General features: G+C 64.5%; 55 protein-coding genes, 2 tRNA genes, 1 pseudogene and 1 CRISPR repeat array (1 of these 59 only partly in view). Of the genes and pseudogenes, 40 read left to right on the forward strand and 18 right to left on the reverse strand.

The genetic code is table 11. The features are described from left to right. The first annotated feature begins 36 nt into the window (after positions 1 to 36). Genes BLP76_RS05810 through BLP76_RS05825 form a run of 4 tightly spaced genes read left to right on the forward strand, consistent with a single transcriptional unit; the run spans position 37 to position 4044 of the window. Positions 37 to 1023 (forward strand): tripartite tricarboxylate transporter substrate binding protein, encoded by a 987-nt coding sequence (locus tag BLP76_RS05810; RefSeq protein WP_092810535.1) that lies wholly within the window; start codon positions 37 to 39, stop codon positions 1021 to 1023. A gap of 48 nt (positions 1024 to 1071) precedes the next feature. Then, positions 1072 to 1545, forward strand: a complete 474-nt coding sequence (locus BLP76_RS05815) for a tripartite tricarboxylate transporter TctB family protein (RefSeq protein WP_092810537.1) — start codon at positions 1072 to 1074, stop codon at positions 1543 to 1545. A 5-nt stretch (positions 1546 to 1550) separates the two neighbouring features. Continuing rightward, positions 1551 to 3071, forward strand: a complete 1521-nt coding sequence (locus tag BLP76_RS05820; protein WP_092811320.1) for a tripartite tricarboxylate transporter permease — start codon at positions 1551 to 1553, stop codon at positions 3069 to 3071. Positions 3072 to 3102: 31 nt separating this feature from the next. Further along, a complete protein-coding gene (locus tag BLP76_RS05825; RefSeq protein ID WP_092811322.1) occupies positions 3103 to 4044 on the forward strand; it encodes a 2-hydroxyacid dehydrogenase in 942 nt (313 codons plus the stop codon). A gap of 193 nt (positions 4045 to 4237) precedes the next feature. Here the strand turns inward: BLP76_RS05825 and BLP76_RS05830 are convergent, their stop codons facing one another. The 7 genes from BLP76_RS05830 to BLP76_RS05860 all read right to left on the reverse strand — a co-directional run bounded on the left by BLP76_RS05830 (position 4238) and on the right by BLP76_RS05860 (position 11981). Next, positions 4238 to 4438, reverse strand: coding sequence for a hypothetical protein (locus BLP76_RS05830; RefSeq protein WP_092810539.1), 201 nt, complete (start codon positions 4436 to 4438; stop codon positions 4238 to 4240). Between the two features lie 479 nt (positions 4439 to 4917). Then, positions 4918 to 5817 (reverse strand): carbohydrate ABC transporter permease, encoded by a 900-nt coding sequence (locus BLP76_RS05835; RefSeq protein WP_092810541.1) that lies wholly within the window; start codon positions 5815 to 5817, stop codon positions 4918 to 4920. Between the two features lie 11 nt (positions 5818 to 5828). Beyond that, entirely contained in the window at positions 5829 to 6758 is a 930-nt protein-coding gene (locus tag BLP76_RS05840) for a carbohydrate ABC transporter permease (RefSeq protein ID WP_092810543.1), read from the reverse strand. Positions 6759 to 6877: 119 nt separating this feature from the next. Next, the gene (locus BLP76_RS05845; RefSeq protein ID WP_092810545.1) at positions 6878 to 8194 is read right to left on the reverse strand and encodes an ABC transporter substrate-binding protein; all 1317 of its coding nucleotides are present in this window, start codon (positions 8192 to 8194) and stop codon (positions 6878 to 6880) included. Between the two features lie 135 nt (positions 8195 to 8329). Continuing rightward, on the reverse strand, positions 8330 to 9394 hold the full coding sequence (locus BLP76_RS05850) for an ABC transporter ATP-binding protein (RefSeq protein WP_092810547.1): 1065 nt from the start codon (positions 9392 to 9394) through the stop codon (positions 8330 to 8332). A gap of 279 nt (positions 9395 to 9673) precedes the next feature. Next, positions 9674 to 10759: a S1C family serine protease gene (locus BLP76_RS05855; RefSeq protein ID WP_092811324.1), complete on the reverse strand. Its 1086-nt coding sequence runs from the start codon at positions 10757 to 10759 to the stop codon at positions 9674 to 9676. A gap of 238 nt (positions 10760 to 10997) precedes the next feature. Further along, positions 10998 to 11981, reverse strand: a complete 984-nt coding sequence (locus tag BLP76_RS05860) for a calcium/sodium antiporter (RefSeq protein ID WP_092810549.1) — start codon at positions 11979 to 11981, stop codon at positions 10998 to 11000. 236 nt (positions 11982 to 12217) lie between these two features. Here BLP76_RS05860 and modA point away from each other — a divergent pair, with 236 nt between their 5' ends. The 15 genes from modA to BLP76_RS05935 all read left to right on the forward strand — a co-directional run bounded on the left by modA (position 12218) and on the right by BLP76_RS05935 (position 28638). Then, positions 12218 to 12994 (forward strand): molybdate ABC transporter substrate-binding protein, encoded by a 777-nt coding sequence (modA, locus tag BLP76_RS05865; protein WP_092810551.1) that lies wholly within the window; start codon positions 12218 to 12220, stop codon positions 12992 to 12994. Continuing rightward, positions 12991 to 13785: an ABC transporter permease gene (locus BLP76_RS05870; protein ID WP_092810553.1), complete on the forward strand. Its 795-nt coding sequence runs from the start codon at positions 12991 to 12993 to the stop codon at positions 13783 to 13785. The genes modA and BLP76_RS05870 overlap by 4 nt, the downstream gene beginning before the upstream one ends. Beyond that, positions 13782 to 15374: a ModD protein gene (gene modD, locus BLP76_RS19195; RefSeq protein WP_092810555.1), complete on the forward strand. Its 1593-nt coding sequence runs from the start codon at positions 13782 to 13784 to the stop codon at positions 15372 to 15374. Before BLP76_RS05870 ends, modD begins: the two co-directional genes overlap by 4 nt. A 158-nt stretch (positions 15375 to 15532) precedes the next feature. Next, entirely contained in the window at positions 15533 to 16552 is a 1020-nt protein-coding gene (locus BLP76_RS05880) for an NAD(P)H-binding protein (RefSeq protein ID WP_092810557.1), read from the forward strand. A 162-nt stretch (positions 16553 to 16714) separates the two neighbouring features. After that, positions 16715 to 18001, forward strand: a complete 1287-nt coding sequence (locus tag BLP76_RS05885) for a glycosyltransferase (protein ID WP_092810559.1) — start codon at positions 16715 to 16717, stop codon at positions 17999 to 18001. Positions 18002 to 18166: 165 nt separating this feature from the next. Beyond that, a complete protein-coding gene (locus BLP76_RS05890; protein ID WP_092811326.1) occupies positions 18167 to 18484 on the forward strand; it encodes a DMT family transporter in 318 nt (105 codons plus the stop codon). Positions 18485 to 18803: 319 nt separating this feature from the next. Then, positions 18804 to 19787, forward strand: coding sequence for a LysR family transcriptional regulator (locus BLP76_RS05895; RefSeq protein WP_092810561.1), 984 nt, complete (start codon positions 18804 to 18806; stop codon positions 19785 to 19787). Positions 19788 to 20590: 803 nt separating this feature from the next. Next, entirely contained in the window at positions 20591 to 21898 is a 1308-nt protein-coding gene (locus BLP76_RS05900; protein WP_092810563.1) for a CitMHS family transporter, read from the forward strand. A gap of 48 nt (positions 21899 to 21946) precedes the next feature. Further along, complete coding sequence (locus BLP76_RS05905) at positions 21947 to 23287, forward strand: acyclic terpene utilization AtuA family protein (RefSeq protein ID WP_092810565.1); 1341 nt, start codon at positions 21947 to 21949, stop codon at positions 23285 to 23287. Then, positions 23284 to 23598: an AtuA-related protein gene (locus tag BLP76_RS05910; RefSeq protein ID WP_092810567.1), complete on the forward strand. Its 315-nt coding sequence runs from the start codon at positions 23284 to 23286 to the stop codon at positions 23596 to 23598. The genes BLP76_RS05905 and BLP76_RS05910 overlap by 4 nt, the downstream gene beginning before the upstream one ends. Positions 23599 to 23695: 97 nt before the next feature. Beyond that, positions 23696 to 24358, forward strand: coding sequence for a CoA transferase subunit A (locus tag BLP76_RS05915; RefSeq protein WP_092810569.1), 663 nt, complete (start codon positions 23696 to 23698; stop codon positions 24356 to 24358). Next, entirely contained in the window at positions 24351 to 25007 is a 657-nt protein-coding gene (locus tag BLP76_RS05920; RefSeq protein WP_092810571.1) for a 3-oxoacid CoA-transferase subunit B, read from the forward strand. Before BLP76_RS05915 ends, BLP76_RS05920 begins: the two co-directional genes overlap by 8 nt. A gap of 115 nt (positions 25008 to 25122) precedes the next feature. Further along, on the forward strand, positions 25123 to 26298 hold the full coding sequence (locus tag BLP76_RS05925; RefSeq protein ID WP_092811328.1) for an acetyl-CoA C-acetyltransferase: 1176 nt from the start codon (positions 25123 to 25125) through the stop codon (positions 26296 to 26298). A 170-nt stretch (positions 26299 to 26468) separates the two neighbouring features. Next, a complete protein-coding gene (locus BLP76_RS05930) occupies positions 26469 to 27410 on the forward strand; it encodes a bifunctional enoyl-CoA hydratase/phosphate acetyltransferase (protein ID WP_092810573.1) in 942 nt (313 codons plus the stop codon). 13 nt (positions 27411 to 27423) lie between these two features. Further along, positions 27424 to 28638, forward strand: a complete 1215-nt coding sequence (locus tag BLP76_RS05935) for an acetate/propionate family kinase (protein ID WP_092810575.1) — start codon at positions 27424 to 27426, stop codon at positions 28636 to 28638. A gap of 323 nt (positions 28639 to 28961) precedes the next feature. Further along, a CRISPR array of direct repeats spans positions 28962 to 29328; the repeat unit is 32 nt; unit sequence GTCGCCCCTCACGCAGGGGCGTGGATCGAAAC. A gap of 160 nt (positions 29329 to 29488) precedes the next feature. Here BLP76_RS05935 and BLP76_RS05940 read toward each other — a convergent pair. Then, entirely contained in the window at positions 29489 to 29710 is a 222-nt protein-coding gene (locus BLP76_RS05940; protein ID WP_092810577.1) for a hypothetical protein, read from the reverse strand. Between the two features lie 9 nt (positions 29711 to 29719). Continuing rightward, positions 29720 to 30331, reverse strand: coding sequence for a hypothetical protein (locus BLP76_RS05945; RefSeq protein ID WP_139163702.1), 612 nt, complete (start codon positions 30329 to 30331; stop codon positions 29720 to 29722). 51 nt (positions 30332 to 30382) lie between these two features. Between BLP76_RS05945 and BLP76_RS05950 the strand changes: the two are divergent. Beyond that, positions 30383 to 30562, forward strand: a pseudogene (locus BLP76_RS05950) (oxidoreductase); the annotation flags it as partial. Between the two features lie 39 nt (positions 30563 to 30601). On the opposite strand, the gene BLP76_RS05955 reads toward BLP76_RS05950, so the two are convergent. After that, on the reverse strand, positions 30602 to 31639 hold the full coding sequence (locus BLP76_RS05955; protein ID WP_092810581.1) for a zinc-dependent alcohol dehydrogenase family protein: 1038 nt from the start codon (positions 31637 to 31639) through the stop codon (positions 30602 to 30604). Positions 31640 to 31818: 179 nt separating this feature from the next. On the opposite strand from BLP76_RS05955, the gene BLP76_RS05960 reads away from it, so the two are divergent. The 3 genes from BLP76_RS05960 to BLP76_RS05970 are packed head-to-tail and all read left to right on the forward strand — an operon-like array spanning position 31819 to position 33192. Then, positions 31819 to 32073: a FitA-like ribbon-helix-helix domain-containing protein gene (locus BLP76_RS05960; protein ID WP_092810583.1), complete on the forward strand. Its 255-nt coding sequence runs from the start codon at positions 31819 to 31821 to the stop codon at positions 32071 to 32073. Continuing rightward, entirely contained in the window at positions 32070 to 32495 is a 426-nt protein-coding gene (locus BLP76_RS05965; protein WP_092810585.1) for a type II toxin-antitoxin system VapC family toxin, read from the forward strand. Before BLP76_RS05960 ends, BLP76_RS05965 begins: the two co-directional genes overlap by 4 nt. Before the next feature lie 13 nt (positions 32496 to 32508). Beyond that, entirely contained in the window at positions 32509 to 33192 is a 684-nt protein-coding gene (locus BLP76_RS05970) for a DUF2726 domain-containing protein (protein ID WP_092810587.1), read from the forward strand. 229 nt (positions 33193 to 33421) lie between these two features. Here the strand turns inward: BLP76_RS05970 and BLP76_RS05975 are convergent. Further along, a tRNA-Ser gene (locus tag BLP76_RS05975) sits at positions 33422 to 33511 on the reverse strand. Between the two features lie 594 nt (positions 33512 to 34105). Between BLP76_RS05975 and BLP76_RS05980 the strand changes: the two genes are divergently transcribed. The 15 genes from BLP76_RS05980 (at position 34106) to BLP76_RS06050 (ending at position 46822) form a co-directional block, all read left to right on the forward strand. After that, positions 34106 to 34810 (forward strand): 50S ribosomal protein L21, encoded by a 705-nt coding sequence (locus BLP76_RS05980; RefSeq protein WP_092810589.1) that lies wholly within the window; start codon positions 34106 to 34108, stop codon positions 34808 to 34810. 2 nt (positions 34811 to 34812) lie between these two features. Beyond that, positions 34813 to 35082 carry a 50S ribosomal protein L27 gene (gene rpmA / locus BLP76_RS05985; RefSeq protein WP_092810591.1) on the forward strand — a complete coding sequence of 90 codons (270 nt, stop codon included), beginning with the start codon at positions 34813 to 34815 and terminating at the stop codon, positions 35080 to 35082. 174 nt (positions 35083 to 35256) lie between these two features. Beyond that, entirely contained in the window at positions 35257 to 35847 is a 591-nt protein-coding gene (locus tag BLP76_RS05990; protein ID WP_139163703.1) for a GNAT family N-acetyltransferase, read from the forward strand. Next, complete coding sequence (obgE, locus tag BLP76_RS05995; RefSeq protein ID WP_092810595.1) at positions 35844 to 36875, forward strand: GTPase ObgE; 1032 nt, start codon at positions 35844 to 35846, stop codon at positions 36873 to 36875. Before BLP76_RS05990 ends, obgE begins: the two co-directional genes overlap by 4 nt. Positions 36876 to 36971: 96 nt before the next feature. Further along, on the forward strand, positions 36972 to 38087 hold the full coding sequence (proB, locus tag BLP76_RS06000) for a glutamate 5-kinase (RefSeq protein WP_092810597.1): 1116 nt from the start codon (positions 36972 to 36974) through the stop codon (positions 38085 to 38087). Between the two features lie 96 nt (positions 38088 to 38183). Next, positions 38184 to 38396, forward strand: a complete 213-nt coding sequence (locus BLP76_RS06005; protein ID WP_092810599.1) for a hypothetical protein — start codon at positions 38184 to 38186, stop codon at positions 38394 to 38396. Between the two features lie 34 nt (positions 38397 to 38430). Beyond that, a complete protein-coding gene (locus BLP76_RS06010) occupies positions 38431 to 39039 on the forward strand; it encodes a Fic family protein (RefSeq protein WP_092811332.1) in 609 nt (202 codons plus the stop codon). Positions 39040 to 39128: 89 nt separating this feature from the next. Beyond that, a complete protein-coding gene (locus BLP76_RS06015) occupies positions 39129 to 40415 on the forward strand; it encodes a glutamate-5-semialdehyde dehydrogenase (protein ID WP_092810601.1) in 1287 nt (428 codons plus the stop codon). Between the two features lie 51 nt (positions 40416 to 40466). Beyond that, a complete protein-coding gene (locus BLP76_RS06020; protein WP_092810603.1) occupies positions 40467 to 41063 on the forward strand; it encodes a nicotinate-nucleotide adenylyltransferase in 597 nt (198 codons plus the stop codon). Between the two features lie 227 nt (positions 41064 to 41290). Continuing rightward, complete coding sequence (gene rsfS, locus BLP76_RS06025; RefSeq protein WP_092810605.1) at positions 41291 to 41677, forward strand: ribosome silencing factor; 387 nt, start codon at positions 41291 to 41293, stop codon at positions 41675 to 41677. Between the two features lie 19 nt (positions 41678 to 41696). Then, on the forward strand, positions 41697 to 42176 hold the full coding sequence (gene rlmH, locus BLP76_RS06030; protein WP_092810607.1) for a 23S rRNA (pseudouridine(1915)-N(3))-methyltransferase RlmH: 480 nt from the start codon (positions 41697 to 41699) through the stop codon (positions 42174 to 42176). 112 nt (positions 42177 to 42288) lie between these two features. Then, positions 42289 to 43704, forward strand: a complete 1416-nt coding sequence (locus BLP76_RS06035) for a murein hydrolase activator EnvC family protein (protein ID WP_200170596.1) — start codon at positions 42289 to 42291, stop codon at positions 43702 to 43704. Next, positions 43701 to 45029: a S41 family peptidase gene (locus BLP76_RS06040; RefSeq protein WP_092810609.1), complete on the forward strand. Its 1329-nt coding sequence runs from the start codon at positions 43701 to 43703 to the stop codon at positions 45027 to 45029. Before BLP76_RS06035 ends, BLP76_RS06040 begins: the two co-directional genes overlap by 4 nt. A gap of 30 nt (positions 45030 to 45059) precedes the next feature. Beyond that, on the forward strand, positions 45060 to 46298 hold the full coding sequence (locus BLP76_RS06045; RefSeq protein ID WP_092810611.1) for a divergent polysaccharide deacetylase family protein: 1239 nt from the start codon (positions 45060 to 45062) through the stop codon (positions 46296 to 46298). A gap of 8 nt (positions 46299 to 46306) precedes the next feature. Continuing rightward, positions 46307 to 46822 carry an RNA pyrophosphohydrolase gene (locus tag BLP76_RS06050; RefSeq protein ID WP_092811336.1) on the forward strand — a complete coding sequence of 172 codons (516 nt, stop codon included), beginning with the start codon at positions 46307 to 46309 and terminating at the stop codon, positions 46820 to 46822. Between the two features lie 49 nt (positions 46823 to 46871). Here BLP76_RS06050 and BLP76_RS06055 read toward each other — a convergent pair whose 3' ends face one another. The 7 genes from BLP76_RS06055 to BLP76_RS06085 all read right to left on the reverse strand — a co-directional run bounded on the left by BLP76_RS06055 (position 46872) and on the right by BLP76_RS06085 (position 54115). Further along, on the reverse strand, positions 46872 to 48323 hold the full coding sequence (locus BLP76_RS06055; RefSeq protein ID WP_092811338.1) for a M48 family metalloprotease: 1452 nt from the start codon (positions 48321 to 48323) through the stop codon (positions 46872 to 46874). A gap of 76 nt (positions 48324 to 48399) precedes the next feature. Next, positions 48400 to 49251 carry a thermonuclease family protein gene (locus BLP76_RS06060; protein ID WP_092810613.1) on the reverse strand — a complete coding sequence of 284 codons (852 nt, stop codon included), beginning with the start codon at positions 49249 to 49251 and terminating at the stop codon, positions 48400 to 48402. Further along, positions 49200 to 49406, reverse strand: coding sequence for a hypothetical protein (locus tag BLP76_RS06065; RefSeq protein WP_092810615.1), 207 nt, complete (start codon positions 49404 to 49406; stop codon positions 49200 to 49202). The genes BLP76_RS06060 and BLP76_RS06065 overlap by 52 nt, the downstream gene beginning before the upstream one ends. Next, entirely contained in the window at positions 49403 to 50755 is a 1353-nt protein-coding gene (locus tag BLP76_RS06070) for an amidase (RefSeq protein WP_092810617.1), read from the reverse strand. The genes BLP76_RS06065 and BLP76_RS06070 overlap by 4 nt, the downstream gene beginning before the upstream one ends. An 18-nt stretch (positions 50756 to 50773) precedes the next feature. Further along, positions 50774 to 52195, reverse strand: a complete 1422-nt coding sequence (locus tag BLP76_RS06075) for a TRAP transporter large permease (RefSeq protein WP_092810619.1) — start codon at positions 52193 to 52195, stop codon at positions 50774 to 50776. Next, a complete protein-coding gene (locus BLP76_RS06080) occupies positions 52192 to 52911 on the reverse strand; it encodes a TRAP transporter small permease subunit (RefSeq protein WP_092810621.1) in 720 nt (239 codons plus the stop codon). The genes BLP76_RS06075 and BLP76_RS06080 overlap by 4 nt, the downstream gene beginning before the upstream one ends. 70 nt (positions 52912 to 52981) lie before the next feature. Further along, a complete protein-coding gene (locus tag BLP76_RS06085) occupies positions 52982 to 54115 on the reverse strand; it encodes a TRAP transporter substrate-binding protein (RefSeq protein WP_092810623.1) in 1134 nt (377 codons plus the stop codon). Between the two features lie 439 nt (positions 54116 to 54554). Between BLP76_RS06085 and BLP76_RS06090 the strand changes: the two genes are divergently transcribed. Next, positions 54555 to 54631 (forward strand) — tRNA-Arg (locus BLP76_RS06090). Between the two features lie 200 nt (positions 54632 to 54831). Beyond that, positions 54832 to 54935, forward strand: partial view of an antitoxin Xre/MbcA/ParS toxin-binding domain-containing protein gene (locus BLP76_RS06095; protein WP_092810625.1) — the 5' end (the start) only. The gene runs 331 nt beyond the window's last position; the window shows 104 of its 435 coding nt (coding positions 1-104); its start codon is at positions 54832 to 54834; its stop codon lies beyond the right edge, outside the window.

Raw genomic sequence — 54935 nt, forward strand, 5'->3', positions numbered from 1 at the left:
CCTGCCAAGAACAGACATCGCGCACCGGGAGGACATATGCGCAAAAGAACCTTTCTCGCCGCCGCCGCGGCGCTTCTCGCCACAGCCGTGTTCGGCGCACCCGCCGCCCTTGCGCAATCCGATTATCCGGATCGTCCGATCCAGATGATCGTGCCTTGGGGTGCGGGCGGCGGCACGGATGCCGTCGGGCGCATCTTCGCCTCGATCCTGCAGGAAGAGCTCGGTGTGCCGGTCAATGTCGTCAACCGCACCGGCGGGTCGGGCGTCGTCGGCCATAGCGCCATCGCGACGGCCAAGCCGGACGGCTACACGATCGGCATCGTGACGATCGAGATCGACATGATGCATTGGCAGGGGCTGACGGATCTCACCTACAAGGACTTCGATTTCCTGGCGATGGTGAACGCCGATCCGGGTGGGGTCATGGTGTCGGCCGATTCCGATTACGAGACGGCGCAGGATCTTCTCGACGCAATCAAGTCCGAGCCGAAGGGGGCGCTGAAGGCTTCCGGGACCGGGCAGGGCGGCATCTGGCATCTCGGCCTTCTCGGCTGGCTGTTGTCGGAAGATCTGCCGCCAGACCAGATCACCTGGGTGCCGAGCCAGGGTTCGGCCGCCGGCATCACCGATATGGTGGCGGGCGGCGTCGATCTCGTGCCGTCGTCGCTTGCCGAAGGCCGCTCCATGATCGAGGCCGGTAAGGTGCGCCCGCTCGCGTCCATGTCGGAGGAGCGCCAGGAGATGTTCCCGGACGTGCCGACGCTGAAGGAAGCGGTCGGTTCGGACTGGACGCTTGCCGTGTGGCGCACGGTCGCCGCGCCGAAGGGGCTGCCGGACGACGTGAAGGCGAAGCTCGCGGGCGCCGTGGAGAAGGCCTACAACAGCGAAGAATACCAGAAGTTCATGGCCGATCGCGGGTTCGGCATGCGCTGGGCGGGGCCGGAAGAGGCGACGGAGGTCGTCGCATCCGACGATGAGAGCCTTGGGCGCGTCATGAAAGAGGCCGGGCTCGCGGCCGAATAAGGGCGATCGGCGGCGTCTTCGGACGCCGCCATCTGCCGGGAACCTGCGATGAAATTCAATGATTTCGTGCTCGGTGTGCTGGTCTTGATCGGTGCGGCCGCGATCCTCGTTTCGGCGAGGAACTTTTCGCCCATTCCGGGCCAGGCCTATGGGGCCGAAACCATGCCAAACGCCATCGGCATCGTGGCCGCCGGCCTCGGCATTTTCATGATGGCGAAGAGCGCGCTGATGGGCTTTCAGGGGCGCGCCGTGGCGCTTGCCGACTGGGCGAAGTCGCCCATGGCCGTTGTCGGCGTGGCGATGGCCTTGGCGCTGATCGGCGTCTATATCGTCTTTTCCGAGCGCGTCGGCTTCGTGCCGATCGCCTTCCTCATTCTCCTCGTCTTCATGCTGACCTTGCGCACGCGCATCATCGTCGCCGTGCCGGTGGCGATCTTCGCCACGATCCTGGTGCAGCAGACCTTCGGGCGGCTTCTCCTGGTGCCGCTGCCGCGCAACGACTTTCTCTCCTTTTTGTGGTGACGACGATGGATATTCTCGCGCAGGCCGCGGGCCTCGTCTTTCAGCCCTATGTGCTTCTCGTCATCTTCGCATCCGCCTGTTTCGGGCTGTTCGTGGGTGCGATCCCGGGCCTGACGGCGACGATGGCGACGGCGCTTCTGGTGCCGATCACCTTCTTCATGGACCCGGTGCCGGCGATTGCGGCGATCGTGACGGCGACCGCGATGGCGATCTTCGCCGGCGACATTCCGGGCGCGCTGTTGCGCATGCCGGGGACGCCGGCCAGTGCGGCCTATGTCGAAGACGCCTATCTGATGACGCAGGACGGGCGCGGCGACGAAGCACTCGGGGCGGTTCTTGTGTTCTCCGCGATCGGCGGGATTTTCGGCACCATCGTGCTTGTGACGACGGCGCCGGCGCTTGCCGAAATCGCGCTCAAATTTTCTTCGTTCGAATATTTCTGGCTGGTGCTGCTCGGGCTGTCCTGCGCCATCTTCGTGTCGCCGAGCTCGGTCACGCGCGGCATGATCGCGCTTCTGATCGGGCTTTTTGCGGCGACGATCGGCATCGACAATCCGGCCGGCCAGCCGCGCTACACTTTTGGCAATGTCGAGCTTCTGGCCGGCGTGCAGTTCATTCCGGCGATGATCGGGCTCTTTGCCGTGTCGGAGGTTCTGCGCTCGATCGTCTATTCCAAGGAGCGCCCGAAGATCGATCGCTCCGGCAAGCACACGGTGTTCAAGCGGCAATGGACGAATATCCGCCGCTATCCGATCCAGATGCTGCGCGGCAGCGCGACGGGTACGGCGATCGGCGCGTTGCCGGGGGCGGGTGCGGATATCGCGGCCTGGATTTCCTACGCCGTCTCCAAGCAGTTCTCACGGCAGAAGGAGAAATTCGGACGCGGCCATGTGGAGGGGCTGGTGGAAGCCGGGGCCTCCAACAACGGCGCCGTCTCGGGCGCCTGGATCCCGGCGCTCGTCTTCGGCATTCCGGGCGATTCCATCACCGCGATCGTGATCGGCGTCCTCTACGTCAAAGGCATGAATCCGGGCCCGACCGTGTTCATCAACGATCCGCAGCTGATCTATGCGGTGTTCATGGTGTTCTTTCTGGCAAACATCATCATGCTGCCGCTCGGCTGGGTGGCGATCAAAGGCGCCTCGACGCTGTTGTCGATCCCGAACCGGGTGTTGATGCCGGTCATTCTCCTGTTTTGCATCGTCGGCTCTTTCGCCATCAACAATTCCGTCTTCGGCGTTCTCCTGATGCTGATCTTCGGCGTGCTCGGCTTCATCATGGAAGAGAACGACATTCCGATCGCACCGGCGATCCTCGGCCTCGTCCTCGGGCCGATGCTGGAACAGAATTTCATCACCTCAATGATCAAGGCCGACGGCAGCTTCCTCGCCTTCTTCGAGCGGCCGATCGCGGCTGGGCTCGGCATCTTTACGATCGTGGTCTGGTCGATCCCGATCATCCTCTATCTGCGACGGCGATGGGCGGGCTCCGAGGCCTCCCCCAAGGAGGATCTCCCGCAAGGATGAGGATCGCCCCTGAAAACGAATGGAAGATGTCATGACGCGACCCGAGCTTTTGATGGTCGGCCCTCTCGCCGACGCCGTGACTGCCGAGATCGAGAAGGATTTCACCGTCCACCGCTATTTTGCGGCGGACGACAAGGACGCCCTTCTGGCCGAGGTGGGCGAGGGGGTTCGCTTCGTTGCGACGGGCGGGCACCATGGCTGTTCGGCGAAGATCATCGAGGCGCTGCCGAAGCTCGAAATCATTTCCTCCTTCGGCGTCGGCTATGACGCCGTCGATGTGGAGGCGGCGAAGCGGGCGGGGGTGCACGTGACCAACACGCCCGACGTTCTCAACGATTGCGTGGCGGAGATGACGGTGGGGCTGATGATTGCGCTCGCCCATCGGCTGCCGCAGACCGACCGCTATGTGCGCGAGGGGCGCTGGCCGGGCGGCGATTTTCCGCTGACCGACGAACTCCGCGGGGCGCGCGCCGGCATTCTCGGCCTCGGGCGCATCGGCAAGGAGATTGCGAGGCGCCTGCAGGTCTTCAAGATGGAGGTCGTCTATCACGGCCGCCACAAGCAGGCGCACGAGCCCTATCCCTATTTTTCTGACCTCACCGAGATGGCAAAGGCCTGCGACTGGCTGGTGGTGATCGCGCCGGGCTCCAAAGAGACGCAAGGCATCGTCAGCCGCAGCGTGATGGAAGCGCTCGGGCCGGAGGGGATGCTCGTCAACATGGCGCGTGGCTCGCTCGTCGACGAGCCGGCGATGATCGAGCTCCTGCAATCGGGCGGGCTCGGCGGCGCGGCGCTCGACGTCTTTGCCGATGAGCCCAACGTGCCGGACGAACTGAAGGCGCTCGACAATGTCGTCTTGTCGCCGCACCAGGGCAGTGCCACGCACAAGACGCGCGCGGCGATGGGGCAGATGGTGGTCGACAATCTGCGTGCGCATCTCAAGGGCGAGCCGCTTCTGAGCCCCGTCGCCTGAGGCGGCCGGGAAGGCTGGCTGTCTGCTGTCGGTAAGGACTTCGAGCCCATAACGCAGAAGGGCGGCATGCATGCCGCCCTGTCGTCCTCAGACTGTCATCGTCAGGCTATGTCGTCCGGCCCTTTGAAGGAGGCGCAGCGCCATGCTGCGCCCCGTTGCGCGGTCCAAGCCGCGCCATGCGCGTTTCGGAAAATCAGGCCGCCAGGCCCTCCTTTGCGAAATGGCCGCACCAATCGCTCTCTTTCACGACCGGCCAAAGCCCAACGGCATCCGCCACGGGCTGCGTGACGGGCGGGTTGAAACGGCAGAGACCTGCATCTGGGATCTCGTGGTCGTCGTTGGCGTGGTGATCTTCAAAGAAAGCGCAGCTGCTGCATACGGGTTTGTCAGCCATGGCTCTCTCCTTTGCTTTTGGGCTTCAGAGTGTTTTCTCCCGAAGCCAACAAATGAATTGTACGACTATCGTCTAACTTATTCAAGAACTGTCTTTTGTAGTTCCTAAAGAGTAATAATGTAATCGCATGATCTTTAATTAACATTCTGGCTGGAAAATATTTTATTTCGTTTTGACGCCCTTCCCGATCCTCCAGCTACGATCGAGCCTGACGGGGCTGGCGTTCAGTGTGCCAACGGGCCATCAGTGTTTTTGTAGCTCTGTGGTTATTCTCGGGAAGCGTGCGTGCATCTCACGGGCGAAGGCTCTGGCGTCGACCTGACGTCCTCTCTCCGGACGCGCCACGACGAAAGGCGGTGAAGGCGTCGCCTGAACTTGAAGCTCCGACGCTTTCCGCTCCTGATTGTCGGTGGCGACTTTGGTGGGTCTCCGGGAAGATCTCTTCATTGTTTTGGGCTCGAGCCCCGTTTCCAGTGCGCCTATTCCTTCACGGCGCCGGTCATCGACGAGACGTAATAATCGACGAAGAAGGAATAGAGGATGACGACCGGCAGCGAGCCCAGAAGGGCGCCGGACATCAGTGCTCCCCATTCGTAGATATCGCCGCGCACGAGCTCGGTGAGGACGCCGACCGGCACCGTCTTGTTCTCCGAGGAGGAGATGAAGGTGAGGGCGTAGATGAACTCGTTCCACGACAGGGTGAAGGCAAAAATGCCGGCGGAGATGAGGCCGGGGACGGCGAGCGGCAGGATGACTTTCGTCAGGATCTGGAAGCGCGAGGCGCCGTCGACGAGGGCGCTTTCCTCAAGTTCGAAGGGGATGGTGCGGAAATAGCCCATCAAAAGCCAGGTGCAGAACGGGATGAGGAAGGTCGGATAGGTGAGGATGAGCGCCAGGCGGGAATCGAAGATGCCGACCTGAAAGACGATGAAGGCGAGCGGAATGAAGAGGATCGACGGCGGCACCAGATAGGCGAGGAAGATGAGGAGCCCGGTGGTGCGCGCGCCGGTGAAGCGGATGCGCTCGATCGCATAGGCGGCGAGCACGGAGGCAAACAGCGACAGGAAGGTGGAAGCGAAGGCAACGAGCATCGTGTTCCACAGCCAGCCCGGATAGGACGTCTCGAAGAGCAGGTAGCGGATATGGTCGAGCGTCGGCTCGACCACCCAGAAGGGGCTGTAGCGGTCGTAATTGGTGAGCTGATGATCCGGTTTGATGGCCGTGATCGCCATCCAATAGAACGGGAAGAGCAGGACGAAGATGAAGACGGCGAGCGGCAGATAGACGACGAGGATGCGCCGCGTCACCGTGTTGAACTGGTCCATGCCCTCGGTGTCGTCGCGAGTGCCGGCTGTCGGGCTGAGGTTCTTCTTTGCCATGGTGGGTTTCCTCAGTCGTTGCCCTGCTGCCAGCGGCGACGCTGCAGCCCGAAGAACGAGAACAAGATTGCGGCGAGCAGGAAGGGGATCATGGCGACCGCGATCGCCGCACCTTCGCCGAGCTGGCCGCCGGGAATGGCGCGCTGGAAGGAGAGGGTGGCCATGAGATGGGTGGCGTTGACCGGGCCGCCGCGTGTCAGGACGTAGATGAGCTGGAAATCGGTGAAGGTGAAGAGCACCGAAAAGGTCATGACGACGGCGATGATCGGGGTGAGAAGCGGCAAGGTCACCTTGGTGAAGCGCTGCCAGGAGGTGGCGCCATCAAGCGCTGCCGCCTCGTTCAGGGATTGAGGGATCGTCTGCAGGCCGGCGAGAAGCGAGATCGCCACGAAGGGAATGCCGCGCCAGACATTGGCGGCGATCACCGAGGCGCGGGCATGGTTGGGCTGCCCGAGGAAGTTGATCGGCGTATCGATCAGCCCCCATTGCATCAATACCCAGGAAATGATCGAGAACTGGCTGTCGTAGATCCACCAGAAGGCCAGCGCGGACAAAACCGTCGGCACCACCCAGGGAAGCAAGATGATCGCCCGGAAGAAGGTCTTGAAGGGCAGATGCTCGTTCAAGATGAGGGCGAGCCAGAGGCCGAGGCCGAATTTCAGCACCGAGGCGACGACGGTGTAGAGAATGGTGTTGTAGACCGAGAGCCAGAAGATCGGGTCGTCGAAGAGCCAGATGTAATTCTCAAGGCCGATGAATTCGCCGGTGCGGCCGATGCGCGTGTCGGTGAAGCCGAGCCAGACGCCGAGACCGAGCGGATAGGTCAGGAAGCAGAGCAGGAAGACCGCAGCCGGCAGCATGAAGAGAAGCCCGAGGCCGTTGCGGCTCTCCAGGAACCTTGCCAGGAGCGGTCGGCGTGGGGTCAGCGGCACATCCGTCATTGTGAGCCTGTCTCGTCTGGTGGTCGGCGCGGCGGCGTGATCGCTCGCGCTCGCTGTCTGAGGGGGGCTTTGAGATAACGGGCGCCGGCCGAAGCCGACGCCCGGCTCCCCCCGTTAACTCAGCTGTAGTAGCGCCTGGCGCGGCGTTCCGCGTTCGCCATGGCTTCTTCTGGCGAGCGCTGACCGGTGACGGCCTCGGCGAACATGTCGACGAGGACGTAATCGGCCATGACGCCGGCGGAGGCCGGTCCGAGCGGACCTGCATAGCCGTTCGGCCGCAGGCTTTCAGAGGCGCGCGAATAGGGCTCGTGCACCGGGTTCGACGTCCAGACCGGATTGTCGGCGAATTCCTTCAGCGCCTGACAGCAATAGGCGCTCGCACCTTCGATCCAGGCGTTCATGCGGTCCGACTGGTACATGAACTCCAGATACGCCTTCGCCGCCTGCGGATATTTGCAGTGCTTGAAGATCGAGAGCGTCGAGGTCTGGTGCAGCTCCACCGACTTGCCGACCGGGCCGATCGGCAGGTTCACCGTGCGGATATCCTCGGCGATCTCCTTCATCGCCGGGTCCTTGGCCGCGGCGTAATAAAGCGAGACGCCGTTTGCCGTCAGCGAGATCTGCTCGGCGAGGAAGGCGCGGTTGTTGTTGATGTCGAGCCAGCTTTCCGTGCCCGGAATGAAGGTCTCGTAGAGCGCCTTGGCGTATTCGATCGCAGCCTTGGTCTCCGGGCTGTTGATCGTCACGTTGCTGTTTTCGTCGACCATCATGCCGCCATGGCTCCACAGGAGCCAATGGGCGTAATTGTTGCCGTCGCCGACGGCCTTGCCGTGCGGGAAGCCGGCGGGCGTGCCGTTCGCCTTAAGCGCCTTGCAGAGTTCCAGGAAGCCGTCGGTGTCTTTCGGGAATTCCGAGAAACCGGCTTTCTCCATATGGCTCTGGCGGTAGCAGACGGCGTTGCCGATGGCGCAGAGAGGGACGGCGATGAAGGTGTCGTCCTGGCGGGCATAGCCTTCGAGACCCTCATACCAGCCGCCATGCGCCTCGCCGAGCTTGGTGGCGAGATCGGTCACGTCGACGAGCTTGTCGGGATACTGGAAGGGATCGTCGAACCAGCTCATCACCATATCGGGACCCGAGCCGACATTGGCGGCAACCGCAGCTTTCGGGCGGACATCCTCCCAGCTTTCCTGGTCGATGCGCACCTCGACGCCCGTCGCCTCGGTGAAGGCCTTGGTGTTGGCGTTCCAGGCTTCTTCCTCGCCGGTGACGAAGGGCACCCAGCGCAGGAGGCGAAGCGATGCGCCTTCTTCCGGCTGGAACGTCATGGCGGCAGATTGGGCGAATGCCCGGCGGGCGCCCGGGACGCCGGAAAAGGCGGCGCCGGCGGCAAGGCTCGCGGTGCCGCTCAGAAAGGTTCTGCGATCGATTGGCATTGTCGGTTTCCTCCACGTTGCGGGACGTTTTTTTGATGCGCTTCTTGCGGCTCCCGCGACCGCAGCGACGAGGGCTTTTTGCCCTTCTGGCCGGCCTTTGGCCGGAGATCTCACCTATTCACGTCTTCAGGGCGCTCACACGGAGAGCCGGTCGCCCTCCTTGGCATCGAAGAGATGGACGGAACCGGCGTCGATGGTGACTTTGAGCTCGTCGCCCGGGCCGGCGGAGATGCGTTCGCGGAAGACGCAGACGATTTCCGTCTCGCCGAGGAAGGCGACGACATGCGTCTCCGATCCCGTCGGCTCGACCACTTCCACGCGGAGCGTGGTGTCGCCGCCAAGCTGAAAGTGTTCCGGGCGAACGCCGTAGATCATCTCGCGGCCGGGTTCCGCATCGCCGGGCTCGGCGATCGGCAGGCGCTCGCCGTCGCCGGTGACGAAGATGTTGCGGTCGTTCGCATCAAGGGTGCCGGTCACCATGTTCATCGCGGGCGAGCCGATGAAGCCGGCGACGAAGAGATTTTCCGGCCGGTCGTAGAGATCGAGCGGCGCGCCGACCTGGGCGACGATGCCGTCATGCATGACGACGATCTTGTCGGCCATGGTCATCGCTTCGATCTGGTCGTGGGTGACGTAGACGGTGGTGGTCTTCAAGCGCTGATGGAGGTTCTTGATCTCTGTGCGCATGGAGACGCGCAATTTGGCGTCGAGATTGGAGAGCGGCTCGTCGAAGAGAAAGACCTGCGGCTTTCGCACGATGGCGCGGCCCATGGCGACGCGCTGGCGCTGGCCGCCGGAGAGTTGGCGCGGATAGCGGTCGAGGAGATGGGAAAGGCCGAGCATTTCGGCGGCAGGCGAGACGAGGCTTTCGATCTCCTTCTTGGAGACGCCCTTGAGCTTCAGGGAGAAGCCCATGTTCTCCGCCACCGTGATGTGCGGATAGAGCGCGTAATTCTGGAACACCATGGCGATGTCGCGCTCTTTGGGCGGGAGCGTGTTCACCACGCGATCGCCGATTAAAATTTCGCCGGCGGTGATGTGTTCCAGACCTGCCAGCATGCGCAGGAGCGTGGACTTTCCGCAGCCCGAAGGGCCGACGAGCACGACGAACTGGCCTTCCTCGATATCGATCGAGACGCCGTGCAACACTTCCACCGATCCGAACGCCTTGCGGACGTCGCGGAACGTCACCGATGCCATACGTTTCCTCGCCTTGGATTATTAATGTATTCGTTATGGCTATAGTGGCGGCTCTTCCGGCGCTGTGCAACCGTTTCCTCAACAATGCGGAAAACGACCGAAAAACTCCGGAAATGCTAGAAGATGACGCGGTGGGAGCAGGCGGCGGAAGGCTGGCGACGCGGCGCGGGTGTCCACGTATACGCACTTTGTGCGACGTTCTTCGGGTGTGACGAGAGGTCGTGAGGGACGCTTCCAAGTGGGCGCCCCATCAGAGATGCGCAGGGAGGGGGCGGAGCGTTATTGCTGGCCGATATCGACGACGTCGACGGTGACGTTTCGGGTGCGGCCGTCGCGCTCGAGCGTGAGCTCGACATGGCCGCCGACACCTGCCGCTTCGAGCTTTTTGGTCAGGCCGGTGAGGCCGCGGACGTCCTCGCCGTCGATGCCGACGATGATGTCGCCGATGGTGCCGCGGTACTGGTTGAGGCCTTCGATGCCGGCCCGGTCGGCGGGCGAGCCCGGCACGATTCCGGCGATGACGACGCCCGAAATGCCGAGATGGGCGGCGATCGATTCATCCGCCGCCAGAATGCCGATGCCGGGGGTGGGCACGCGACCCGAAGAGATGAGGGAGGGCACGACGCGGTTCGCCACATCGACGGGAATGGCGAAGCCGATGCCGGCATTGGCGCCCGAAGGCGAGAAGATCGCCGTGTTGATGCCGATGAGGCGGCCGGCGGAATCGAGCAGGGGGCCGCCGGAATTGCCGGGATTGATCGCCGCGTCGGTCTGGATGACATCGGCGATCTCGCGCCCGCCGCTCGTCGGCAGGCGCCGCTTCAGCGCCGAGATGATGCCCATCGTCAAGGATTGGTCGAGGCCGAAAGGATTGCCGATCGCATAGGCGGTCTGGCCGACCTTCAGATCATCGGTGGTGCCGAGCGGCACCGGTGGCGGCAGGCGTGTGCGCGGGGCAAGGCGCAGGACGGCGAGATCGTAATTGGGGGCGCGACCGACGAGGCTGGCCGGCACCACCTCGTCATCGGCGAGGCGCACGGAGATGGATGCGGCGTTCTCCACGACATGGTTGTTGGTGACGATGTGGCCGGCCTCGTCCCAGACGAAGCCGGTGCCCGATTGCAGGCCGTCGCTCTGGCCGAAGGCCGTTCCCCGCGGGCGCGCCACGACCTGGACGACGGAGGGGGCGATCTCCTCGAAGACGGAAACGCTGGAGCGCTCGAAATCGGAGAGTTCGGCACGCGGGGCGATCGGACGCGGCGCGGTCGCCGAGAATAAAAAGCGGTCGACATAAGGCTGCAGCAAGAGAAGGGCGAGAAGGACGACGAGAAGCGCGAGAAGTGCGCGGGTGCGGGTTTCGTTCACGTCCAATCTCCGAGCGGCCTTTCCAGATGATTGGCACCCGCTTTTCGGAGAGGCAACCGCGCAGCCGGGATTTGGTGCACGCTCGTGGAGGAGAGAGGGCAGAAGCTCTGCCGTCTCTCGTGCCCAATGCCTGTGCGCGCTTGGGTGGTGCGATCAGGCGCTGGACGAATGAAGGCCGGCGGGCGTGCGGGACCGTCGTGCCGGGCGTGGTGTGAGCCTGCTTCGCACCTCGCCGCGATCAGGGCCAGATTGCATAGACGTAGCCGACATAGCCGCAGAGGAGAGCTGCCCCTTCCCAGCGGGCGATGCGCAATCCCGTCCAGGCGAAAGCCACGAAAGCAAGGGACACCCCGATCATCACGAGGTTGTCAAAAGCGACGATCTCCTGAGGGACGGCACCCGGTGATGCCAGCGCGGTGAACCCGCCAATTCCCAGGATGTTGTAAATATTGGAGCCGACGATGTTGCCGAAGGCCACGTCGCCCTGCTTGCGAATTCCGGCCACGACCGAGGTCACGAGCTCGGGCATGGACGTGCCGACGGCGACGATGGTCAGCCCGATGACCGTTTCCGAGATCGCGTAACTGCGGGCAAGCGCCACGGCGCCATCGACGAGGAGACGACCTCCCATGACGACGAGGACAAGCCCGCCGATGGCGATCAATGCCGAGACGAGCAAGGATGTTTGCGGCGGTTGCGCCGGCACAAGGGCTGCGTCGGTCTCCTGCAAAGCCGCGCTCTTTTCGTAGACGGCCCCGTGACCTGCCGGCGCTGCAGCCCTTTCCTGCCGGAAGGCGAGGTAGATGTAAGCGAGCAGCGCCGCCACGAAGAGCCCGCCCGCAACGCGGCCGAGGGGCATCGTAAAGGCCACCGCCGAGAAAACGATCGCAACCGCCAGCATGACCACGCCATCCCGTTTCAAAGCGCTGGAGGCAATGATCATAGGGCTGACCAGTGCGGCGATGCCTGCAATCAGCAGGATGTTGGCGATGCTGGAGCCAACGATGTTGCCGTAGGCGATGCCGGGTGCGCCCGCGAGCGCCGCCTGCACCGAGGTCACCAATTCCGGCGTGGACGTTCCGAAGCCGACCAAGGTCAGGCCGATGACCAGAGGTGATACTCCAAGTCCTGCCGCAACCCGAACGGCGCCGCGCACCAGCAGCTCACCGCCGACGACCAGCAGGATAAGTCCCCCGGCGAGAGGCCCCCAGATTTCAAACATGTTCACCCCGTCAGAGCTGCGAGCAACAGGAACTGATAGAGCTCAATCTGCCGTGGTCAATGTGACCTGTCTCTCATGCGGGGGGCGGGAGGTGGCGTGGACAGAGACAAGCGGCACTGGCGGAAGACGAAGGGAGAGGAGGCGCCTCGGATACGACGAAGGGCGGTCTTGCCTCATCGCTATATAGGCAAAGTATATAGCGTATAGTTTCTCATCGAGCGGGGGGCAGCTGAGAAATGGCGAAGAGACGTTTTCTGCCAGGAGTGGCGCTGGTTCTGGCGCAGGTACTGTCGCTTGCGGCGCCGCGGGCCATGGCCGACGAGCTTCACGTTTATGCCGGCGCCGGGCTGCGCCAGCCGGTGAGTGCGATCGCCGATCTGTTCAAAGCGGAGACCGACACGGATGTCGTCATCGAATTCGGTGGCTCCGGCCAGATCATGGCGCGCTATGCGGAGGCGGGCGAAGGCGACGTCTTCGTTCCGGGCTCGACCTTCTACAGCGACAAGCTCAAGGAAAAGGGGCTCGTGCGATCGACGCGGCTTCTGGTCGAGCATGGGCCGGTGCTGGCGGTGACGAAGGCGAAGGCGGGCGAGATCGGAACGTTTGCCGACCTTGCCAAGCCGGGCGTGCGTCTTGGGCTCGGCGATCCCGAGGCGATGGCGCTCGGGCGCACGGCGGAAGACATTCTCAAAGCCTCGGGCATGGCGGAAGAGATTCTGCCGAATGTCTCGGTGCGGGCGGCGACGGTGAAGCAACTCGCGCTCTATGTGTTCGACGGCGATGTCGATGCGGCGATCATTGCGGCGAGCGATGCGGCGATGAACCCGGACAAGGTCGCGGTCGTTGCGATCCCGAAGGAATGGTACACGGCCGAGATCGTGCCGGTGGTGGTGCTGACGACCGCCAAAAAGCCCGACGCGGCCGAGGCGTTCGCGGAAAAGCTCGCCTCCGACGAAGGGCGCGCGGTGTGGAAGCGCTTCGGCTTCACGCCGGTCGCACGCGACGGCGAATGACCGGGCGGGCGCCACGGCTGCCCATCCCGCTCGATGTGCTGCTCGCGGTTCCGCTTCTCATCATTGCGGCGGCGATCGGGCTCGTCATTCTCGGGCTCGGGGCAAGGCTCACGCCGCATGAGCTGTTTCGGGCGCTGAGCGAACCGGAGACGCTGTTTGCGCTGCGCCTGTCGTTTTCGACGTCGCTGATCTCGCTCGCTCTTTCGCTCCTTCTCGGCGTGCCGGCGGCCTATCTCCTGGCGCGGCGGCGCTTTCGCGGCATGGCGCTCGTCGACACGCTTCTCGACCTGCCGCTCGTCATGCCGCCGCTCGTGGCCGGGCTCGGGCTTCTTTTCGTCATCGGGCGCGCCTCGCCGCTGCCGCCGCTTGCGGAAATCGGGGCGGTGTTTCTGTTCTCGCCGGCCGGCATCGTTCTCGCCCAGACCTTTATTGCGACGACCATCATCGTGCGGAGCGCGAAAGCGGCGTCCGAGGCGGTCGATCCCGGCTATCGCGACGTTGCCGGGACGCTCGGTCTCACACCCGCGCGCGTCTTCTTCGCCATCGATCTGCCGCTTGCGGCAGGCGGTATCGTCTCCGGCGCCATTCTCGCCTGGGCGCGGGCGCTCGGCGAATTCGGCGCGACTTTGATGGTCGCCGGCGCCACGCGCTTTCGCACCGAAACCCTGCCGATGGCGATCTATCTGAATATGGCGACCGGCCAGGTGGAGGTGGCGGTCGCCTCTGCGCTCGTGCTGCTGGTGACGGCCTTTGTCCTGCTTTTGACGATGCGCGGGCTGAAACGCGCATGAATGCGGGGCTTACCCTCGAAGGTGTGTGCAACGGCGTTCTGCACGACGTCGATTGCCGGATCGAACGCGGCGCCTTCGTCACGCTGATCGGGCCGTCGGGGGCGGGGAAATCGACGCTTCTGAAGGCGGTCGCCGGGCTCGTGCGCCATGCCGGCCGGATCCTGTGGGGCGGGGCGGCGATCGACAAAGCGGCGCCGCATGCGCGGGCGATCGGCTATGTGCCGCAGGATCTCTGTCTCTTTCCGCATCGCAGCGTCGCCGGCAATCTCTTGCTTGCCTTGGAGCGGCAGCGGCTCGATCCGGCGGCGCGGCAGGCGCGAGTTGCGGCACTTCTGGAGCAGTTGCGGATCGGCCATCTCGCCGAGCGGCGCCCGACGCGGATCAGCGGAGGCGAGAAGCAGCGCGTGGCGCTGGCCCGTGCTTTGATCGGTGCGCCGTCGCTTCTCCTTCTCGACGAGCCGTTCAGCAGCCTCGACGATCAGACGCGCCGGCATCTGCAGGGCGAGGTGAAGCGGCTGCACGAGGAGTTCGGGCTGACGACGCTCATGGTTACGCATGACCTCGATGAGGCCTTCGCGCTCGGCGATGAGGTGCTCGCGATGCACGAGGGGAGGCTGAAGGCCGCAGCTCGTCCGGCTTCCCTCGGAGAGGTTCGTGGCGATCATGGCGGGTGCGGGCCTGCGCCTCCCAGAACGATGCGCCCGACGATTTCGCCCGCACTCCCTCACCCCAGCCGCAAGGAACCCCACATGCCAGATCTTTCCGACAACGATCTCGATCGGCTTCTCGCGCAGGATGCGCCTTATGGCGATCTCACCACGCAGGCGCTTGAGATCGGCGGGAAGGCCGGGCGGATGAGCTTTGCCGCCCGGGATAAGATGGTTCTGTGCGGGTCGGAAGAGGCGGCGCGGATGATCCGGCGTGCAGGCGGTGAGATCGCCTCGGTGTTGCCGAGCGGATCGAAGATCGAGGCGGGGACGGTGTTCCTGAGTGCGGTCGGGCCGGCGGCGGCGCTGCACAAAGCCTGGAAGGTGTCGCAGACGCTCGTCGAATACGCCTCCGGCATCGCCACGCGCGCCAATCGTATCGTTGAGGCGGCGCGGGCAGAGGCGCCGGAGCTCGTCGTTGCCTGCACGCGCAAGAATTTCCCAGGCACCAAGGAGATCAGCATCAAGGCGGTGATGGCCGGCGGGGCCGGCATCCACCGGCTCGGGCTTTCGGAAACGATCCTGGTCTTTCCCGAGCATCGCGTGTTTCTGGGCGATGACATCGAGGGATGGATGACGGCGCTGAAGCGGCACGCTCCGGAGAAGAAGATCGTGGTGGAGAGCGATGATCTCGACGAGGCCGAGGCGCTCGCAAAAGCCGGGGCCGACGTCATCCAGCTGGAAAAGCTCGAGCCCGAGGCGGTGGCGGAGATGGTGCGGCGGGTGGCGGATCTGACGCCGCGGCCGGTGGTGGCGATGGCCGGCGGCGTCAACGAGGCGAATGCGGCGCGTTATGCGGCGACGGGCTGCGACGTGCTGGTGACGTCTGCGCCCTATTTCGGCCGGCCGAGCGACGTGAAGATCACGATCGAACGCGGGTGAGGGTGCGCAGGCGGTCGCGTCCACCGCTGCGGTGGGGCCGCAGCGAGGTCTTGTCCCATTGCGTTCAGTCGGTTCGGTCCGCTAGCTGACGCGATGCACGACTTTCTTTGCGCCATGCCAGTCCTGCTTTGCGCCACGCCAGTCCGGCGGGCGAAGCGATGACAGATCCGCAAAACGCCAGCGACTTAAGGCCCAAACGCATCCTCGTTCTGGGCGCGACCGGCACGATCGGCCGGGCCACGGTGAAGGCGCTCATGGCTCGCGGCCATGAGGTCGTCTGCCTGGTGCGGCCGAAAGCGGGCGTCGGCGGGGCGCTGACGCCGGAAGGGACGGCGCGGCTCCTGGAGGGGGCGAAGCTGCGCTTCGGCGAGGTGGCGGACCCGGTGTCGCTCAAACGCGAGGTGTTTTCCGGCGAGCCGTTCGACGTTCTCGTCTCCTGCCTTGCCTCGCGCACCGGCGGCGAGAAGGACGCGTGGGCGATCGATTATCAGGCGCATTCCGATGCGCTTGCGGCCGCGCGGGACGCGGGCGTCAGGCAGATGGTGCTCCTGTCGGCGATCTGCGTGCAGAAACCGCTTCTTGCCTTCCAGCAGGCGAAGCTCGCCTTCGAGAAGGAATTGATCGCGTCCGGGCTCACCTATTCGATCGTGCGGCCGACGGCCTTCTTCAAATCTCTGGCCGGCCAGATCGACCGGCTGCGCGCCGGCAAACCCTATCTTCTCTTCGGCGACGGGCGGCTGACGGCGTGCAAGCCGATCAGCGACGACGATCTCGGGCGCTATCTCGCCGAATGCGTGGATGACGAGGAGCGTCACGACAAGATTCTGCCGATCGGCGGGCCGGGCGATGCGGTGACGCCGATCGAGCAGGGGGAAAGGCTGTTCCAGCTTCTGGGTAAGGAGCCGAAATTCAAGCATGTGCCGGTGGCGCTCATGGATGCGATCATCGCCGGGCTGAGCGGACTTGGAAAAGTCTCGCCGAAGCTGCGTGCCAAGGCCGAGCTTGCCCGGATCGGCCGCTATTATGCGACGGAATCGATGCTGCTCCTCAATCCGGAGACCGGCCGCTACGACGCGGCGGCGACGCCGTCTTACGGCACCGAAACGCTGTTCGATTTCTATGCACGGCTCGTCAAAGGCGACGCGAGCGTGGAACGCGGCGACCACGCGGTGTTTTGACGGCCATCTCGGCGGTTTTCCGCTTCTCGCGGCCTTCGGATCTTGCGGCCAAGCTTTACAGGCGCTCGGCGATGACGGAACGATCATCGCGATGAGACGCGTGCGCAGATCCGATCGCCTTGCGGGGAGCCCGTTTTCGGGGAGCCCATTTGCGGGGAGCCCATGAAGGTGCTCATCCTCACCTATGGATCGCGCGGCGATGTCGAGCCCTATGTGGCGCTCGGCCTCGGGCTCAAGGCGCATGGCCATGATGTCATGCTGGCGACGAGCCGGCGGTTTCAGGGCTTCGTCGAGGCGCATGGATTGGCCTTCGGCCCGCTCAGCGACGCGCTTCTTTCGATCCTCGACACCGATCAGGGCAAGGCGCTTTTGGAGAAGGGTGGCAGCCTGTTGCAGGTGATCAAAAGCAGTCTTGCCATGTGGCGGCAGCTGAAGCCCATGCAGCAGGCGCTGATGCGGGAATGCTGGGAGGTCGCCAGCACGTTTCGTCCCGACATCATCGTCTATCATTCGAAAGCGGCGGCGGCGCCTTCGATTGCCGACAGGCTCGGCAGCGCCTGCGTGCTCGCGACGCCCGTGCCGATGCATGTGCCGACGCGCGCCTTCCGCTTCGCGATCCTGCCGCGACTGCCCCTGGGGGGCTGGGTCAACAAAGCGAGCTACGGGCTCACCAATGGCGTCGTGAAAAGGGTTTTCGGACCCCTCATCCAGGATTTCAGGCGCTCGCTCGATCTGCCTGCGGTGAAGAACTACGATCCGCTGACGCGAAGCGACGGGAGCGATATCCCGGTGCTGCACGGCTTCAGCCAGGTGGTGCTGCCGCGCCCCGAGGACTGGCCGGCAAGCGCCCATGTCACCGGCTATTGGTTTCTGCCCGACGCCGCCGACTGGACGCCGCCTGACGCGCTTGCCGCGTTTCTCGCGGCCGGCCCGCCGCCCGTCTATGTCGGCTTCGGCTCGATGTCGGTGCGCCAGCCGGAGACGCTTGCGCGGCTCTCGGCGGAGGCTTTGGCCGCCGCCGGCGTGCGCGGCATTCTGGCGAGCGGCTGGGGCGCGCTGACGGCGGCCGACTTGCCGGAGAATGTGCTTCTCATCCAAGAGGCGCCGCATCATTGGCTGTTTCCCAAAATGGCGGCGATCGTGCATCACGGCGGCGCGGGAACGACCGCCGCGGCGCTTCAAGCCGGAAAGCCCTCGCTCGTCGTGCCGTTTTTCGGCGATCAGCCATTCTGGGGCGCGCGGGTGCATGCGATCGGCGCAGGGCCGAAACCGATCCCGCGAGCAAAGCTCACCGCAGCCCGGCTCGCCGCGGCCATTCGCGAGATGACGCGCTCGCAAGGGATGCAGGCGAGGGCGGCGGAGATCGGAGCGCTGATTTCCCGCGAGGACGGCGTGGCGGTGGCGCGGGGGCTCATCGAGAATGCGGGGTCCGGGCCCGGCCGCCGGTAACTTCGAGGAGATTTGCGCGGGAGGTCTTGGCGGAGGCAGTGGCGGGAGATAGATCCCGCCTCAAAAGGAGGACGACCTCTCCCGTTTCGGGTTGCCCAAGCTCGGGTCGCCCAATTCGGGCTGCAATGTCCAGGACGGCCTGGCCCATCAATCGTGGAGGGGCTCGTGCCTTGGATCTATCTCGTCGTCGCCGGTATCCTCGAAGTCGTCTGGGCCTTTTCGATGAAGCAGTCGCTTGGCTTCAGCCGGCTCGTCCCGACCCTTGTGACAATCATCGCCATGGCGGCGAGCCTGTGGCTTTTGGCACTTGCCATGCGCAGCATCCCGCTCGGCACCGCCTATACGATCTGGACGGGGATCGGCGCGATGGGGGCCTTTGTCGTCGGCATCGTCTTTCTGGGCGAGCCGGTGAATGCGGCGAGGATTTTGGCCGCGCTGCTGATCGTTTCGGGGCTCGTGCTGATGCGGGTCGCAAGCGCTTGAGGTTTCCGTTCAGCCGGGGCGCGAACCCGGCGCCTTTCCGACGAGGCAGCGGTCGCGGGCTCAGCGCAAAAAACCAGGCCGGATCAATCGGTTCGGAGCCGATCTGCGACATTCTGCGTCTTTGCGATCACTCCAGAACGTTTCTTGCGTGGAAAGAATGAGTTAGAAGGGCCGCACGGTTCTTTCTGGTGCTTTTCGCGCAACTTTGGCGCCAGTATTCGGGACCGAAAACGTCCGGTCGCTCCGGCTGCGAGCGCCTGTCGCCGATGGCGAGCGGCATTGGCGCGAGGCGGCGTCCCTTGGGTTCAGCGAGGCTGATATGGCGAGAGTTTCTCCGGTACGGACACCCAATGTCCGCCAGATTCGGGCCTTTCTCGCCGTTGCGAAGCATCTGCGTTTCACCCGGGCGGCGGAAGATCTGAATATCTCGCAGCCGGCCCTGACGGTGCAGATCAACCAGCTTGAAGAGGTGCTCTCCATCAAGCTTTTCGATCGCAACAAAAGACAGGTGTCTCTGACGCCGGCAGGGCGCAACCTCTTGCCGATGTTTGAACGCATCGTCACCGATCTCGAAGACGTGGTCATCGCCAGCACCGATCTCGCCTATGCGCGGCGCGGGGCGGTGCGTGTCGCGGCACTTCCTTCCGTTTCCGCCAGCCTTCTGCCGAAGGCGCTCGTGTCCTTCCGCCGCACGCATCCCAATATCAGCGTGCGCATCCGCGACGTGGTGGCCGACGACATCATCAATCTGGTGAAGGCCGAACAGGTCGATTTCGGCATCGGCATCCGCCTGACGCCGGACCGCGATATCAAGGTCGAGAACTTCATCACCGACCATATCTGCGCCTTCTTCCGGCGCGGACACCCGATCGAGGACGCACCGCCCATCCTCACCATCAAGGATTGCGCACCCTATCCGCTCATTCTGACGAGCCGCACCAGCAGCGTGCGGGTGCTCTTCGAGCGGGCCCTGGCGCGCGAGGGCGTGGAAGTCCATATCGCCGGCGACGTGAACTACATGTCGACCGCGCTCGGCATGGTGCGGGCGGGCTACGGCATCGGCATTCTGCCGACATCGGCGGTCGATTCCGGCCATACGATGGGGCTCGGCTTCAAGCGCATCGACGCGCCCTGGCTCAACCGGCGCGTCGGCATCATCCGCAAATCGGGGCGCTATCTGAGCCCTGTCGTGGAGCATTTCATCCAGGCCGTGCAGGACACGGCGGGCAACCTCCCGAGTGCGAATTTCCGCTCCGTGCGCCGTTCGGAGCCGATCACCTCCGTGGAACGCAAGGCGTCCTGATCCGGCGAAGATGCCGGGCGGGGATGTCGGGCGAGGATGCCGGATGACGAGGGCGCGCAGATCCAATGCGCCGCGCCGACGTTCCGTGCCGCGCCTGCAGGCGCATCATCCTGATCGCATCGCCCGGGCCGCATCATTCGGGCCGTCTCGCGCACGGCGTGTCGAGGCGAAAATGTGGCGAGCCGATGGCTGCTCGGCGGTGAGGGCGTGACGAAAATGGTTTTACTTGCCGGGCGATCGCTCCGCCGGGCAGGGGCGCCGACGCCCCGCAGCGCGTTTTTTCAGCAAAGTGCATTTCCTGTGCAGCCGCATCTGCCGCGCCTCCAATTCTCGTCCTTTGCGCCCGTTTCCAAGCCGCGAGCTCCGGCCGCGTGTCAGGCCGATTGCGCGCCTGGTGGCCCGGCCCGGGCCGTTGTACTCAATTCTGCTGTGAGAACATGCCGGACCTCGGGAGGTCTGGCGGGAGGCGGCTCCGGGCGCTATCCGGCCGGCGTAAGACGCTCATTTTTCGGGCATTCTTCGCCGCCTTAGAGCGAGACAAGGGCGTCCTCTTATAATTTTTTCCTATTAGTCCGTTCCAATAAATTCAATTCCTTAAACGTCGTTCTTCTGACACATTCCTTAACCGAGATGAGGTTGCCTCAGATCAAAAGCAGTTAAGCGACGTATATCTTCCTCATGCGGATGGTAAATCTGCGTGGAAAGTGGCGCCTGTGTTTTCTGTTTCATCAGTAGATCCCAAAAAACGGGCCCCTGGAACCAAATTATACGTTGCTTGGGGGCAAGCCAGTTGAGGTCAAGCCATGTTGGCTCTACTCGGACTCATAACAATCCTCGTTCTGCTCACGTCGATCATGACCAACCGGCTTTCGCCACTGGTCGCTCTGATCCTCGTGCCTTTGGTTGCCGCCTTGATCGGCGGTTTCGGTCTCGAGACCGCGAAGTTCATCGTCGATGGGCTCAAAGGAATTGCACCTGTCGCGGCGATGTTCGTCTTCGCGATCGTCTTCTTCGGCATCGTCACCGACGCCGGCATGATGGACCCGATCATCGACCGGATCCTGAAGGCCGTCGGCCTGCGTCCGACACGCATCGTCATGGGGACGGCGCTGCTTGCGCTGATCATCCATCTGGACGGGTCGGGTGCGGTGACGTTCCTTATCACCATCCCTGCCATGCTGCCGCTCTATGACCGGCTCGGCATGGATCGTCGCGTTCTGGCTCTGGTCGCGTCTCTCGCCGCCGGCGTCAACTTCCTGCCGTGGACCGGCCCGGTGCTGCGTGCCTCGGCTGCGCTCAGCGTTCCCGTCACCGACATCTTCAACCCGCTCATTCTGGTGCAGGTCGTCGGCCTCCTCTTCACCTTCACCACCGCCTACATTCTGGGTCGGCGCGAAGAGAAGCGTCTCGGCCTGACCGGCGGGGCCGATGCCACCGGCGAAGCCGTCGTCACCGGGCGGGTGCTCACCGAAGCGGAACAGAAGACCCGTCGCCCGAAGCTCTTCTGGGTCAATATCCTGCTCACGCTCGGCGTGCTCGGCACGATGATGTCGGGTGTGGTTCCTGCCGCGATCATGTTCATGATCGGCACCGTCATCGCCCTCGTCATCAACTATCCGAAGGTCGACGATCAGAAGGCGCGGGTCGACGCCCATGCCAAAGCGGCCTTGATGATGGCGACCATCCTCTTCGCCGCGGGCTCCTTCACCGGCATCATGCGCGGTACGGGCATGCTGACCGCGATGGCGCAAGGTGCTGCCGGCTTCGTGCCGGAGGCGATGGCCCAGCATATCCCGTTCGGCCTCGGTATCATCGCCATGCCGCTCAGTCTCCTGTTCGATCCGGACTCCTACTACTTCGGCGTCATGCCGGTCGTGGCCCATGTCTACGAGAACTTCGGTGGTGCTCCGATCGAAATCGCCCAGGCTTCGATCCTCGGCCAGATGACCACCGGTTTCCCGGTGAGCCCGCTCACCCCCGCCACCTTCCTGGTGGTCGGTCTGACCGGCATCTCGCTCGGCGAACACCAGAGATTCGCGATCCCCTTCCTGTTCGGCGCCTCCGTCCTGATGACGTTCTGCGCCGCCCTGATCGGTGTCTTCCCCTTCTAACGCCCGGCCCACTCCGAGCCTGACGTTTCATCCCAGGAGTATTTCATCATGAAAACCATTCGTATCGGTGCCGGTGCCGGGTATTCCGGCGACCGCATCGAGCCGGCGCTCGAGCTCGCTCAAAAAGGCAAGATCGACTACCTCGTCTTCGAGTGCCTGGCCGAGCGCACGATCGCCATCGCCCAGAAAGCCAAGCTCGCCGATCCCAGCAAGGGCTACGACGCCCTCTTGGCCGAGCGCATGGAGGCCGTTCTCAGGGTCTGCGCCGAGAAGGGCATCAAGATCATCACCAATATGGGCGCGGCGAACCCGCAAGCCGGGGCCGAAAAGACCCGGGAAATAGCGGCCGCACAGGGGCTTTCCCTGAAGATTGCCTCCGTTTCCGGCGACGATGTTCTGGAGACCCTGAAGTCCGGCGACATCAAGATCACCGAGACCGGGCAGCCGGCCGCGTCGATGTCGAACGTGCTCGTCTCCGGCAATGCCTATCTCGGCGCTGCTCCGATCGTGGAGGCGCTGGAGCAGGGGGCCGACGTCGTCATCACCGGCCGCGTTGCGGATCCGGCCTTGTTTCTCGCTCCGCAGATCAAGGAGTTCGGCTGGGCTTTCGACGATTGGGAGCATCTCGCCAAGGGGACGGCCGTCGGCCATCTCCTGGAATGCGGCGGCCAGGTCACCGGCGGCTATTTCGCAGAGCCAGGCCGCAAGGACGTGCAGGGTCTCGGCCGTCTCGGCTTCCCGATCGCAGAGGTTTCCGAGGACGGCAGCTTCGTCATCACCAAGGTGGAGAGCGCGGGCGGTCACGTCACGACCGACACCTGCAAAGAGCAGATCCTCTACGAGGTGCACGATCCGAAGAGCTATCTGACGCCCGACGTGACGGCCGATTTCTCGCAGATCACCTTCACCCAGGAAGGCCCGGACCGTGTGCGGGTCGCCGGAGTGACGGGCCGCGAGAGGCCGGCGACGCTGAAGGTCTCCGTCGGCTATGTCGACGGGTATATCGGTGAGGGTCAGATCTCGTATGCGGGGCCGGGTGCCTTGGCCCGGGCGAAACTTGCACTCGAGATCGTCCAGGAGCGGCTCGACATCATCGGGCTTCAAAGCAGCGAGCTGCGCTTCGACCTCATCGGCGTCAACGCCATCCACCGCGACGTCCTCGCCCCGCAGCCGGAGCCCACCGAAGTGCGCGCCCGCGTCACCGGCCGTTGCGAGAGCATGAAAGAGGCCGTGCGCATCGGGAACGAGGTGGAGACCCTCTACACGAACGGCCCGGCCGGCGGCGGCGGTGCGACCAAGTCGGCCCGCCAGGTCGTGGCGATGCTTTCCGCCCTCGTGCCACGGGCGGCCGTGACCCCGCGGATCCAGATCATTGAGGTGCAATCATGAAACTCTTCGACATTGCCCATTCGCGTACCGGCGACAAAGGCGACATCTCCAACATCTCGGTCATTGCCTATGACGAGAAAGACTATGCGCGGCTTGCCACCCATGTGACGGCCGAGCGGGTCAAGGAGCATTTCAAGGGCATCGTTCACGGCGACGTCGTCCGCTACGAACTGCCCAGCATCGGCGCCCTGAACTTCGTCATGTACGAAGCGCTCGGCGGCGGCGTGACCCGGTCGCTCGCTCTCGACCCGCACGGCAAATGCCTGGGCTCCGCGCTTCTGGCGCTGGAGATCCCCGACAGCGACGCCTGAGCCACCTCTTCGGGGGAGGAGCTCCCCCTTCCGGCAGCGCTTCGGCGCCAGGCCGGTCCTCCCCCGAAGACCTCTTCTCGTAGGCAAGGAAAATATCATGTGCGAAGTCATCTGCGTCGACGATGCCGTTGAACGGATCGAAGACGGCGCGGTGGTGATGATCGGCGGTTTCATGGGCTCCGGCACACCGCCGCGGCTGATCGATGCCCTGGTGCGGCAGAAGAAGTCCGATCTCACGATCATCTCAAACGACACCGCAAAACCCGGCATCGGCATCGGCAAGCTCATCGATGCCGGCCTCGTGCGCAAAGTGGTCACCAGCCATATCGGCACCAATCCGATCACCCAGAAGCTGATGATCGCCGAGGAGCTCGACGTGGAGCTGGTGCCGCAGGGCACGCTCGCCGAGCGCATCCGGGCGGGCGGCTTCGGCCTTGGCGGCGTTCTCACCCGCACCGGCGTCGGCACGCTGGCGGCCGAAGGCGAGACGACGCTCGAGGTCGACGGCGAGACCTATGTGCTCGCCAAGCCGTTGCGCGCCGATGTGGCGCTCATCAACGCCAAGCTCACCGATTATCTCGGCAATCTCACCTATTCGCTGACGGCGAGGAACTTCAATCCGCTGATGGCGATGGCGGCCGACAAGGTGTTTGCCGAAGCCGAAGCGATCGTCCCGGTCGGAACGCTGGCGCCCGATGTGATCGCCACGCCGCATGTCCTGGTCGACTATCTGGTCTCGAAGGAAGCCTGCCATGGATAACAAGGTTCTGATCGCCAAGCGGATCGCGCAGGAGCTGAAATCCGGCGATCTCGTCAATCTCGGCATCGGCATGCCGACGCTCGTCGCGTCCTATCTGCCGAAGGATCTCGAGGTCTTCTTCCAATCCGAAAACGGCATCATCGGCATGAGCATGCTGCCGCATCCGGGTCTGGAAGATTTCGATCTGACGGATGCCGGCGGCAATCCGATCGGCGCGGTGCCGGGAGCGGCGGGCTTCGATTCCGGCTTTTCCTTCGGTCTCATCCGCGGCGGCCATCTCGACGTCACGGTCCTCGGCGGCCTGCAGGTCGACGAGCGCGGCTATCTCGCCAATTGGATGGTGCCCGGAAAGATGGTGCCGGGCATGGGCGGGGCGATGGACCTCGTCGCCGGGGCGAAGAAGGTGATCGTCGCCATGACGCACACCGCCAAGGGCGCACCGAAGATCGTCAAGGAATGCAGCCTGCCGTTGACGGCGGAACGCCGCGTCGACCTGATCGTGACGGAAATGGCGGTCATCACGCCGACGGCGGACGGGCTCGTCCTCAGCGAGGTCGCACCCGGAACGAGCGTCGAGGACGTCCTTGCGGCAACCGAAGCGAGCCTCATCATTCCCGACGCCGTGGGCGAGATGAAGGTGGCCGCCTGAGCGACCGCCGACAACAATCCTCTCCCGGCACCGTGGCCGCCCGGCATAAGCGCGGGCGCCTTCAAACGGGGCGGGGAGGGGGTCGCAGCAACCTCTTCTCATGGGACATCCCATCATGACTGACATCGTAATCACCGCAGCCGCACGCACCGCCATCGGATCGTTCGCAGGCGGACTTTCCACGGTTCCGGCAGCCGAACTCGGCGCCGTCGTCATCCGCGCGCTTTTGAGCCGGGCGGGCCTCGCCCCGCAGGAGGTCGACGACGTGATCCTCGGCCATGTGCTGACGGCGGGGCTCGGGCAGAACCCGGCGCGGCAGGCCGCGATCCAGGCGGGGCTTCCCGTGACCACGACGGCTTTGACCGTCAACCAGGTCTGCGGCTCGGGGCTGCGCGCCGTCGCGCTCGGCCTGCAATCTCTCACCTGCGGCGACGCCAATGTCATCATCGCCGGCGGGCAGGAGAATATGAGCCTTGCCCCGCATGCCACCTATCTGCGCAAGGGCGTGAAGATGGGGCCGGCCGAGATGGTCGATACGATGATCAAGGACGGCCTGTGGGACGCCTTCAACGATTATCACATGGGCATGACGGCGGAGAACGTCGCCGACGGCTACGGCATCACCCGCGAAATGCAGGACGCTTTTGCCGCCGCCTCGCAGCGCAAGGCCGCAGCGGCCCGCGACGAGGGTCGTTTCGCCGCCGAGATCGTTCCCGTGAGCGTACATTCGCGCAAGGGCGAGACGATCGTCGACGCCGATGAATTCATTCGTCCGGACACGACGCCGGAAGGTCTTGCGAAGCTGCGCCCCGCCTTCAGCAAATCGGGCAGCGTCACGGCCGGCAATGCGTCGGGCATCAACGACGGTGCGGCCGGCGTGGTGTTGATGTCGGCGGAGACGGCCGAAAAGCGCGGCTCGGCCCCGATCGCCCGCATCGTCTCCTGGGCGACCGCCGGCGTCGATCCGAAGATCATGGGAACGGGCCCGATCGCGGCCTCGCGCAAGGCCCTCGACAAGGCCGGCTGGTCGGCTGCGGATCTCGATCTGATCGAGGCGAACGAGGCCTTTGCTGCCCAGGCGATCGCCGTCAACACCGAGCTCGATTTCGACACCGACAAGGTCAACGTCAATGGCGGCGCGATCGCGCTCGGTCATCCGATCGGGGCCTCCGGCGCGCGCATTCTGGTGACGCTTCTCCATGAAATGCAGCGCCGCGATGCCAAGAAAGGGCTTGCCACTTTGTGCATCGGCGGCGGTATGGGCATGGCGCTCTGCGTCGCCCGCGATTGAGGCTCTGAACCGTCCGCCAACCTTTTCCCTCGCTCCCCCCGACCTCCGGCCCGACAGCTCCCTCCCATTCCAGATCGGTCCGGCGGTCGCGCCTCCCGTCCGTCCACACTTGCGGGCGGGAGGCGGCAGGGAGCCCGCTTCCTCCCCCATCCATCCCAGGACTTTCCCCCATGACCGTCTTTTCTCAGATCCCCGAAGCGCGCTCACAGCTCGCGCGTCTGAAAGAGCTTTGCGCGCATCTGCCGCCGCTGCCGACCTCCGTCATCTATCCGTGCGACGAGACCTCTCTGCGCAGTGCGGCAGACGGTGCGCGCGAGGCGCTGATCGATCCCGTGCTCGTCGGTCCGAGCGCGATGATTGAGAAGCTCGCGCTCACCCATGAGATCGACATTTCAGGCCTGCGCATCGTCGAAGCGCCGAATGCGGCCGCCGCTGCCGCACGCGGTATCGATCTCGCCCGCGAAGGGGAAACCGGCGCGGTGATGAAGGGGGCGCTGCATTCCGACGAATTGATGGGCGCCGTCGTCAAGCGCGATCGCGGCCTGCGCACGTCGAAGCGCATCAGCCACGTCTTCATGATGCGCGTTCCGACCTATCCGAAATCGCTGATGATCACCGACGGCGTCGTCAACATCGCGCCGACGCTCGAAGACAAGGCGCATATTGCGCAAAACGCCATCGATCTGGCGCGGGCGCTGGGCGTGGAGGCGCCGCGGGTCGCGGTGCTTTCCGCGGTCGAAACCGTCAATCCGAAAATCCCTTCGACCGTCGATGCGGCGGCGCTCTGCAAGATGGCCGATCGCGGCCAGATCCGCGGCGGTATCATCGACGGGCCGCTCGCCTTCGACAATGCGATCTCGGCCGAAGCGGCGCAAACCAAAGGCATCGTCTCGGAAGTGGCGGGCCGTCCCGATATCCTGCTCGTGCCGGATCTCGCCGCCGGCAACATGCTCGTCAAGGAACTGACCTTCCTCGGCCGCGCCGAGGTCGCCGGCATCGTTCTCGGCACCGCCGTTCCGGTGATGCTGACGAGCCGCGCCGACAGCCTCGATTCCCGCCTGTCCTCATGCGCGCTCGCCTCTCTCGTCGCCAACCATGCCGCGCTTGCGTGAAATGGAGTCTGCCATGTCGTCAGAAATGTCGCGCGAAGGCGCCTTGCTGGTCCTCAACAGCGGCTCGTCCAGCATCAAGTTCACCGTCTTCCATGTGGGGAAGAGCGGCGAGGAGATCGCTCCTCTTTTCGCAGGTCAGGTGACCGGCATCGGCACGGCGGCGGAATTCTCCGTCAAGGATGTCGACGGCAATTCGCTTGCCCGCGAATCCTGGGCGGAGCGGGATACGGGCGGTGTTGCGCCGCTGTTGCGTGATCTCATCGCCTGGATCCGCGCCCGTCTGCCGGATCTGCCGCTTCTCGCCGCCGGGCATCGTGTCGTCCATGGCGGTGCCGGCTTCCATCACCCCGTGCGGGTGACGAACCACGTTCTCGACGAATTGGAATCTCTCGTCCCGCTCGCCCCTCTGCACCAGCCGCAGAACGTTTCGGCGATCCGGGTGCTGGCGGAAAGCTTCGACGGTCTGCCGCAGATCGCCTGTTTCGATACGGCCTTCCACCATTCGCAGCCTTTCATGGCGAAGACCTACGGTCTGCCGCGGCGATTCCGCGAAAAGGGCGTGCAGCGCTACGGCTTTCATGGCCTTTCTTATGAATATATCGCCGGCAAGCTCCGCGAGACGCTGCCGGAAGTGGCCGAGGGCCGTGTGGTCGTGGCGCATCTCGGCAACGGGTCGAGCCTTTGCGGGCTCAAAGACGGACGCAGCATCGACACGACGATGGGGTTCTCGGCTTTGGAAGGCGTGCCAATGGGGACGCGGTCGGGCAGCCTCGATCCCGGCATTTTGATCTATCTGATGCGTGAGATGGGCATGGATGCCGATGCGCTCGAACATCTCCTCTATCAGGAATCGGGGCTTCTCGGCGTCTCCGGCATTTCCAACGACATGCGTGTGCTTTTGGAAAGCGACCGGCCGGAGGCGAAGGAGGCCGTCGATCTCTTCTGCTACCGGGTGGCGAAGGAGATCGGGGCGCTCTGCTGTGCGCTGGGCGGGCTCGACGCGCTCGTCTTCACCGCCGGCATCGGCGAGCATTCGGCGCCAGTGCGGGCGCGGATCTGCGACTACCTCGCTTTCCTCGGCATCTCGATCGACGACGCGGCGAACGAAAGCGGAGAAACCCTCATCTCCGCACCGGCAACGCTTCCCGTCGCGATCATCCCAACGAACGAGGAATTCATGATCGCGCGCCATGCCGTCGATCTCATGAATTTCCGCAACGCCGCGTAACGGGATCATGTCTGCGATTTGAGATGCGGCAAGACGCGTGCGCCTTGCCGTGATGCGTGGCGGGCTCTGCCCCTGGGCTCTCCGGCCCGGCGCGCCGGCCCGGCGCGCCGGCCCGACGCGCTGGCCCGACGCCCTGGCCCGCACGGCGCGAACCGCAAGCGTGCCGGGTTTCCCCGGGCGGTTCGCGCATATGCCAAGGCGTTGAAAAACAAGCTCTGAGGGGCGGAGGGGCCGCAAATGCCCGCCGTGCCGGAAGCCGGCAGCGCCGTTTCGCGCAGACGGCGCCATTTCTTCTGCCGTTTCGCTGGCTTATCCTGGGGGCGGTCGCCCCTCACGCAGGGGCGTGGATCGAAACTTCGGCAAATCCGCTCAGTCGATTGTTGATGGCGCGTCGCCCCTCACGCAGGGGCGTGGATCGAAACAGCGCATGCCGGACGAAACACCGGCTCTTATCCCGGGTCGCCCCTTACGCAGGGGCGTGGATCGAAACATAGGGCTGTGCGCTTTGCCGCGCGCATCGCACGCGTCGCCCCTTACGCAGGGGCGTGGATCGAAACTGCTCCGATCGTGTGATCCGAGGAGGGGGCGCCGTGTCGCCCCTCACGCAGGGGCGTGGATCGAAACTCGGACGAGGCCGGCGCCATGGACTGGTACGGCAGTCGCCCCTCGCGCAGGGGCGTGGATCGAAACCGATCCGGTGAACCCTTCCGCGGAAAAGAAAGGACTATCTCGACATCCTCAAGGCGACGGTGCCTGATCCAGAAGAAGGCGTTGGCGGTTCAGAGCAATCGTCGGCCGAATGAAAAAAGGGCCGCCGACGCGGCCCCTTTCAAAACGCTCGCGCCAGCGGTCAGCCAAACAGCTGGCTGAACCAATTGCGAACCGGTTCAGCAAAGCTCACCGCAGCATCATAGTAGGGCTGGATCGCCGTCCAAGCGAGATAGACGTAATAATCAATCTGCTTGAGAACAGCGAATGCCACAAAAAGTGCCAAGCCCACTCCGGCGAGCGGTCCCATAAACGAAGAATTGTCGCATTGATGCACGATGTAGGTCGGCTGATCGTCGTTCATCCTCATCTCCTACCGCTCGAAGTCGTCTCGATCGCGCTCGTCGTCTCTGCGTTCCATTTCATTCATCCGCGGAACCTGCTGACGAGCTGGGTCGGTTTGCTGGTCGCTTGAGCGCGAAGTGCTAGCGCGCGCCTGATCCGCCTTCCGATTGGCTGTATCGACCTGTTCGTGCAGCTCGTGGATCTCCTCGTGTTCCCTCTCCTGCACGTCCGCAGCGCGATCATCGTCCGGCTGCGGCTCCTCGCGTGCCGCAACGGTGTTCGGCTCACCGGACCCCGCCTGCTCTTTCTCGACACGCTCCGTGATCTCTTTCAGCTCGTCGTCCTTTTCAGCGATCTCACGCGCGTAAGAATTCCCATTGACGGCCAATTGGGCAACGTCTTCCAGGGCCACGTCGCGACGCCGATTATAATCGGCGAATGACTTCTCGTCACTTTCGGACATTGCGTGTGCCATTGCAATATCTATCGAAGCAACATCAAGCATAAGCTTGTTTACTTCCTCCACGGCCTCAAGGCCATGAGCTTCCACGGCAGCATCCCACGCCGCAGTCGCATCGTCGCGGCCATCGCCCACTTCGAGCGCGTCGCGCTCCTCGCGTCGCCCCTCACGCCGGGGCATGGATTGAAATACGCCCGATGGAGGCGAGCGACACGTCTTTTGCGGACCGGGCGATCAGCTTTTGCGGACCGGGCGATCAGCGATCCGGACATCAAGGCGGCGATGAATAAGCGCAAGGAGGAGCTGGCGATTTCGCCCGATGCGATCGCACGGGCGATCGCCTTCGCCATCGACCAGCCTGAGGATGTCGAGATCGGCAGCATTGTCGTGCGTCCGACCGCTCAGGATTGATGACGCGGAACGATGCGCTGACTTGAGCTTCGGCCGGTCTCAGAAGCGGGTGATGACGGTGGCGCCGACGGACTGGAATTTGTCCATGTTCATGAGGGCCTCGGGCGCCTCGGCAAGGCTGATCTGATCGCCGACCAGACGCGAGGGATCGAGCTTGCCGCTCGCCACCATGTCGAGCATGGCGCCATAGCGGTGCGCCTGCATGCCGTGAGAGCCGAGGAGCTCGATCTCCTGGCCGACGATCTTGGGCATGGGGATGGCAGGGGCGGCGTGCTCGCCGAGCATCAGCCCGACCTGAATGTGTTTTCCCCGGGGCCTGAGGCCGAGGATGGAGTTCGTCATGGTCACCGGATGGCCGAGCGCATCGAGGGAGACATGCGCGCCGCCCCTGGTGATCTCTTGGATCGCGGCGGGGACATCCGCCTCCTGGCCGTTGATGACGGCGACGGCACCGAGGTCTTTCGCGAGATCGAGTTTTGCCGGATCGAGATCGACGCCGATGACGTTCGCCCCGGCCGCCGAGGCGATCATGACGGCCGAGAGACCGACACCGCCGCAGCCATGCACGGCCACCCACTGGCCGGCGCTCACCTTGCCCTGATCGATCACCGCCCGGAAAGAGGTGGCAAAGCGGCAGCCGAGGCTCGCGGCGGTCGCAAACGCCATGCCTTCGGGCAGTGCGACGAGGTTCAGATCGGCCTGATGGATGGCGACGTATTCCGCGAATGAGCCCCAATGGGTGAAGCCCGGCTGCTCCTGGTTGAGGCAGACCTGCTGGTGGCCCGCGGCGCATTCCGGACAGCTGCCGCAGCCGCAGATGAAGGGCACGGTGACCTTGTCGCCCACCTTCCAGCGGGTGACGTCCCGGCCGACGGCCGCAACGACGCCGGCGAGCTCGTGGCCCGGAACATGCGGCAGCTCAATGTCGCTGTCGTGTCCCATCCAGCCATGCCAGTCGCTTCGGCAGACGCCGGTCGCCGCGACCTTCAGCACGACCCCATGCGTCTCGGGGCTCGGGTCATCCAACGTGACCAGCCGGGGCGCTTCTTGAAATTTCTCGAACAGGACGGCTTTCATCGCAGGGGTCTCTCTGTTTCGCCGAGAGCTTTAGGGGGAAATCGCGGGCGTGAGAATGCCTTTGCCGATGTCGTGGGTCCGCTCGCGCCCCGTCGCCCGATAACGGTCACGCCTTGTCGGATGATATCATTCTACCTATGATGATATCATTGCCATCACTGGATCGGAGATGCCATCAGATGCCCGCCGTGACCATTCGCAATCTCTCGGACGAGACCCATCGCGCTCTCAAGGTGCGCGCGGCGCAGCATGGCCGCAGCACCGAAGCCGAAATGCGCGACATTCTGGAGGCGGCCGTGCGTCCCGCCGAGCGCCTGCGCCTCGGCTCCGCCCTGTCTGCGTTGAGCCGCAAGGCCGGGCTCACCAATGCCGATTTCGAGGCGCTGGAACAGGCCCGCGACAAGACGACCGCCACGCCGATGAGCTTTGAATGATCGTTCTGGATACGAACGTCGTCTCCGAGGCGATGAAGCCGGAGCCGGACCCTGCCGTGCGCGACTGGCTGGACGAACAGGTGGCCGAAACCCTCTACATCTCCAGCGTAAGCGTCGCGGAACTCTTGTTCGGCATCGGCGCGCTGCCGGAGGGACGGCGCAAGCCGACGCTCGTAGCGATGGTCGACGCGATGCTGCCGCTGTTTGAAGGTCGAATCCTCGCCTTCGACACCGATGCCGCCCGTCATTATGCCGGTCTCGCCGTTGCTGCCCGCAAGGCTGGTAAGGGCTTTTCAACGCCGGATAGCTATATCGCTGCGATTGCAACCGCCCATGGTTTCACGGTCGCGACCCGCGACGCCAGCGCCTTCAACGCGGCAGGCGTTCCGGTGATCGACCCTTGGAAGGTCGAACATCGATAGTCGGGTTCTGAAGATGCAAACGACGACGATCCTTCTTCTGCTCATCGGATTCGCGGCCGGGTTTTTCATCCGAGCCTTGCGCGCGAAAAGCCAAGCCGTCAAAGCCAGGCGCCACGCCGATGCGCTCGATCAGCAGATCGATACGCTTTGTGGCGAGATCGTCACCCTCCGCGAAGCCGAATCCCGGCGGCTGGAGGCGAATGCTCGCCGCAAGCGCTTCTTCGAGGAAAACGACGTGTCCGATGTGGAGAACCAGATCAGGTTCATGCGTGAGGCCGAATTGCGCGCGGTGCGTCCCGTCAACAAGGAGGCCGTGCGTGTCCTCTATGCGCTCAAACAGTGGATAGAGGACCACCGACCGGACTGGCACATGGCGTTCGAGGTCTCCATGGGAGCCTTCATCAAGACGTCTTATGACCCTGAGGACCGGATGCAGAAAGCGGTGTTCAGTTCCTACAACAGCAAGCGGGTGGATTTCCTGTTGATCGACAGGTTCGGTAATCCCGCCCTGGCCGTCGAATATCATGGCACAGGGCATGCTCTGTCCGACGACGCACTGAGTCGTATGGAGGTCAAACGCCTGGCCCTCGATCGTGCAGGGATTCCGCTCCTCGAAATCCCTGCCAAAACGTCAAGGGCCGAAATCTTGCGCATGCTGGAGCAAAGGCTCTCCACCGACGCGCCGCTCGCAAGCTGACGGCACGGCCTTGCGCTTTTCACCGGGCTTTCGGCAGCGCGGGAACCAGGCCCATAGTGCGCTTCCGCCGGAGAAACGGGAGCAAGCGGGAGCTGTCGATCTCGGTCGGAGCCTGGATGCAACCAATGCTCCGGCGTGGCGATGGCAAACTGTTGGAAAATCCAAGACAGCCGCTCATACCCGCGGGCAGCTAAGTCCGGTAATCGATACGTGGGAAAGCGCTAGGAAATGGCGGAGGGGGAGGGATTCGAACCCTCGGAACGCTCGCGCGCTCAACGGTTTTCGAGACCGCCCCGTTCGACCACTCCGGCACCCCTCCGCGGGCGCTGCTATTCGAGGCGCCGCGTATCTACGCATGCATGATGCGTCTGACAAGGGTGTCGGAAAGATTTCCTGGAAAAGTGCAAGCCTGTCGCAAGATCGGCCTTTGTCGGCGCGGCGTTTCGGGGCCGTTGCCACGTTTCGGGGGCGGTCTTGCCGCTTCTAATCGGGCCCCTAATGGCGGCTCGAGCGGAGGTATAGAGAGGACGCGCGGGGAGGTCGGACGCAAAGCGCCCGGAAGGGGCGGTCCGACGTGGGGGCAGTGCATAGGGGCCGTTCACATGCGCCGTCCACCGGGGCCGCCCGAAGGGGCCGTCCACCGGGGGGCAGTCCGCAGGGGCCGTGCACAAGGGGGCAAAGGGAACCGCCAGAGACAAAGCCCGTAGGGGGGCCTCATGAGGGCGCCGTTAGGGGGCTCAAGGTGCCGGCGGTCTTGACTTTCGGGGCCTGCTGATCTTTATGCGGCTGAAATCGGCGTGGGCTCTGCCCGGCGCCGTTTTGCTTTGGCCGCAAGCGGCCCCATATCAACCGGTTCAGACTGAACAAAAAGCCGATCCGGCGGGCCACCGCCAGGACGGGAATTGAGGACGAAATGTTCGCAGTCATCAAAACCGGCGGCAAGCAATATCGCGTAGCCGCCGATACGCTTCTGGAAGTCGAAAAGCTCGCAGGCGATGCCGGCGACACGGTCACCTTCGAAGAGGTGCTCATGGTCGGCGGCGAGGGCGATCCGAAGATCGGTTCGCCGTTTGTCGGCGGCGCCGCCGTCACCGCGGAAATCGTGGAGCATACGCGCGGCCGCAAGGTCATCATCTTCAAGAAGCGCCGGCGGCAGAATTCGCGCCGCAAGAACGGCCATCGCCAGGATTACACGCTCATCCGCGTGACCGACATCCTGACCGACGGCAAGAAGCCTTCGAAGGCGAAGAAGGCGGCGCCGAAGGACGAGGCGAAGGCGGCCGAGACGAAGGCAGACACCCCGGCGGAGACGAAGGCCGAGGCGAAAGCGGCCGAGAAGGCGGAAGCCAAGAAGCCTGCCAAGGACGCCGAGACGGACGGTGCCGTCTTCGAGGCGCCGGCGGGCGAGCCGGACGACCTGAAGAAGCTGAGCGGTGTCGGCCCGGCCATGGAAAAGAAGCTGAATGCGGCCGGCGTCACGCGCTACGACCAGATCGCCGGCTTTTCAAAGGACGACCTTCAGAAGCTGGACGAGGCTCTGAAGCTCAAGGGCAAGGCCGAAAACGAGGATTGGGTCGCGCAGGCCAAGACCCTCGCTGACGAATCGAAGGAGAAGTAACCATGGCGCACAAAAAAGCAGGCGGCTCTTCGAGAAACGGCCGCGATACCGCTGGCCGGCGCCTCGGCGTCAAGAAGTTCGGCGGCGAAGCGGTCGTCTCCGGCAACATCATCGTTCGCCAGCGCGGCACGCAGTGGCATCCGGGCCAGAATGTCGGGCTTGGCAAGGACCACACGATCTTCGCGCTGACCGACGGACGCGTGGAATTCCACAAGGGTCTCAAGGGGCGCACCTATATTTCGGTGCTGCCGCCGGTGGAGGCTGCCGAATAGCTGCGTTGCGACGCGGCCTCCCGCCGATCCAGCGCAAGTGATGAAGGGGAAGCGGGCGACCGCTTCCCCTTTTCGATTCGGGGGCCCGGTTTTGCGGTTCTCCCGCCTCGGGTGCTGCCGGGCAGGCGGCGCCCGCCGGCCTTTGCCGAAATCTCAGAAGAGGCCGCAAGGTTTGTGGCCCGCAAGGTTTACGAGACGATGCATTCACCGCTCAGCGATTTGACCACCGACCGGCTCGTTCTGACGCCGAGACGCACCCGTCATCTCGCCACCCTCGATCACCTCAAGAACGATTGGGAGGTGGTGCGCATGCTGGCGATGCCCGCCTGGCCGTTCGTGCAGCGTTCCGAGCAGGCGGAGCAGGACGAGGGTTTCCACCATCTCACGGTGCTCTGCGGGAAGCAGATCGTCGGCGAGGTGACGGTGAAGCGCGCCGGATCGGGCACGCCGCCGCGGACGATGCCGCGGCTCGGCTATTTCGTCGGCCGCCCGTTCTGGGGGCGCGGCTATGCGACGGAAGCGCTCGCCGCGACGGTGGCGGCGATCTTCGATCGACCCGGTTTCGGCGGCGATGCGCCGGTCGAGAGGGTGGGCGCGGGTGTCTTCGTCGACAATCCCGCCTCGCGCCGGGTTCTGGAAAAGCTCGGCTTTGCGAAGTCGGGCAGCTATTCGCTTTATTGCCGGGCCCGCGACAGCGACGTCGATGTCGACGACATGCAGGTGACCCGGTCTGAATTTGAGACCGTTGGAGGCAGAACGCCATGAAGTTCCTCGACCAGGCGAAGGTCTATCTGCGCTCCGGCGACGGCGGTTCGGGATCCGTCTCGTTCCGGCGCGAAAAATTCATCGAATTCGGCGGCCCGGACGGTGGCGACGGCGGACGCGGCGGCGATGTCTGGCTGGAAGCCGTCGACGGCCTCAACACCCTGATCGACTACCGCTACCAGCAGCATTTCAAGGCGGAGCGCGGCGGTCACGGCATGGGGCGCAACCGCACCGGCGCCGGCGGCAAGGACGTCGTCTTGAAGGTGCCGGCGGGCACGCAGGTCTTCGCCGAGGACAACGAGACGCTTCTCGCCGATCTCGACCGCGTCGGCGAGCGGGTGAAGCTTCTCCATGGCGGCAATGGCGGCTTCGGCAACATCCATTTCAAGAGCTCCATCAACCAGGCGCCGCGGCGCGCCAATCCCGGCCAGGAAGGCCAGGAGATGTGGGTGTGGCTGCGCTTGAAGCTGATCGCCGATATCGGGCTCGTCGGGCTTCCGAACGCCGGCAAATCGACGTTTCTGGCGCGCGTTACGGCGGCGAAACCGAAGATCGCCGATTATCCCTTCACGACGTTGCATCCCAATCTCGGCGTCGTGCGCCATAAGGGCGGGGAATTCGTGCTCGCCGACATTCCGGGCCTGATCGAAGGCGCGCATGACGGGGCGGGGATCGGCGACCGGTTTCTGGGCCATATCGAACGCTGCCGCGCGCTTTTGCATCTCGTCGATGCTGCGGGCGATCCGGCGACCGCGTATCGCACCGTGCGCGAAGAACTCAACGCTTACGGTCACGGTCTTGCCGAAAAGCCGGTCATTGTCGCGCTGTCGCGTGTCGATCTTCTCGACGAGGATGCGCGGGAGGTGGCGATTTCGGAGATTGTCGACGCGTCGGGCAAAGAGCCGTTCCTGGTTTCTGCCGGGACGGGCGAAGGCGTCTCCGAGGTTCTCGACACCTGCCTTGCCGCGCTGCCGCACGGCGGCAAGAAGGAAGCGGATGAGGACGGGGAGTGGACGCCGCTCTCATGAGGCGGGTTCTGTCATGAGGCGGGTTCTGCCTGGCGTGGCCATGCGGGCAAGCGTGGAAAGGCCTGGCTGCGGAGCCGAGGCTCGGGCGAGGGGGCAATGAGAAAGCTATCGGGTTACAAGCGCATCGTCGTCAAAGTGGGCTCGGCACTTCTGGTGGAGCGCGGCGGCGGCGTGCGCCGCGACTGGCTCGGCTCGCTTGCCGCCGATCTCGCGGCTTTGCGCCAGGAAGGGGCCGAATGTCTCGTCGTCTCGTCCGGGGCGATTGCGCTCGGGCGCGGGCGGCTTTCCCTCAACGGCCGGCGTTTCAAGCTGGAAGAAGCGCAGGCTGCCGCGGCCGTCGGCCAGATCGCGCTGGCAAAGGCCTGGGCGGAGGAGCTGCAGACGCGCGAGATTCACGCCGCGCAGGTGCTTCTGACATTGGGCGACACCGAAGAGCGGCGGCGCTATCTCAATGCGCGCGCCACTTTGACGACGCTTCTCGGCATGGGCGTCGTGCCGGTGGTCAACGAAAACGACACGGTGGCGACGACCGAAATCCGCTATGGCGACAATGACCGGCTGGCGGCGCGCGTCGCGGCCATGGTCGGCGCCGATCTTCTGGTGCTCTTGTCGGATGTCGACGGTCTTTACTCGGCCCCTCCGGCGCAGGACGCCAATGCCCATCTCATTCCCGAGGTGACGGCGATCACGCCCGAGATCGAGGCGATGGCAGGCGACGCCGGCTCGGAATTGTCGCGCGGCGGCATGCGCACCAAGGTCGAGGCGGCGAAGATCGCGGTCGCGGCCGGCGCTGCCATGGTGATCGGCTCCGGCCATCACCTCAATCCGCTGACGCGGATCGACAGCGGGGCGCCCGTCACCTGGTTCCGGCCGCAGACGACGCCCGCCACGGCACGAAAAGCTTGGATTGCCGGTCATCTGGAGCCGAAAGGCTCGCTCAGCCTCGATGCGGGGGCGGTGAAGGCGCTCAGGGCCGGACGTTCATTGCTGCCGCCGGGCGTCAGCGGCTTTTCCGGTCATTTCGCACGCGGCGATACGGTGCTTCTCGTCGATCCGGACGGCATCGAGATCGGCCGCGGCATCGTCGGTTACGATGCCGACGAGGCGGCGCAGATCATCGGGCACCAATCGAAGGAGATCTCCGAAATTCTCGGCTATGTGCGGCGCTCGGCGATCGTCCATCACGACGATCTCGTGCTCCGAGAGACGTGAGTGGCCGACATGTGAACGGGATGCCTTGTCCGACGCGTGTCACTTGCCGGCAAGGGTTGTTGGGATATGGTTCTATAGGACTTGTTGGAGGGACGGATGGCCGAACGTAAGGCAGCCCTGAAGCGTGCGCCCGATCGACCCGAATTGCGCGCGTGCTTGGAGCAAGCGAAGAATGTCGTGATGACGGATGAGCAAATTCTCGAGCAGCGGGCCAGTTTCGCCTACGGGAATGCGCCGCGAGGATCTCGAATAACCAAGGAATCCGCCAAGGAGGCGGCTGGGCATATTCGGATCCGAAACCCCGCCTGATTAAGTGGTTCGGCTTCCAGTCGAGGTCGATGGCATGCTGGTTCTGGAAGAAGAGAACGGCGATCTGTACGTGCGGATGCAGGAGCAAAAACTTCTGCGTCAGTGCGACTACATGACGAATTGTATCGAGATCGGAATACAGCAGGGTCGGGCTTTCGATAAATACATGTTGTGGGTGCTCAACCATATCGCGGTGGCCAATATCTCGGCATTCGGCGGGCGCTATCGGGAGGAGCCCATTTACGTTGGCGACCACAAGCCCCCGCATTTCAAGGATGTCGCCGATTGGATGGACCGTTTCATCTCCAACGTGCATGAAAACTGGTACATTTGGACCCCGACCGAACTCGCGGCCTACGGGTTATGGCGTCTGAATTGGATACACCCCTTTATCGAGGGAAACGGCAGAACCGCGCGAGCGGCCAGCTATTATCTTCTTTGCGTCCGCGCGGGGGCGTTGCTGCCGGGCCGGAAGATCCTCCCAGAGCGCATCCGCGAGGACCGACGCGGGTATGAAGACGCTTTAGCCGCAGCCGATCAGGCTTGGGAAAACGGCCATCTCGATTTCACCGAGATGGAAGATTATCTGGCTGCGCTGGTGCAGGCGCAGCTCGATGACGAGGGCCTGCCTTATCAGCGATAAGGCTCTGCCCTTGCTCCTCTTGCGCCTTGCCCCTCTTGCGCCCGCCGCGCTAACAGCACTTGTTCCCCTCCAAAAACGTGGAGACGAAGATGGTTTTCGCAGCCCTGCGACAGAACAACGACGCCGCTGCCTTGATGGCTGAAATGGGCATTCGTGCCCGCGCGGCTTCGCGACCGCTTGGGCTTGCGACGACGGACGAGAAGAATACGGCGCTGCAAGCGATGGCGGATGCCGTACGCGGACGCGCCGACGAGATTCTGGACGCCAATGCGCGCGACATGCAGCGTGGCGAGGCGGACGGGCTCGCGCCCGCGATGCTCGACCGGCTGAAGCTCGATGCGGCGCGCATCGAGGCGATCGCGAAGAGCCTTGAAGAGGTGGCGGCGCTGCCCGATCCGGTCGGCGACGTGATCGCCTCCTGGGAGCGGCCGAACGGGCTCAAGATTTCGCGCGTGCGCACGCCGCTCGGCGTCATCGGCGTGATCTATGAGAGCCGGCCGAACGTCACCGCCGATGCGGGTGCGCTCTGCCTCAAGGCTGGCAATGCCGTGATTTTGCGCGGGGGCTCGGATTCGCTGGAGAGTTCTTCGGCGATCCATGCCTGCCTGAGCGAAGGGCTGCGCGTCGCCGGACTGCCGGAGGATGCGATCCAACTCGTGCCGCTGCGCGACCGCGCGGCCGTCGGCGAAATGCTCGCGGGCCTTGCCGGCAATCTCGACGTCATCGTGCCGCGCGGCGGGCGCAGCCTGGTGGAGCGGGTGCAGAAGGAGGCGCGGGTGCCGGTTTTCGCGCATCTGGAAGGCGTCTGCCACGTCTATGTGCACGAGGCGGCGGATCTGCAGATGGCGGTGGACGTGACCGTCAATTCCAAGCTCCGGCGCACCGGGATCTGCGGCGCGGCGGAGACGCTGCTCGTCGATGAGGCCGTGGCCAAGACGCATCTTGAACCGATCCTGTCGGCGCTTTCCATGGGCGGCTGCGAGATCCGCGGCGACGAGAATGTGCGGGCACTCTTCCCGCAGGCCCATGCGGCGACCGAGGAGGACTGGCCTAAGGAATATCTCGACAAGATCATCGCCGTGAAGGTGGTGGACGGCGTCGAGGCGGCGAGCGAGCACATCGCCCGCTACGGGTCCGGCCATACGGAGACGATCATCACGCAGGATGAGGCGGCGGCCCGCCGGTTCATGGCGCTCGTCGATTCCGCCATCGTGCTGCACAATGCTTCCACCCAATTCGCCGATGGCGGCGAGTTCGGCATGGGGGCGGAGATCGGCATCGCGACGGGGCGGATGCACGCCCGCGGGCCCGTCGGCGTGGAGCAGCTGACGAGCTTCAAATACTGCGTTTATGGCAGCGGCCAGACGCGGACCTAGGGGCGAGGCGCAGCGATCTCCAGTTCGTTACACAAAGCCCGCGACAGCCGGATTTACGAAGGCCTCCCGCCGCATGGGCGGGGGCAGCGGATCGGGCTTTACGGCGGCTCGTTCAATCCGCCGCATATCGGACACCGGCAGGTGGCGCTCCGGGCGCTGCGGCTTTTGCAGCTCGATCAGGTGTGGTGGCTGGTGACGCCGGGCAATCCCTTGAAGGCGCCGCATGGCTTAAAGCCGTTGCGGGAGCGGCTGGAAGCGACGGCGCGGATCGCGAGCCATCCGCGCTTCAAGGTGACGGCGATCGAAAACCGCTGGCACATCCGCTTCACGGCCGACCTCGTGGCGCGACTTGCGGCACGCGAGCCGGCGACGCGCTTCGTCTGGATCATGGGCGGCGACAATCTCCAGAACTTTCACCTGTGGGAAAGCTGGCAGGAGATCGCCGCAAGCGTGCCGATCGCCATCGTGCCAAGGCCTGGTTCTTTGAGTGCGCCGCTTGCCGCGCCGGCGGCCCGGGTTCTCGCTCCCTATCGCCACGGCAACGAATCGGCGGCCTGCCTCGCCGACCTGAGAGCCCCCGCCTTCGTCGTCCTGCCGGGGCCGCGCACGCCGGTTTCATCGACGGCGCTGCGGGCCGCGAGCGGCTGAGATGCGCTAAGGCTATGCCAGAAAGCGCGATTTTTCGCGTCACATCGTCCATGACAGGCCTCTTCCGGAGAGATTGGACTTGAAACTGTCATGGTGTCGTTTCTATCTTTAAGGGGTGACACAACGTCACCGTAGGCATGTGGCTTACTTTTGGCCCGGCCTATTCACGGCAGGAAGGAAAGAGGATCTTACTCCTGACTACTAGCCAGAGCGAGGCGAGCATTCCGATGTTTGCGCCTCACGCGTCTCATGCCGGCGCCAACCTTATAGCGGCGGATGAGCTGAAAACCGTCCTCTCGAGCCTGGACGATGCGAAGGCCGAGGATGTTGTGACCATCGACATCGCCGGGAAATCCGCGCTGGGGGATCACATGGTGGTCGCCTCGGGGCGCTCGCATCGCCATGTCGGCGCCATCGCCGAAAGGGTGATCAGCGAGCTCAAGGGCCTCGGCCATAACATTCCGCGGGTCGAAGGGCTGCCCCATTGCGACTGGGTGCTGATCGATACCGGGGACGTGATCGTGCATGTCTTCCGTCCGGAAGTGCGCGAGTTCTACAACCTGGAAAAGATGTGGTCGGCGGAGCCCTATGCGGAGCGCCGCGTCCAGGGCTGAGTAGGCCGGGTTATACGCGTTGCAGATCCTTGTTCTCGCGGTCGGCCGGATGAAGGCCGGACCGGAAGCCGACCTTGCGGCCCGCTATCTCGAGCGGGTCGGCAAAGCCGGCCGTTCCGTCGGCATCAGCGGGATCAGCGTGCGCGAAATTGCCGAATCCTCCGCCTCGAGGGCAGACGACCGCAAGGCGGAGGAAGCTGCGAGCCTCAAAAAGCTTGCGGCGGGATACCCGATCGTGGCGCTCGACGAGACGGGCCGCAATCTCTCCTCCGAAGATTTCGCAGGCCTCATCGGCGGCGAGGCGGAGAAGGGCGTTTCCGGCCTTTGTCTCGTCATCGGCGGGCCGGACGGGCTCGATGCGAGCCTGCGCGAGGAGGCGATCGCGGCGATCGCCTTCGGACGCATGACATGGCCGCACAAGCTCGCCCGTGCCATGCTCGCCGAGCAGGTCTACCGCGCCGTCACCATATTGAGCGGGCATCCTTATCACCGCGCATGAGGTGAGCGGTGCTTTCAGGCGCCTGCGAGAACGCACTTGACCGGACGGGCGTCGGTGAGTGTCTCTCCAAAAGGCGTGGCGCATAGCCTTGATCGACTGGCATCGTGAGACGGTGACGAATCACTCTCCGACATATCGGGCGCGGATCCTGAGGAACGGCATTCGGGCGGCGGTGCTCGTCTGTGCCGGGCTGCCGCTCGCGTTCGGGCCGAGTTTCGCCACCGAGACGGAGGTGCCGGACGAGGCGGCTGTGGCGGATGAGGCTGCGGTTACGGGCGATGCGACGACCGGGGGAGGCATGTCCCTGTCCGCCGAAGCGAGACGCCGGGCGCGGGCGGCCGAGCTCGAAGCGGTGCGGCGCTCGATCGAAGTCTCCAAAAAACGCCAGGAAGCGCTGCGCCGCGAGATCGAGACGGTGGAAGCCGACCGGGCGAAGCTCAGCAGCGAACTGATTGCGACCGCGCAGCGGCTGCGGCGGGCGGAAAACAGCATCCAGGAAACCGAAGTCCGCCTCGACCGGCTGCAGGCCAACGAGGACGGGGTGCGTCTGTCGCTGGAGGCGCGGCGCGAAGTTCTGGGCGAAGTGCTCGCGGCCTTGCAGCGCATGGGCGGCACGCCGCCGCCGCCGATCCTGTCGCGGCCGGAAGATGCCTTGAAGGCGATCCGCGGTTCGATCCTCGCCGGCGCCGTCCTGCCGGATATTCGCGTGGAGGCAGAGGCGCTTGCCGCCGATCTCGCCGAGCTCACGCAGCTCAAGGCGCGCATCGAAGAAGAGCACGAGGATCTGAAGAAGCAATATGCGACGCTCGGCGAAGAGCAGACGCGCATCAATCTGTTGATCGAATCGAAGAAAGAGCAGCGCCAGAGAACCGAGGCGGCACTCACCGACGAACAGAAGAAAGCGGCCGCGCTCGCCGAAGATGCGAGCGGGCTCGAAGACCTGATCGGCTCGCTGGAAAAAGAGGTCGAGGCCTCGGCGCGGGCCGCCGAAGAGGCGCGACGGGCGGAGGAAGCCGCCCGCAACAAGACGCCCGAAGAGGCAGCGCGCGATCTCCAGGATACGGCGCGCATGGCACCGGCTGTGGAGTTCGACAAGGCGCGCGGGATTTTGCCGCTGCCGGCGGCGGGCCCGATCCTGACGCATTTCGGTGAGAAGGACGAATTCGGGGCGCATGCCGGCGGGATTTCGATCGCCACACGTCCGGGTGCGCGTGTTGTCTCACCCGCCGATGGCTGGGTCGTCTATGCGGGACCCTTCCGCAGCTACGGGCAGGTCTTGATCCTGAACGTCGGGAGCGGATATCATGTTGTTCTGGCTGGGCTTGAGCGCATAGATGTGGCACTTGGCCAGTTCGTGCTGGCTGGGGAGCCGGTCGCGATTATGGGCGCAGAGCGGCTTGCAAGCCTTAGTGATATTGACCACACTTCCGCCCAGCCCGTTCTATATGTCGAGTTCCGCAAGGATGGACGGTCGATCGACCCGGATCCGTGGTGGGACCGGCGCGAGCAAAAAGAGGTTCGAGGATGATGCGTAAGATGGGCCTGCTGGCCGCAGGAGCGGTCGTTGGCGCGGTGGCCATGGGCGCTGTCGTGCAAGTCGGGCAGACCGGTTCGGCGACGGCCGCTTCCTCTGAAACCTACCGCCAACTCAACCTTTTCGGCGACGTCTTCGAACGCGTGCGCAGCGATTATGTCGAGGAGCCTTCGGAGAAGGACCTGATCGAATCAGCGATCGACGGCATGCTGACCTCGCTCGATCCGCATTCGAGCTATCTCGACCCGAAGAGCTTCCGCGACATGCAGGTGCAGACGCGCGGCGAATTCGGCGGGCTCGGCATCGAAGTGACGCAGGAGAACGACCTCATCAAGGTCGTGACGCCGATCGAAGATACGCCGGCCGACAAAGCGGGCGTGCGCGCCGGCGATGTGATCACGCATCTCGACGGCGAGCCGATCGCCGGTCTGTCGCTGCGTGAGGCCGTCGATCAGATGCGCGGCCCGGTGAATTCCCCGATCACGCTGACGGTCCGCCGCGAGGGCGTCGAGAAGCCGCTCGAAATCAAGATCATCCGCGACATCATCCAGGTGCGTTCGGTGCGCGACCGCGCCGAGGAGGATGTCGGCTATATCCGTATCACGCAGTTCAACGAGCAGACCGCCGACGGCCTCAACGATGCCTTCAGCGAGCTGAAGAAGGAAATCGGCAAGGACAAGCTCAAGGGCTATATCCTCGATCTGCGCAACAATCCGGGCGGCCTTCTCGACCAGGCGATCGCCGTGTCGGACGATTTCCTCGACAAGGGCGAGATCGTCTCCACGCGCGGCCGCAAGGAAGACGACGTGCAGCGCGCGACGGCGCGTGCCGGCGACAAGGCCGACGGCAAGCCGGTCATCGTTCTCGTCAACGGCGCTTCAGCCTCGGCTTCGGAGATCGTGGCCGGCGCGCTGCAGGATCATCGCCGTGCGACGATCGTCGGCACGCGCTCCTTCGGCAAAGGCTCGGTGCAGACGATCATCCCGCTTGGCCGCAACGGTGCCATCCGGCTGACGACGGCGCGCTATTACACGCCTTCGGGCCGCTCGATCCAGGCAAAGGGCATCGAGCCGGATATCGAGGTCGTGCAGGAGCTGCCGGAAGAACTGAAGGGCAGCGAGGAAGCGACGGGCGAGGCCAATCTGCGCGGCCATCTATCGAGCGAGGACGGCGAAGAGGAGAAGGTCTCCGCGGCGTCGGCCTATGTGCCGGCAGATGCCAAGGACGACAAGCAGCTGCAATATGCGCTTGATCTTCTGCGCGGCATCCAGGTCAACAACCGGTTTCCGGCGGACCCGTCCCAGGGTATACCTAACTGACGAATCAGCGGGGCATTCCCGCCCCGCTGCATGAGCCAGCCGACGGGGTCGATGGCGGCCGACGAGCTCAATGCACCTTTGAAACGGCCGGCGCGGCCGGCCCGAAAGGGACGGCTGCGCTGGATTTTGTATGTGCCGCTCGTTCTCGCGGCGGTGGTGTTCGTCACCGCCTTGATGTGGACGGCACTCGTCGATGATCCCGATGGCGGGCGCGCCGTCGCGGTCGCCGAAGTGAAGGGTGCCGGGCCCGAGACGACCGGCAGCATCGACAAGACCTCCCTTAAAGATGCGCGCCGCCAGGCGCTTGCGGCTCCCGGCTGGGAGATGGAGGCGGGCGCGAGCGCCCCGTCCGGTGTGGGTTCGCTCTTCACCGATCCGGCGCAGCCCGACGCGGCCGCCTCTTCCGAGCCGCAAACGGATTTCGAGCGCATGCAGGCGGCCTTGCAGCAGGCGCCGTCGAGCACCGCCTTCTTCGCCGGTGCGCCGCTTCCCGAATTGCAGGAAAGTTCCGCCTATGGGCCGCTGCCGCGCATCGGCGACGACGGCACGCTGCCGCGCGACGCCTATGCGCGGCCGGCCTATCTGGCGCCCGACCAGCCGCATATCGCCATCGTCGTCGGCGGGCTCGGCATCAGCCAGACGGGCACGCAGCGTGCCATCCGGGCCTTGCCGAGCGACGTCACCTTCGCGTTTGCCGCGACCGGATCGAGCCTCAATCGCTGGGCCGGCGATGCGCGCGCCGACGGACATGAAATCCTCCTGCAGGCGCCGATGGAGCCTTTCGGCTATCCGAGCACCGATCCGGGCGAGCACACGCTCCTCGTCAGTGCGAAAAGCGGAGCGAATGCCGACAGTCTGGCGTGGATTTTGAGCCGAGCCGGCGGCTATACCGGCGTCATGAATTATCTCGGCGGACGGTTTACGTCCGAGACCGATGCGATGCGGCCGCTTCTCGCCAGTCTCGGCGAGCGCGGCCTTCTCTATGTCGACGACGGCAGTTCGGATCTGAGCGTTGCGGCGCGGCTCGGCCCGTCGCTCGGCACACCGGTCGTGGTGGCCGACAGGATCATCGACGAGCAGAGGCAGCCGGCCCTGGTGGCCCAGGCGCTCGACGATCTGGAGGCGATCGCGCGCCAGAAGGGGCGGGCCGTTGGCGTCGCCTCGGCCTTTCCGTCGACCGTGTCGGCGCTGGCGGAATGGATCCCCGAGGCGGAGGCGCGCGGGATCTCGTTCGTGCCGGTGAGCGCCTTGGCGCAGCAAGAGGAATGAACGGCAAGATGTTGCATGAAACCGGCTTTGCGGAGCCGCTCGAAGGTTATCGTCCGTGTGTGGGCCTGGCCGTCTTCAATGCCGACGGGCTCGTCTTCGTCGGGCGCAGGACGGGCGGCGAGGAGAGTGTCTCCTCCGGCTATGCGTGGCAGATGCCGCAAGGCGGCATCGACCGTGGCGAGACGCCGCTGGAGGCCGCCAAACGCGAGCTCTACGAGGAGACGGCGATGCGCTCCGTCACGCTTCTCGCCGAATCGCCCCTCTGGTGGCACTACGATCTGCCGGAAGAACTCTGCCGCTCGGTCTGGAAGGGGCGCTATCGCGGCCAGACGCAGAAATGGTTCGCCTTCCGCTTCGAGGGGGACGAGGCGGAAATCGATATCGGTCCGCATGACGGCCACAAGGCCGAATTCCTGCAATGGAACTGGGAGCGCCTGGAGCGGACGCCGGAATTGATCGTGCCGTTCAAGCGCGACGTCTACGAGCGGGTCGCCTCAGCCTTCGCGGACTTCGCCGCTTCCTGATCTCCGCCGCAGGCTCGCTGACAGAGCGTGCCGCCCGAAAATCCCCGTCTCAATCGGAAATGACTTTGACCATGCGGCCGGCGCCGATGGGTTCGTCGTCGGAGAGGCCGTTCAGGATACGGAAAAGCTCTTCGCCTCGTTCAACGCCCTTCATGCGGGTGGCGAGGCTCTGCACCGTGTCGCCGGGATTGGTGATGACGAGGTCGATCCTGAGCGGGCGCAGGCGCGCGACCTCCACCGGATCGAGGCGGTGGAAGCTTGCAAGCGTCTGAGACAAGGCCGCATCGATGTCGCCGGAACCGCCGCGCTGGGCAAAGATGAAGCGATAGATGGACCTGCCGAGCCGGATCGCACCGATGCGGAACTGCCAGTCGCCGGCGACGGCCGTGGCGACGGCGGCGGGAAGGCCGTTGACGGTGCGCGGCTCGATCGAGCCTTCTTCCAGGCCGTTGATCCAGCCGGAGGCGAGATAGGATTCAGGGCTCTGGTTTTCTGGGGCTTTGACGCCGTCGAAGCGCATGGCCGTATCGCGGCCCGCGGCGGCGAGAACCGCCTCGCGCGTGTTTTCGAGGCGGTATTGCGGTGGCACCTTGAAGCTGATCGCGAGGCGCGGATGCAGGAATTCGCGGCCGCGCACGAAGCCTTCCGACGGATCGTCGCCATAGACGAGGCCGTCGATCGCCTTGAGATAGGGAATCCGGCCCTGTTCGCCGACGCCCGGCGCCCCGAACTGGCGGGCCGCCTTGATGACGAGGGCGCGCCGCTCCAGAGCCGCCGGATGCGAGGAGAGGAAGTTCTGTGCGTCGTCCTTCTCGCCGCTTGCCGAGCGGAAGGCCGCATAACGCTTCAATTTGTCGAGGAAACGGGAGGCCGCGAAGGGGTCGTAACCGGCGCGGCCGGCGATCTGCACCCCGGTTCTGTCGGCCTCGTTCTCCTGATCGCGCGAGAAGCTCGCGAGCGTCATACGCGAGTTGAGGCGCGCCGACTGGCCGGCCTTCGAATCGGAGAGGACGTCGGTTGCGACGCGTTCCACGAGCTCGCTCGTCTGTGCCTTCTGGGCGCGCGCGATGGCGTGCTTCAGGATGACATGCGCCATTTCGTGCGCCAGGACGGCGGCGACCTCGGCGCGGTCGTCGGCAAGGGCGAGCAGGCCTCGGGTGACATAGACATAGCCGCCGGGCAGCGCGAAGGCATTGGCGACGGGCGAATTCAGGATGGTGACGCGGTAGCTGCGGCCGGGCTCATCGGAGGCTTCGACGAGACGTTTGACGATCTGCTCGGTCTCGCGCTGCACGTCGGGATCGCTGTAGACGCCGCCATATTGGGCGAGGACGCGCTGATGCTCACGCGCGCCGATGGCGCTTTCGGCCGGCGACACGGTCGGGCCCGGCTGAGGCAGAGCGGCCACCGGCTCGACACGGCCGAGCTGGCTCGGAGACGGTCCCAATTGGCAACCGCCGAGCAAGGCGACGACGAACAGAGAGAGCAACGACCTGCGCATACCAACGCCCATGCGCGTCTTTCGGTCGCAAATCAAGCTCATGAACATCAGTCTTGGGGCCCTCTGTTGCGAAACCTCAGCGGTGTTGCAGCGCGTCCATCATTTCAAGCTGCGAGGACCTTCGCAGCAGAAGCATCGGGCCGCCTTTCTCATCGAGGAAGCCACGCAGACGGACCGTCTTTCCGACGAGGCCCAGAAGTTGCTGCTCCCCGCCGAAGACCGCGACGTCCCGGCCGTCAATCTCCGCGGTGAAATCGTGCGACCAGTCGCGTCCGAAATTCAGATAGGTGCGATAAGGCCGGTCCCCAACAGAAATGATGGTCCCTTCCACTATGCCGTAGCGGCCATATTGTGACGAAAGCGCTTTCACATCCTTCGCCTGGCGCACCAGGCCCGGGGTTTTCCAGATGCCGCGGCCGGCTTTTCGCGCCTCTTCTTCCGCCGCGAAGAGACGTGTGGCGCAGGTCTCGCCGAGACCGTCCCCGGCAAAGGGAACCGCAACGGCAAGGCCTTGGCGGAGAAGCTCCTCCTGGAGGAAGGCGGCGTCACTGATGATCCAGACGGGGATGCGGTTCCAACGGTCGGGTTTTTCGGAGAGCGCCACCGCCCGCGCGGTGGACGAGGCCAGCAAATTGTTGATGGCGGCGAGCATCGCCGCGTCGGGCAGGCGCTCGTCGAGAAGCGAGGGGGGAGCGATGCCGGCGAGCGCGAAGCTCTTGGTTTGCGTGACGATGGTGCGCGGCTCTTCGGCATGCGCGGCGAAGAGGCTTTCGCCGCCTGAGAGCTTACAGATGTCCGCCCGCGCCGGCAGGGGCGAGGCGACGAGCGAGAGACAGAGAAGGGCGCCGCAGAATTGCGTGCGGCGTGCCCGGAAATTCAGGTGTCGCTCTCGCCTTGCGCGCGCTCCTCGGCCCGCCGCTGCCGCCATGGATGCCCCCAGAAATCATAGGCCGCCATCGCCACCACAACGGCGAGGACGATGACGAGGTCCGGCTCGCGGACCCACCAGGCGATGATGAAGAGGAAGAGGGCAAAGCCCGCAAGTGCCACGAAGGCCAGGATGCCGTTGCTCCAATCGCTCATGGGCGGTCCTCCGGCTCCGGCGACGCGGCGACATGGTTCATCAGCCAGCGCGCCGTGCGCAGAAGGCGCCCTTCCTGGCCGCGGGCGCCGACGATCTGGATGCCGAGTGGCATGCCGTTCGCCCCGTTGGCCAGCGGCAGGCTGAGCGCCGGCACGCCGCAGAGCGACCAGATGGTGTTGAAGACGGGGTCGCCGGTCGTCGTCAGATCCGCAGGCGCCTCGCCGGGCGCGGCCGGCGTCAGGATGGCGTCATAGCGGGTAAAGACGCGGTCGAGCCCGGCATTGAGGATGTTGCGCCAGTCGAGAGCGGCGAGATAGTCGACGGCCTTGATCTCACGGCCTTCTTCGATGGCGTCCTGCATGTGCCGGCTGAGCTGATCCCAGCCGCGTTCGGCCCAGGGGCGGAGATTGCGTGCAAAGCCCGCCATCATCAGGCGGCGATGGGCGGGATGGGCGTTGGCGAAGGCGGCGGGAAGCTCCACCTCGTCGCATTGGTCACCGAGAAGACCGGCGAGCTCCTGCATGGCGCCCTGCATGTCGGCATCCGCCTTGTCCCAGACGGGCGTCTTGATGAAGGCGAATTGCGGCTTCACCGGAGGCGTGCTGCGCGCCATCTCAAGAAGCCGGTCGCGGGCGATCGGATGCGTGTCGTGGTCGCCGGCATCGTAGCCCTGCAGCACCTCGGCGAGGAGGGCCGCATCTTCCACCGAACGGCCGAAGACGCCGATCGTGTCGAGCGGCTCCGATTGCACGATGAGGCCGGTGCGGGGGATGACACCGTGGCCCGGCTTGAAGCCGACGACGCCGCAATAAGACGCCGGGCGCAGCATCGAGCCGTTGGTCTGCGTGCCGACCGAGAGCGGCACCATGCCGGCGGCGACGGACGCGGCGGAGCCGGCCGACGAGCCGCCGGGCGTGCGCGTCGTATCATGCGGATTGCGGGTCTTCGTCGGAGCGAAATAGGCGAGCTCGGTCGTCGTCGTCTTGCCGAAGAGGATCGCGCCTTCCGCCCGCAATTTCGCGGCGACGAAGGCATCCTGGCGCGGGCGGCGTCCGGCATCGAGCACGGTGCCGTTTTCCGTCGGCATATCGGCGGTGTCGATGATGTCTTTGAGCCCGACGGGAAGGCCGTGCAGGCGGCCGATCGGCTTTCCGGCCTTGCGCCAATCGTCGAGACGCTGCGCCTGGGCGAGGACATGGTCGGCATCGAGAAAGGCGAAGGCTTCGATCTCGCCTTCCTTCTCCGCGACGCGCGTCAGACAGGCCTCGGCGACGGCAAGCGCGCTGATCTCGCCGCGGGCAAGGCGGTCGCGCAATTCGCAGGCATCCAAGGTTCGTTCGGCCGTCATCTCGCTCTCTCCATTCGCTCACCGTCCGTAAACGAGATTCGGTAGCCAGTAGACCACCCCCGGGAAGATGTAGATGAGCGCCATGGCGAGGATGACCATGCCGAGAAAGGGCATGCAACCCTTGAAGATCTCGACGAGCTGCACGTGCGGCGGCGCGATGCCCTTGAGGTAATAGGCCGACATCGCCATCGGCGGGGTGAGGAAGGAGGTCTGCAGGTTGAGCGCGACGAGAATGCCGAAGAACAGGGGATCGATGCCGAAATGCGGCAGGAGCGGCAGGAAGATCGGCACGAAGATGATGATGATCTCCGACCATTCGAGCGGCCAGCCGAGCAGGAAGATGATGATCTGGGCGAGGATCAGAAATACGATCGGCGAGATGTCGAGGCCGGTGACGAAATCGGAGATGACCTGTTCGCCGCCGAGATAGGAAAAGACCGACGAGAAGGTCCAGGAGCCGACGAAGAGCCAGCACACCATCGCCGAGGTTCTGACCGTCAGATAGACGGATTCCTGCAGCCGCTGCCAGGTGAGGGCGCGGTAGGCGAGCGCCAGGATGAGACCGCCGAGAGCGCCGACGGCGGCGGCTTCCGACGGTGTCGCAAGGCCGAAGAGGATGGCGCCGAGCACGGAGAGGATGAGGATCGCCAGCGGGAAGAACGAGGTGATCAAAAGCCATAACAGGGCGAAGCCCGAGACCTGCGTTTCTTCCGTTTCCGGCGGCCGGGGCGCGATCTTCGGATTGAGCCAGGCGCGGCCGACGACGTAGACGACGTAGAGGCCGGCGAGCAGGAGGCCGGGCAGGAGGGCGCCGGCATAAAGGCGGACGATGGAGACGCCCGAGGTCGCCGCATAGACGATCAGCATGATCGAGGGCGGGATGAGGATGCCGAGCGTGCCGCCGGCGCAGATGACGCCTGAGGCGAAGCTCGTATTGTAACGGGCGTTGAGCATCGCCGGGAAGGCGAGAAGGCCCATCAACGTGACGACGGCGCCGACGATGCCGGTGGCGGTGGCGAAGAGCGCGCAGGTGATGAGGGCGGCCACGGCCATCGAGCCCGGGATGCGCTTGGCCGCGATCTGCAGCGTGGAGAAGAGGCGGTCGACGATATTGGCGCGCTCCACCACGTAGCCCATGAAGAGGAAGAGGGGCACGGCGGTCAAAACGTCGTTCGACATGACCGAATAGGTCTGATTGACGAAGAGATCGAAGATGCGGTTGTTGAAGAAGCCGCTGAGCCAGGTCTCGATGCGCGTCCACAGATCGGCCCCGTCGGTGATGGCCCGCTCGTAGAGGCGCCATTGCCGGTCGGCGTCGAAATAGGCGTAGTAGCCAAAGCCCACACCGAGCGCCATCAAGGTGAAGGCGATCGGAAAGCCCAGCATGATGGTGAAGATGAAGATGCCGAGCATCGCCACGGCGATTTGCGGATCGGTCATCTTTCGCCCTTCGTGCCGGGACCTTTGGGTCGCTCAACGGGCCCGCCATCGTCGCGTTCGTCGCGATGGATGGGGCGGTCGCGGTGGAAGATATTGCGGGTCTGGCCGGCCGGCAGGACGATGTCGATCGCCTCGCCGCCATGGTGGAGGATGTCGCGCTCATGCTCCTTGATGAGCTGCTCTTCGAGCTCCTCCACATCGCTTTCGTGTTGCGGCCAGGCGCCCCTTCGGATGCACAGAATGCAGCGGAAGACCTGGGCGATGCCTTGCTGGAAGAGCAGGATACCGGCGGCGACGATGATGAGTTTAAACTGGAAGATCGGCACGTTGGCCGGGCTCATCACGCTCACTTCCATGTAGCGGAGCGAGCGCGAGGCGTATTTCCAGCCGGCGAAGATGAGGGCGAGAATGCCCGGAAAGAAGAACAGGAAATAGAGAACGAGCTCGACGATCGCCTGGGTGCGGGGCCGCCACAGCCGATAGACGACATCGCCGCGCACATGGCCGTCGCGCGACAGGGTGTAGGCGCCGCCCATCATGAAGAGCGCGCCGTACATCATGTAGGAAATGTCGAAGGCCCAGCTCGTCGGGGCCCCGAGCGCATAGCGCACGAAGACTTCGTAGCCGACGCCGAAGGTCATGACGAGGATCGACCAGGCAAAGGCCTTGCCGAACCAGGCGGAGACCCTGTCGGCGAAACGGATATAGGCTTCCATCGGAAAACCGCTCGGGCTCGGGCTTGGGATCGGGGAGGAGGCGGGGGCCGAAAACCCCCGCCGGAGGGTCTCAGAAGCCGAGCTTGCCGGGGAAGTAATGCTCGTAGGCGAGCTTGTAATTCGCCTGGTTCATCAGGCTGTAGAAGGCGACGCGCTCCGACCAGGCTTTCTGACTGTCGACCACCTTGGCGAAGAACTCGTCCTGCATCAGGCCTTCGAGGACGGTGTCCCAGGATTCAAGCTGGGCGGCCATGATGGCGTCCGGCGTGCGCGAGACGGTGACGCCGTCTTCGTTGATCAGGCCCTGCAGATCCTTCGAATACTGATCCATGGCGAGGCCGTAATTGGCGGTGTTCGCCGCCTCCGCCCCGTATTCCAGGATCGCCTGGAGATCGGGATCGAGGGAATCGAAGAGATCCTTGTTGAAGGCGATTTCGAAGAACTCCGCCGCCTGGTGATAGGAGCCGAGCATGTAGTTCTTCGACACGTCCTGGGCGCCGAAGCGGCGGTCGGAGGTCGGGTTGTTGAACTCGAAGGCCTCGATGACCCCGCGCTCCAGCGCCGGCACGATTTCACCGCCCGGAAGCTGCGTCACCGACAGGCCCATGCCCTGCATGATGTCCGTGGCGAGGCCGACGGTGCGGTATTTGAGGCCCTTCATCTGATCGACGGAGGTGATCTGCTGGTTGAACCAGCCGAGCGGCTGGGTCGGCATCGGCAGGGCGAAGAAGCCGACGATATTGAGGCCGAGGACGTCCTGGACGAGCTCGCGGTAAAGGTCCTTGCCGCCGCCGAAATGGATCCAGGCGAGGATTTGCGACGCGTCGGCCCCGAAGACCGGGCCGGTGCCGAAGAGGGAGGCGGCCTTGTTCTTGCCGTACCAATAGGCCGTCACGGTGTGGGTGGCATCGATGACGCCGTCGGCGACGGCATCCTGCACCTGGAAGGCCTGGACCACGGCACCCGCCGGCAGAAGATCGATCTTGAGCCGTCCGCCCGACATCGCCTCGACGCGGTCGGCATATTGCTTCGCCATGTCCTGGAAGACGTCCGAGGCGGGCCAGGACGACTGCATCTTCAAGGTCTGCGTGCCCTGGGCAGAGACGATGGCCGGAGCGGCAAGCGCGCCTGCCGCACTCCCCGCGGCCAGGGTTCCGGCTTTCAAGAAAGATCGGCGCGATACGGGCGTTTTGTTCTCAGACATGTTTCCTCCCGGATGTCGTTTCCGGCTTTTGTCGCCGGTCTTTTGCTTGCCGGCATATCTGAGCCTGGAAAACGCCGGAGTTCAAGTAGAAGACTTGAACGAATGTAGAAAGACGATGTCACGGGGCGGTGAAAAGCAGATTCTGAGGCTAAAAATCGCGGCCGGGATTTCTTGGAAAACTGACGGTTTCTTTAATTCGTAAAGTAATTAACTTCGGATGTCGCCGGGGGAGATGCCTGAGTGCTGTGGAGGCGAGGTGGGCCGATGCGAGGGCCGCGCAGATCAGGTGGCGCGACAGAAGACGGGGCGCGACAGAAGATGGGGCCCGACAGAAGACGAAGCCCGCGGGGCTTGTTCGCTCTTCCGCGAGACGGTAGATAGCAGGAGCTTGGCGCCTGTGCCCGTCGGCCGCGTGCCGGGGCTCGGGTGCAATCGATCAGGCCCCGTAGCTCAGCAGGATAGAGCATCGGATTCCTAATCCGAGGGTCACAGGTTCGAATCCTGTCGGGGTCACCATTTTTTCCCAAAATTCCATCCGCGACGGTTGTCGTGTGCGCATTCTTTTTGCGTCACGTGCCTTTGGCGCGGCTGTCCCCGCTTCGAGAAGGTCGGGAGCTGCTGGGTCTGGCCTCGGATCACATTGCGTCGTCCCGCTTGATCGCGGCAAGGTGCCGACATATTTTCGGCAAGTTGCCGCTTACGGCGCGAGGTGCCGCATGTCGATGTTGGTGGAGGAGGTTGCCCGCAAGCTCGGAGGGCCGTCCGTCCTCGGCGGCGCGGTCCGCACGCAGGCGGAGCTGGCACGCGCGGTTGAGAACCG

Origin of the sequence: Afifella marina DSM 2698 (assembly GCF_900102695.1) — a bacterium.
In the GTDB taxonomy this organism is placed as follows: domain Bacteria; phylum Pseudomonadota; class Alphaproteobacteria; order Rhizobiales; family Afifellaceae; genus Afifella; species Afifella marina.

Excerpts from the sequence above, each read along its gene's own strand:
- BLP76_RS05810 (WP_092810535.1), top strand. The coding sequence starts at position 37 with ATGCGCAAAAGAACCTTTCTCGCCGCCGCCGCGGCGCTTCTCGCCACA.
- BLP76_RS05815 (WP_092810537.1), top strand. The coding sequence starts at position 1,072 with ATGAAATTCAATGATTTCGTGCTCGGTGTGCTGGTCTTGATCGGTGCG.
- BLP76_RS05820 (WP_092811320.1), top strand. The coding sequence starts at position 1,551 with ATGGATATTCTCGCGCAGGCCGCGGGCCTCGTCTTTCAGCCCTATGTG.
- BLP76_RS05825 (WP_092811322.1), top strand. The coding sequence starts at position 3,103 with ATGACGCGACCCGAGCTTTTGATGGTCGGCCCTCTCGCCGACGCCGTG.
- BLP76_RS05830 (WP_092810539.1), bottom strand. The coding sequence starts at position 4,438 with ATGGCTGACAAACCCGTATGCAGCAGCTGCGCTTTCTTTGAAGATCAC.
- BLP76_RS05835 (WP_092810541.1), bottom strand. The coding sequence starts at position 5,817 with ATGGCAAAGAAGAACCTCAGCCCGACAGCCGGCACTCGCGACGACACC.
- BLP76_RS05840 (WP_092810543.1), bottom strand. The coding sequence starts at position 6,758 with ATGACGGATGTGCCGCTGACCCCACGCCGACCGCTCCTGGCAAGGTTC.
- BLP76_RS05845 (WP_092810545.1), bottom strand. The coding sequence starts at position 8,194 with ATGCCAATCGATCGCAGAACCTTTCTGAGCGGCACCGCGAGCCTTGCC.
- BLP76_RS05850 (WP_092810547.1), bottom strand. The coding sequence starts at position 9,394 with ATGGCATCGGTGACGTTCCGCGACGTCCGCAAGGCGTTCGGATCGGTG.
- BLP76_RS05860 (WP_092810549.1), bottom strand. The coding sequence starts at position 11,981 with ATGTTTGAAATCTGGGGGCCTCTCGCCGGGGGACTTATCCTGCTGGTC.
- modA (WP_092810551.1), top strand. The coding sequence starts at position 12,218 with ATGGCGAAGAGACGTTTTCTGCCAGGAGTGGCGCTGGTTCTGGCGCAG.
- BLP76_RS05870 (WP_092810553.1), top strand. The coding sequence starts at position 12,991 with ATGACCGGGCGGGCGCCACGGCTGCCCATCCCGCTCGATGTGCTGCTC.
- modD (WP_092810555.1), top strand. The coding sequence starts at position 13,782 with ATGAATGCGGGGCTTACCCTCGAAGGTGTGTGCAACGGCGTTCTGCAC.
- BLP76_RS05880 (WP_092810557.1), top strand. The coding sequence starts at position 15,533 with ATGACAGATCCGCAAAACGCCAGCGACTTAAGGCCCAAACGCATCCTC.
- BLP76_RS05885 (WP_092810559.1), top strand. The coding sequence starts at position 16,715 with ATGAAGGTGCTCATCCTCACCTATGGATCGCGCGGCGATGTCGAGCCC.
- BLP76_RS05895 (WP_092810561.1), top strand. The coding sequence starts at position 18,804 with ATGGCGAGAGTTTCTCCGGTACGGACACCCAATGTCCGCCAGATTCGG.
- BLP76_RS05900 (WP_092810563.1), top strand. The coding sequence starts at position 20,591 with ATGTTGGCTCTACTCGGACTCATAACAATCCTCGTTCTGCTCACGTCG.
- BLP76_RS05905 (WP_092810565.1), top strand. The coding sequence starts at position 21,947 with ATGAAAACCATTCGTATCGGTGCCGGTGCCGGGTATTCCGGCGACCGC.
- BLP76_RS05910 (WP_092810567.1), top strand. The coding sequence starts at position 23,284 with ATGAAACTCTTCGACATTGCCCATTCGCGTACCGGCGACAAAGGCGAC.
- BLP76_RS05915 (WP_092810569.1), top strand. The coding sequence starts at position 23,696 with ATGTGCGAAGTCATCTGCGTCGACGATGCCGTTGAACGGATCGAAGAC.
- BLP76_RS05920 (WP_092810571.1), top strand. The coding sequence starts at position 24,351 with ATGGATAACAAGGTTCTGATCGCCAAGCGGATCGCGCAGGAGCTGAAA.
- BLP76_RS05925 (WP_092811328.1), top strand. The coding sequence starts at position 25,123 with ATGACTGACATCGTAATCACCGCAGCCGCACGCACCGCCATCGGATCG.
- BLP76_RS05930 (WP_092810573.1), top strand. The coding sequence starts at position 26,469 with ATGACCGTCTTTTCTCAGATCCCCGAAGCGCGCTCACAGCTCGCGCGT.
- BLP76_RS05935 (WP_092810575.1), top strand. The coding sequence starts at position 27,424 with ATGTCGTCAGAAATGTCGCGCGAAGGCGCCTTGCTGGTCCTCAACAGC.
- BLP76_RS05940 (WP_092810577.1), bottom strand. The coding sequence starts at position 29,710 with ATGAACGACGATCAGCCGACCTACATCGTGCATCAATGCGACAATTCT.
- BLP76_RS05945 (WP_139163702.1), bottom strand. The coding sequence starts at position 30,331 with ATGCCCCGGCGTGAGGGGCGACGCGAGGAGCGCGACGCGCTCGAAGTG.
- BLP76_RS05955 (WP_092810581.1), bottom strand. The coding sequence starts at position 31,639 with ATGAAAGCCGTCCTGTTCGAGAAATTTCAAGAAGCGCCCCGGCTGGTC.
- BLP76_RS05960 (WP_092810583.1), top strand. The coding sequence starts at position 31,819 with ATGCCCGCCGTGACCATTCGCAATCTCTCGGACGAGACCCATCGCGCT.
- BLP76_RS05965 (WP_092810585.1), top strand. The coding sequence starts at position 32,070 with ATGATCGTTCTGGATACGAACGTCGTCTCCGAGGCGATGAAGCCGGAG.
- BLP76_RS05970 (WP_092810587.1), top strand. The coding sequence starts at position 32,509 with ATGCAAACGACGACGATCCTTCTTCTGCTCATCGGATTCGCGGCCGGG.
- BLP76_RS05980 (WP_092810589.1), top strand. The coding sequence starts at position 34,106 with ATGTTCGCAGTCATCAAAACCGGCGGCAAGCAATATCGCGTAGCCGCC.
- rpmA (WP_092810591.1), top strand. The coding sequence starts at position 34,813 with ATGGCGCACAAAAAAGCAGGCGGCTCTTCGAGAAACGGCCGCGATACC.
- obgE (WP_092810595.1), top strand. The coding sequence starts at position 35,844 with ATGAAGTTCCTCGACCAGGCGAAGGTCTATCTGCGCTCCGGCGACGGC.
- proB (WP_092810597.1), top strand. The coding sequence starts at position 36,972 with ATGAGAAAGCTATCGGGTTACAAGCGCATCGTCGTCAAAGTGGGCTCG.
- BLP76_RS06005 (WP_092810599.1), top strand. The coding sequence starts at position 38,184 with ATGGCCGAACGTAAGGCAGCCCTGAAGCGTGCGCCCGATCGACCCGAA.
- BLP76_RS06010 (WP_092811332.1), top strand. The coding sequence starts at position 38,431 with ATGCTGGTTCTGGAAGAAGAGAACGGCGATCTGTACGTGCGGATGCAG.
- BLP76_RS06015 (WP_092810601.1), top strand. The coding sequence starts at position 39,129 with ATGGTTTTCGCAGCCCTGCGACAGAACAACGACGCCGCTGCCTTGATG.
- rsfS (WP_092810605.1), top strand. The coding sequence starts at position 41,291 with ATGTTTGCGCCTCACGCGTCTCATGCCGGCGCCAACCTTATAGCGGCG.
- BLP76_RS06040 (WP_092810609.1), top strand. The coding sequence starts at position 43,701 with ATGATGCGTAAGATGGGCCTGCTGGCCGCAGGAGCGGTCGTTGGCGCG.
- BLP76_RS06045 (WP_092810611.1), top strand. The coding sequence starts at position 45,060 with ATGAGCCAGCCGACGGGGTCGATGGCGGCCGACGAGCTCAATGCACCT.
- BLP76_RS06050 (WP_092811336.1), top strand. The coding sequence starts at position 46,307 with ATGTTGCATGAAACCGGCTTTGCGGAGCCGCTCGAAGGTTATCGTCCG.
- BLP76_RS06055 (WP_092811338.1), bottom strand. The coding sequence starts at position 48,323 with ATGCGCAGGTCGTTGCTCTCTCTGTTCGTCGTCGCCTTGCTCGGCGGT.
- BLP76_RS06060 (WP_092810613.1), bottom strand. The coding sequence starts at position 49,251 with ATGGCGGCAGCGGCGGGCCGAGGAGCGCGCGCAAGGCGAGAGCGACAC.
- BLP76_RS06065 (WP_092810615.1), bottom strand. The coding sequence starts at position 49,406 with ATGAGCGATTGGAGCAACGGCATCCTGGCCTTCGTGGCACTTGCGGGC.
- BLP76_RS06070 (WP_092810617.1), bottom strand. The coding sequence starts at position 50,755 with ATGACGGCCGAACGAACCTTGGATGCCTGCGAATTGCGCGACCGCCTT.
- BLP76_RS06075 (WP_092810619.1), bottom strand. The coding sequence starts at position 52,195 with ATGACCGATCCGCAAATCGCCGTGGCGATGCTCGGCATCTTCATCTTC.
- BLP76_RS06080 (WP_092810621.1), bottom strand. The coding sequence starts at position 52,911 with ATGGAAGCCTATATCCGTTTCGCCGACAGGGTCTCCGCCTGGTTCGGC.
- BLP76_RS06085 (WP_092810623.1), bottom strand. The coding sequence starts at position 54,115 with ATGTCTGAGAACAAAACGCCCGTATCGCGCCGATCTTTCTTGAAAGCC.